Below are 57,518 nucleotides of genomic sequence, written 5' to 3' on the forward strand. Positions count from 1 at the left end.
CCTGAACGGCAGGAGCGGTTTGATCGCCCTGAGCGCAAGGATCAAACCGAGCGTCCGGCTTTTCCAAGGAAAGAACGGAGCGAGCGCCCGACTGACGCCGGCATGCAGACTTTCCGCATCGAAGTCGGTCATGCGCACGGCGTCAAGCCCGGCAATATTGTCGGCGCGATTGCCAACGAAGCCGGGCTGGACTCCAAAAACATCGGTCGCATCGACATCCAGGATGATTACAGCATGCTGGATTTGCCAGCCGACATGCCAAAAGAGCTGCTCGATCATCTGAAAACCGTGTGGGTGGCTGGACAACAGTTGCGTATCAGCCGCGATGGCGAAGCACCGAATAACGCCGATAAACCCGCCGGCAAGAAAACGCCGTTTTCTGCTACCAAAACGGGCGGCGATAGACGCGTGGGCGAGAAAAAATTCGGTGACAAACCGCCGTTCAAAGCCAAAAGCGATTTTGCCAAGCCACATCGCAAAGGCCCCAAGCCGGCGTAATGTTGAGCAGTCAGTAGGTCGGGTTAGCGGCTTCATCGCGTAACCCGACATTTGCGGCGGGGAATGTCGGGTTACACACTCACTAACCCGACTACTGATTCCGACTCGTCCTGTTTGGCGAACGCGTAAGGTCAATACTTCATTGGATTTTTGCCAGATCGGTCTAAAAATTGAAAACTACACTGATCAAAGTGACTGGCATGGAGAACGCGCAATGCGTTCGCCTGGTCACCAATGCGATCCAGGATCTGCCCGGCATCGGCCACGTTGAGGTTTCTCTGGTCAACGCAGAAGCCAGCGTCGGGCATGGACCGATGGTGTCGCACGAAGATATTCGTCAGGTAATCCTGGATGCCGGCTTTGACGCTTCCTGAACCCGTTCCCTGGATGCACTTGCTGACGCCCTTTGAGGCCGAGGCCTGGATTGAAAATCTGAACCAGGCCCTGCAACAGTGCCTACCCGAAGTCAGCACAAGCGGTTACGGTGTCTGCTTTTCCCTGGCGGAAGGGGGCGATATTTTTTTGCATAGCACCTCGGAAGCTTATGTCTTGCTGGATGTGACGCCGGATGCGCAGTGGGCCGCGCCCGTGATTGCGGCCGCCGTCAATGTGGCGCAACCTGACTCTCAAATCTGGCATTTCCCCGATGACAACTTAGTGCAATTGGTGCTGGGGCTCAGCAGTTTGGTCGCGTCAACAACCCTGGTCTTGCGCCACGATTTCCATTTGAACAGAAAGCGCATTCCGCCGCATCGCTGAGTGGTCAATATCAGCCGGCTGCACCTCCCATTTCCACCACTGAGTAAATTCTCCATGAATCAGACAAAATTAATTCCACTACTGGGCGCGATGGCGTTCGCTATCGCAGGCAATGCAGCCGCCGCAGAACAAGTCGTCAAGATTGGTCACGTCGCACCGATTTCCGGCGGTATCGCCCACATTGGCAAGGACGTTGAAAACGGCGTGCGCATGGCGATCGAGGAACAGAACGCCAAAAACATCGTCATTGGCGGCAATAAAATCCAGTTCAAATTGCTGGCCGAAGATGATGCCGGCGATCCAAGACAAGCCACCACCGTGGCGCAAAAACTGGTGGATGCGAAAGTCAGTGGCGTCATTGGTCACCTCAATTCCGGCACCACGATCCCCGCTTCGCGCATTTATCACAACGCCGGCATTCCGCAGATTTCCCCTGCCGCGACCAATCCGAAATACACCCAACAAGGCTACAACACGACCTTTCGCGTAGTCGCCAACGACAGTCAGCTCGGCGGCGCGCTCGGCCGTTACGCCACCGATGTCCTGAAAGCCAAAAATATTGCGGTGATCGACGACCGTACCGCATACGGCCAGGGCCTTGCGTCCGAGTTTGCCAAGAGCGTCAAGAAGCAGTCGGCAAGCGCCAACATCGTATCAACGCAGTACACCACGGATAAAGCGACTGACTTCAACGCGATTCTGACCGCGATCAAGGGCAAAAATCCCGACGTGATCTTCTTCGGCGGGCTCGATTCGGTAGCTGGCCCGATGCTGCGCCAGATGAAGCAACTCGGCATTCATGCCAAGTTCATCGGTGGCGACGCCATTTGCACCGGCGAGCTTGGCAAGCTGGCCGGCGATGCGCTGGGCGAAGGCCAGGTGTATTGCGCGGAAGCGGGCGGTGTGATTGACGCCAACAAAAAATCGCTGGACAACTTCAAGACTGCCTACAAGAAGAAATTCAATACCGAAGTCCAGATCTATTCGCCGTATTCATTTGACGCCACCAACGCCATGATCGCTGCGATGCAGCAAGCCAATTCGGTCGCGCCGGCAAAATATCTGCCGTTTTTGGCCAAGATCAACTACAAGGGCGTGTCTGGCATCATCGCCTTCGACGCCAAAGGCGACATCAGGAATGGCGCGCTGACGATCTACACGTACAAGGACGGCAAGCGCACTCTGGTGACCGTGACCAAGTAAGCGAGGTGGGCGCTTTGTAGTTAAACCTGCATGCTGGCGCATGACAAAATGCCGGTGCAACCGAATAATGGTTGCGCCGGCATTTTTATTTGTTAGTTGATACGTACAAAAATTCTGTCCACGAAAAACACGAAAGGCACGAACAAACCTTTTCTGCGATATCCACAAGGAGGGTTTGATGCTGTCTTTCGTGCTTTTCGTGTCTTTCGTGGACAAAAGATTTTGATGTCTTGCATACGCCTTGCGTAAATACTAAAAATCCTCTACACCCAGCCGCAATCGTGCAATTCCTTCTTGATGTAGGCGTAAAACACCGGCGCTGCAACCACGCCGTGCAGGCCGAACAGCGTTTCCATTACCAGTATCGCGGTCAGCAATTCCCACGCGCGGGCGTTGACTTTGGCGCCGATGATTCTGGCATTCAAAAAATACTCCATCTTGTGAATCACGATCATGAAGATCAGTGAGGAAATCGCCGTATGCAAGCCGTGCGACAAGGCCACGATCACGATCACCGTGTTCGACACGATGTTGCCGACCACCGGTATCAGGCCGGCAATGAAGGTGATGGCAATCATGCTCTTGGTAAATGGCAGATGCACGCCTGCCAGCGGCAACACCACCATCAGGTAAAGCGCGGTGAAGGTGGTGTTGATGAGCGAAATCCGGACTTGGGCGAACACCACTTTCTGGAAAATTTCGCGCAAATTGACCACCCGTTGATGTAGCGCAGCGGCAAATGGCAGGTAGTGCGCATGCGCAGTGGCGTCCTGCAGCGCGACCATGCTGCCGATGATCATGCCGAGCAGCAGATGGACGATGATGCGCCCGGCTTCTTGCCCCAGCAATTTTGCCTCGCCCGCGTGTGCCCGCAGCCAGTCGGTCAGGAGTGCGCGCAGCGCATCGACGCCATCCGGCAAATGTTCGCGCACCCAGTCCGGCGTTTGATCCCGCGACGCTTCGATAATGTCGGCCAGCTTTTGCAGCAGCGCGGAAAGATTGCCGGTATCGCTGCGCGCAAATGCAAATATCGCCCAGATCAAGGCCGACAAGGCCGCCACAATCAGCCCGGACAGCAAGGCAACCGCGATCCAGCGCGCCTGGCTGTTGCTGAATTTTTTGGCAATCGTGGGCGCCACCAGATGCACCAGCGAATGCACCAGCAAACCCGAAAACAGCGCCAGCAGCAGGCCCGATTTGAGGACAACAAATAACACCACTGCCATCAGTGCGTAAGAGACTGCGACCGGCAAAGTGATCTGGTTTGGTTTGTTCATGGGGATGATGAATGGGAAGGTGAGCGTGATTAAGCCACTGCTTGTCAATAAACTCAATCGAAATAGGGTTGAGGCACCTGTGTCGAGAACAAAATGGTGCGGTGAATGGGTCGCTTAGATGCCAATAAAATAGGGGGTATGTTGATAAAGTAATGCCTTTGCGCAAGTATATAAAGCGGCTTTAAAAATACATTAATCAGTATGTGAAGTCGCCATCAGTTGCAAATAATCAAGCCATTTTCCAGCAAAAAAACGCCGCCGGCCCGGTTTTCATGCACCGGCCAGACTTGTTTGCCGATCCGCAGCTCCACGCCTTCATACAGGGTGTGGCTGACTTCTATTCTGGACTGCTCGGTAAGTTTTTGCTTGGCGGCAAGTTCTGCCTTTTCTGTGATCAATATCTGGATCTCCGCGGTTAACTGTTTGAATGTGGCGTGCGCTTTTTCGTCCAGGCCGCCTGCGCCTTTCTGGGGATTCTGCTTGAGATAGGCCAACAACTTGCAGATTTGCTCCAGTTCCGCCAGTTTGGCTTGCAGTCGATTTTCCTGCGCGGCGATTTCTATCCCAAGATACGGGTCGGAGCCGACCTGGACGCTGGTTTGCATGCCGGACGCGGAGCCCAGGATCGGCGTCCTGACCAGCAGGGTTGCCTGCACCACGCCGCCGGCTATATGGCTGTTTTTGGCGCCTGGTTTGCCGACCAAAACTGCATTGCCGGCGTACAGTTCGGATTGGCGGGCATGGCCGGCAATATGGATCGAATCGCCAGCCTCGATGTGCGCATGTTCGATGAACAAGGCTTGCACCGAACCCTGGCATTGAATGCGGGCAGTGCTGGCGGGCAGTGTTTTGGCACCCGGTGTCGGATTGCCATGGCCGATGATGCCGCCGTTGACCGCGACGTTGCCGCCGGCGATGATTTCGGCCGCTTCGACCGTGCCGAGTACGATGACGTCGCCGGTTACTTTGAGTTGCATGCCGGATTTGATATCGCCCTGAATCCGGATCGTGCCCTCGAAAACGATATTGCCGGTGTTCAGATTCAGCTCGGGCACTTCCAGTACGTTGTTGATGGTGACCCCATTGCGTTGCACTACCGGTTGTCCGGCACGCGCGGCCAGCAGCAGATCGGGATCAATCGGGTCGGTTGCCACGCCTTCAAGAGCGACTGCGAACGCGATCGTTGGAAGCGGGTTTGCCAATATCACCGCACCCTTGATGTTGATGCCGTTGCTGCCCGCAATTGGCGCGATGCGGCGCATCAAGGGTTGGCCCGGATGCACCAGCAACAAATGGCACAGGTCGTTGTAGCGGATCACCGCGTTGTCGGCGGCATCGGCATCGGAAAGCGGCTGCGACGGATCTGCCAGCAAGCTTTCGAAGCTGCCGGGTGTGCCTTGCACCGGCGCGTCACCCTTGGCAATACATAAATGTTCGCAGTGGCCGGCGCTCAGTGCAGCATCGATTGCCGGTTGCTGTAGCCCGTGGATAATGCCTTGTTCGCGCAGGCTTGCCAGCACCGCGCTGGCTTCTACCGGGCTTCCGCCGTGCGGCGGGTTCAGCGTCAGATGGGCGCTTAGCAAGTCATCCATCAGCGTCAGTTTGAATGCGCCATCGCAGCGCTTGCCGATCGGCATTTCGAACTTGCCAGCGAGATTGCCGCAGCGCGCAATGAAGTCGCGTAGCGCAGCTTGCGGGAGCAGAAAGTCGCCAAAGCCTTGCTCGCCCAGCAGGCGGGTCAGCAGTGCCAGGTCGGGCGGGCTGCCGCCAGCGGACGGATCGTAGCGGGCGACCAGTTCGCCGCTTTCCTGCTGCAGAATAAATGACAGGGCAATTACAGCTGGAGCTGGGTTTTCCATTACATCCTCACCGTGTTGTAAGAGGGAAACATTAAGTGGCCCCAAGATTACCATTCAAAACGTGCAGAGACCAGCAGACCTCGCGCTACGATTCCCGGAAGATTCCTGTGCATTCTGGACCGGCCAGCCAAAGCCGCCCGGCTTGGCAGTCAGCCTTGCAGGTTTACCCCGGATGACGGTTTTGTCGTACAAAATGCAGGCTATGTTGGCTAGCGCACAGAGAGGGATGATTTTTCGTAGTATTATTAAAATCGCAATAGTCCTACCGCATTCATACCGCATTGCATCGTAACTATTCCTCTCTAGCCCACTGAACACCACAACGAGCATCGTCATGAACCCATTATTCGCATCTACCGAATTTTCCATCTGCCTGATCCGGCGTTATCGCCTGCCGGAGATCTGCGCATGAGCACCGCAATCAGCCCGCTTGCCGGCAAGCCGGCGTCGCAGTCGCTGCTGATCGATGTGCCGAAACTGCTGGCGGCGTATGTCGATCTGCGGCCCGATCCTTCGGTGCCAGCCCAGCGCGTCGCTTTCGGCACCTCCGGTCATCGCGGCAGCTCGTTCGAGTGCAGTTTTAATGAATCGCATGTGCTGGCGATCAGTCAGGCGATTTGCGAATACCGCAAAACCCAGGGCATTGATGGCCCGCTGTACATCGGCATGGATACCCATGCGCTGTCGCAGCCGGCGTTCGAAAGCGCGCTGGAAGTGTTGGCCGCCAACGGCGTCGAAACGATGATTTCCAAGGGCGGCGAATTCACGCCCACGCCAGCGGTTTCGCATGCGATTCTGGTCTATAACCGCGGCCGCACAGCGGGGCTGGCTGACGGCATCGTCATCACGCCCTCGCACAACCCGCCCGCCGACGGTGGCTTCAAATACAACCCGCCGAACGGGGGCCCGGCCGATACCGGCGTTACCGGCTGGATTCAAGCCAGGGCCAACGCCCTGCTCGAAACCGGCTTGAAGCAAGTGCGCCGCATGCCGCTGGCGCAAGCGCGCCGCGCTGCTACCACGCATGAGTACGATTATCTGGAAGCCTACGTCGCCGACCTGGGCAGCGTGCTCGATCTCGATGTGATTCGAACTTCCGGCATCCGCATGGGGGTGGACCCGCTGGGCGGCGCCGGCGTGCATTACTGGGCCCGGATCGCCGAGCGCTACCGGCTCGATCTGAGCGTGGTCAGCGACGCAGTCGACCCGACTTTCAGCTTCATGTCGCTGGACTGGGACGGCAAGATTCGCATGGACCCATCTTCGTCCTATGCGATGCAGCGGCTGATCGGATTGAAGGATCGCTTTGAGGTCGGGTTCGCCTGCGACACCGATTACGACCGTCATGGCATCGTGACGCCAGGTGCCGGGCTGCTGCCGACCAACCATTACCTGAGCGTCGCGATCGATTATCTGTTCCGCAATCGTCCGCACTGGAACCCGCAAGCGGCAGTCGGCAAATCGGTGGTCAGCAGCGCGCTGATCGACCGCGTGACGCAGCGGCTGGGACGCAAGCTGTACGAGGTTCCGGTCGGCTTCAAGTGGTTCGTCGATGGCCTGTGCGACGGTTCGCTCGGTTTCGGTTGCGAGGAAAGCGCCGGCGCAACTTTCAGCCGCATCGACGGCACCGTCTGGACTACCGACAAGGACGGCATCGTGGCGTCGTTGCTGGCGGCGGAAATTACTGCGCGCAGCGGTCGCGATATCGGCGATCTGTATCGCGACCTGGTGCGTGATTTGGGCGAGCCGTTCACGGATCGGGTCGAAGCGCCGGCGACTGCCGAGCAAAAAAGCCGATTGGCGAAGCTGTCGCCCAGCCAGATACACAGCACCGAGATGGCGGGCGAGAAGATCGAAAGCGTGCTCGATCATGCGCCGGGCAACGACGCGCCGATTGGTGGCATCAAGGTGATCACCGCCAGTGGCTGGTTCGCGGCACGCCCGTCCGGCACCGAAGACATCTACAAGATTTACGCGGAAAGCTTCAAGAGCAAGGCGCACCTGAAATTGATGGTGCAGGAGGCGCAAAGCATCGTCGATGCCGCGCTCACAACGCGTTGATATCGTCAGTGGCACAGCGAAATGGCATCCTGAGCGCTGGCACGTCTGGCATGGAAGCCGCCGCCGGGCCAGGGCGCTGCTGCAGGCGGGATGTTTGGCGGGTGATCGGAGGCGTCTGTGAGCGAGTCGGCAAGTAATACTAATGCTAATGCGCTAACGGTCTGGACTATCGGCCATTCGACGCATGCGCTGGATGATTTTCTGGCGCTGCTGGCGCAGTACCGGATCGAGGCGGTGGCGGACGTGCGCAGTTTTCCTGGCTCGCGCCGCTATCCGCACTTTGGCCGGCTCGCGTTGCAAGCTAGCCTGACCCAACACCAGCTTGAATATCATTGGCTGCCGGCGCTCGGCGGACGCCGCCGGCCGGTTCCGGATTCGCCCAATACTGCCTGGCGCAATATTAGTTTCCGCAGCTACGCCGACTATATGCAGACGCCGGAATTCGGCGCGGGTCTCGATCAGTTTCTGGAACTTGCGCGGCGTTTGCGCACCACCCTGATGTGCGCGGAATCCCTGTGGTGGCGCTGTCACCGCTCGATGATCGCCGATGCCCTGCGCGCGCGCGGCATCGATGTGGTGCATATCCTCGATGCAAAACACAGCACGCTCCATCCATGGACTGGGCCGGCGCGCATTGTCGAAGGCAGGTTGACCTACGGTGCGGCAGAAAACGACGCACCGTTGCTGTGATTCTTCTGTCCGGTAAAAACGCAGATTGGCGCAAGTCTGCTGGCGCATTCCGGATCGGCAGGCAAAGCCGGTATGCCTTGAAAGACGGCCTAGTAGAATGTGATGCATCGTTGCAGCATTAGAAAAATTGATAATTTTATATGCGTCGGCGCACCCACCACCCATCAACTTACGCAATGGATTGATGATGAATGTACAACTTGCTCTCGTCGCTGGCAAATGCCTTGTTGCGTCTGGAGGAAGCGCTGCAAGCGCATGGCGCTGCGCCGGAGAATACTTTGTATCGGGATGCGACAATTCAACGCTTCGAATTTAGTTATGAGTTATCCCACAAGATGCTCAAGCGTTATCTGGAAATGGCATCGCCCAATCCGGCCAGCATCGACGAGATGGCTTTCCCCGATATGATCCGCACTGCCAGCGAACAGGGCTTGCTGCGCAGCGGCTGGGATCGCTGGAAGGACTACCGCAAGGCGCGCAGCATCACCAGCCACACTTATGAGGAAGAAAAAGCCAAACAGGTGATGACCATCATTCCCGACTTCCTGCAAGAAGCCCGTGCCCTGTTGGGCGAACTACAAAAAAGGAGTCGGGGCGCATGAGTTCCATGCCTGACATAGACATTACTCCGGCACAATGGGCCAGCATCTCGGCCATCCTGCAGCGTCATCTGGCGGGCCAACTGGTCTGGGCTTTCGGCTCCCGCGCCACCCGCAGCGCCAAACCCTACTCGGACCTCGATCTGGCGATCATTTGCGCGCAGCCTTTGCCAATCGCGCTACTGGCCGCACTGGAGCATGATTTCACCGAATCCGACTTGCCGTTCAAGGTGGATGTGATCGACTGGGCAACTACCGGCGAAGAATTTCGCCAGATCATTGCGCGGGATCGCGTGGTGTTGAAATGATGGATAGGTAAAGGTAAATAATTTTAAAATGAAGACGAAATTATGACTAAATTGGTTTATATCAGTTTAGTCAGGAGTGGCGTCATGAAATTTTCATCCCAAATTAAGCCCATCAGCTAGCTCAAGAGGAGCCACGCGGCCGAGATCGTCAGAGACCTTTCGGAAAGCCGTTAGCCCATGCTGATCACCCAAAACGGCGAGGCCAAGCTGATTGTCATGGATGTCAAGAGTTGCGAAGAGCAGGAAGAAACTCTGGTGCTGTTGAAGATTCTGGCACTTGGAAACCGCGAGATCGAGCAAGGCAGGTTTCGCGATGCGGAGGATGTGTTTGCTGAACTGGACGAGATGGATCGCTAATGAGTCTCAAAGTCGTCATCCGGGAGTCGGCTGAGCATGACTTGCAGAAGTAGGGGAGCAGACCACGATTTCCAGCTTTTTCAATCAAAAAAACCGTGGCTGTTCCCTATAGCCCTGTTGGAAAACCAGACCCCGTTAAAACGAGACCTGATTTTTGCAGGAAGCACAGCAATACGCAATTGCAGCATCAACTAAAATGCGTAATGTACACCTGCATCCAGACCGATGGCACTGGCATTGTTAAGCGGCCAGCGGTTGGAGCGCAGATGCAAGCGAAATGGACCGTGATCATATCCGACACCTAAGGTATTAAAGCGTGTCTCGTAACTGGTCGTGAATGCCCCCCATGAGGTCCGATACGTTAGCGCTACAGCCGGTATCGTTATTCCCTCAATACGGTCCAGTCCTACCTTCATTGTCCATTGATCCATCTGGTAGCTCAGGCTCAATGTACCGGATGCACCGATGGTGCCGGTCTTTTCTATCTGGCTGTTTTGGCCGGACAATAGTGGCTGATAATTGACATACCCATCCTTGTCGTAACTGGTGACATCGGAATTGATAGTCTTCCGGACCGCAGGGAGATTCGACCAGCGCATGCGGCTCCAGATGTCGTTCAGTGCCACATTGGCTTGGAGTCGCTCGCTCAGCGGCCATTGCAAGGCGAGCGAAACACTGGCCCCAGATGAGGTTTGCGACAGGTTTTGCATGAATGGGTACTGGTAACGCGTATCGGATTCCCGATACTGCGCATTGAATCGGTACACATCGCTTGGCTGGTAATTCACCTTGCCAGTCACATCGATATCGCGATTACGGGGATTCGCATACAGCGCGCCCGACACTATCAGTAACGGACTATTGCTGACAGCATCATCCAATGCAAAGGTACGTGCGACGCGCAAACCAGCCGCAGACCATGATCTGAACTGCGGATTCAGAGTGAAATCGCGCGCACTGCCGGGACGCAGGCGCTGCTGGTAGAGACGATAGAATTCCAGCGTATCGCGATTCGCTTCCAGCGAGCCCTCCAGCCGATATTCGATGCCGACCCGCCAGCCATCCTTCTCGACGCCGAACTCGGCACGGTTACGTTGCAAGAACAGGTTACGCCCGTCTCTGGGCGCATAGCCCACTGACCAGTCACCGTCAAATTTACTCACCGGGATCGCGTCATAGACTGCCCACAATTGGGTTTTGGCATAGGCTTGCCATGCCTTGTCAGGTTGATGCAGCGCGCCATTGTCAGTAGCAATAGACTGTTGCGCCACAGCGTTGGCCGAAACAAGAAAACTAATCAAAATAAGAAAATGTCGCATCAGATACCAAGAAAAAAGCCTGACGGCAAGCCGTCAGGCTAAAAACAATCACAAACCAGTGGGGATTATTTCAATGACTCGAAGCTGCCGTCAATGTAGTTAATCATCCCGGTGGCACGGTCAAAAGTAGCGATTTTGCTGCTGTTTTTCATCACGTCTACCGTATTGACACCGTTTTTAAGTTGCACGGAGACACCGTTTGCACTCGAAATATTGACCACTTTCGGGCTGGCATTGCTGCTGTCGATCAGTATCGTATTTGTCCCATCGTCGTACTGAGCGCTGAAGTTGGCTACATCGAGCGCAAGATTGCTGGCGCTCAGGGACAATTTCAGATCAGGGCGAGCTGGAATCCGTAAAATACCGACGAACGAGCCGGATGTCGGGGCGAAATTCGCTGTCGAACGAGGCAGGCTGTTATCGTAAGCGGCATAGTTGGAGGTCTTCGCTGTCAAGGTTCCATTAAAGAACTCGGAACTGGCATTGGTAAAGCTGCCGATGAATTTCAGGTCTGTCGGGATGTAGTTGCTACCATTTTTGTCGGCAGAGAATTTACTCAGAGACAGAGTTCCGGTTACTTTGCTTTTTCCAGCGGCAACAGCCAGTACTAGATTGACTTCACTATTAATCTCATAATTTCCAACCGGTGACACCGTACGAATGTACGAACCATCCTGTAAGGCGACCGAACTGACCGCAACGTCACCCTTGAGCGCCTTGATATCGCCGGAAAGCGCATATTTGTTCACGCCACCTGCTTCCGGAGTGCGAACGTAACGGACGTTCCATTCTTCCTGGTCCGTAATCGCTACACCCATGCCATCGGTACGGGCTGGCATGAAGCCGTTGATGGTTGCGCCTGTCTCGATATTGCCGCTCATCGTGTAGGAAACGGTGCCTTTGGCACGGGCGGTTGAACCTGGACCGTAAACGCCGATAGTCGCCTTACTGACTGTTACGACATCTCCCGACTGTACCGTTTCCATCCTCGCACGCGACTCGTAGCTGAAACTTGAGGTTGTGCCTGCGACCGGCGTCAGGAGGATGGTCTTGGTGAATTGCTTCCAAGTGGACCCTCCTGCATTCCGTTCATAAGTACCAGCTACCATAGTCGCGTTCAAACGACAAGAAACGCTCTTGGCATCAGACGATATTTTTGCCGGTGTATCAGCAGTAGTATCTGCATATACCTGACAATTACCAATATTAGATTGGAATACTGGGGAATAGGTTGGAGCAGAGTTTGGTACATAGGGTCCAACGTTAGCGTTTTTAAATTCATTAAATAACGTTATGCCACGACCGGAAAGCAGAATCCAGTCGGCAAGATCCTTGTCCAGAGGAGCGATTGCCGTATCAAAATCTGCCTTCAATGCATCCGACCGTACATCCAGTTCACCGGTTTTTTGCGCATTCGAAAATGCGTTCAGATTGGTACGCAGGCTGGCAAACATTGCTTTGGCAGCGGGGATCGGCTCAAGTACAGCAGTGGAAGTCGGCACCGTAACTGGCGAGAAATTCGATTGACCATCAGCCGAAGTGATTGCCGTTTTGTTGACTTTTAGATCATTGATTACTGCATTGCGCGCAGTACGAAGTTCTTGTTCCGCTGCCGTAGAGAGGCTTAGAATACCGTCTTTCAAGGTGGCCGATCCAGAAGTCTTCTTGACTATGCAATCAATTTTTTCGATGACTGATGTGCCGACGCAGTTCAAGGTGTTGGTGCTGTCGTTGGCAAGTTTGGAGAGAGCCGCCAAGTACAGGCTTTGTTTCTGCTCTGAATCAGTCATGGCAGCAGCAGCCACCGAATTTTCGACATTAATCGGCTTGGTTTCCAGTGGATCGAACCCCATCATTTTTGTGACGCCGGCCCGAGCAGATTCAAAATTATCTGATGTCAAACCACCAATGCTCTCAGTTGCTGTCACCAGCAAGTCGGTAATCGGTGTGACATAACCCTTGACTTCTGTGCTGGCAGCATTATCCAACTTGAACACACTACGCAAGGTCATGCCGACTGGCATAGCGATATCTTGATGACTAACCTCGTCAGCCATGGTTGTGCTTGCGTCGGCACTGACTTCTATCGTGAACAGGCCGATATTGCTGCCCAGGCTAATGGAATAACTGCCATCAGTCGTTGATGTCCGCGTTGGCGCAATTACGGTTGCCGATTTAGTCCCGTCTGCGTTATGTAAAAATACATTAACTATGCCATTCTTGATCAAACCTTTAGCGGCAACCCCAGCCAGTGTTCGCGTCGTCGGAGCCACTGTATTGCTACCGCCGCCACTCACTGCATCGCCACCGCCACCGCCACCACATGCAGCAAGTGCACTTGTCAATGCGCATGCCAAAGCCAATTTAGTCAACTTCATTTTCATTTCCCCTTAGACAACCCTGTATGCGAAATATTAGATTTAATTTTTTTCATGTAAGACTTTCGTCCCGCACAGGATAGTAGCCGGTTTCTTGTTAGAAATATATTCTATTATTTCCAGACGGTAATTTATCTACATCTATATCATGGTAACTGCGCGACGAGACATGAAGTCCCACCTGACAAGACGACTTCTGCGCGTTGTTTAATAGAAAAGCAAATCGATTCGCGATAGTTCTGAAACTGCATGATATGGAGTATGCTTAAAAACACTGAAATTTCCGCTTTATATACATGCAACTAAAAATATACTGGTGAAATTATCTATGGCCTTACGAGCTTTTTGGCGATGAAGGCCGGGCGCTGTTCCCACAGTAGGCTGGCCACGAAAGTTGCTGCTCCCAGCCACAATACGACCACCAGCGCATTGACGTTGATGCTTTCCATTAAGGCTCCGGTCAGCAGCGGCCCGCCGCTGCCGGAGACGCCCCAGGTGGCGTTGATGATGGCGGTGGCGGCGACCAGGCGCCGGCCGGAAAAGCGTTCGCCGCAGGCCACCAGCGACAGCACGTAGATGCCGCCGGCTGCGCCGCCCAGCACATACAGCAGGGTCCACCACAGCCATGGCAGCGTGACTGCAAATGGCATCAGCGGCAGCAGCAGACAGGCGATTAAGCCGCATCCCATGTGGACGCGAGCGCGGCCGACGTGGTCGGCCAGCCAGCCGAGCGGAAACTGCAAGGTGGTGTTGCCGATCAGTATCACGCTAGCAGACAGTAGCGCCTGTTCGACCGAAATGCCGTGACGCATGCCGAACAGCGGCAGCAGGCTTAACGCCAGCGCATCGAACAGCGCGAAGAATGCGGTGCCGAGGATGATGACAGGCATGCGCGGGGCGACGATTTTCCAGCTGGCAGCATGCTCGTCGCCGATGATGTGGCTGCGGTTGGACATCAGCACCAGGCCGGGAATCGATAGCAGAAACAGTGCGCCGCAAGCCAGGAAAGGCCAGTCAATCCGGCCTGCCAGCAGCGCCACCAGGGCTGGGCCGATCAACTGGAACAGGGTGAAAGTGGTGGCGTACAGCGCCACCACCCGCCCGCGTGAGCCATCCGGCGCCAGCTTGTTGAGCCAGGCTTCGCCGACGGTAAACAGTACGCCCAAGGCAGCGCCGAAAATGAAGCGCAACACGCTCCAGTAGATCAAGTTGGTGCTGGTTTGCATCAGCATGGTGGACAACGCGGCGACTGCCACCGCACAGATCATGCTGTTGCGCGGCCCGAAGCGCGCCACCCAGTGCGCCATGAACGGCACCACCGCCAGGATGCCGAGCGCGCCCAGCGCCGTCATCAGGCCGACCACATGGTTGCCCAGGCCGTGCTGATCGAGCGTTAAGGCGGTCAGCGGCAAGGTTGCGCCAAGGCCGAGGCCGACCACGGCCACGCTGACGGTGAGCGCCAGAAAATCCCGCCACGGCAGCGTCTTCATAGCCGCGCTCCTGTTCCGTGAGTGGCGCGTTGGCCGAGCGTGAAAAAGTCGGCAGGCGTCAGAGGTGCATCTGGCAATTCGGTAGTCGGGAAATTGTTTGTCACGGGATGTAGAGTGCTTCTGTCGATAGGGGGGAATGGTGTTGGCGGTTTTATGCAACCCGGCGTGGGGTGATTTTAACAGCGCTGGCCAGCTGCCCTTGCATGCTCCCTCTCTCCCGGCCTCTCTCCCACAAGCGAATCGCATGGCGATTCGGGCACCAGGAAAAGCCATGCCGGGAGAGAGGAGTAAAACAGTGGATTGCCAGTTGGTGCGCTGCAAAACGTTTTGTTGTGACAAATTTCTACCAGCCGCGTTATGCTGATTTTCCTGATACTTTTATGGACCGTGTTATGGATCGTGTTAAGCCCAGCCCACTCGTCATCGTTCCTGCTTGCACCATGCAGCAAGGCGCGCATCCTGGCTATGTCGCGCAAATGAAATATGTCGATGCGGTATTGACCGGCGCTGCTTGCCTGCCTTTGATTTTGCCTGCCTTGGGCGAGCGTATCGACTGGGATGCGTTGTTGTCCGCGGTCGATGGCGTGATGCTGACCGGGTCGCCTTCCAATGTGCATCCCAGCCATTTCGGCCAGAGTGTTTTTGATGCTGCATTGCCGCTTGATCCGGCGCGGGACGCGACCAATCTGCCCTTGATTCGTGCCGCGCTGGAGCGTGGGTTGCCGTTGTTTGCGATCTGTCGCGGCATGCAGGAAATTAATGTCGCGCTTGGCGGCACCCTGCATCAGGCGCTGCAGGAAAACGCCGGCTTCAGCGATCATCGCGAAGATAAGAACCTGCCGATCGAAGGGCAGTACGGCCCAGCCCATGCGGTCACGCTGATGCCGGGCGGTTTGATGGCGCAGGTGCTGGATGGCGTCACTCGGATTGCCGTCAATTCGCTGCATGGACAAGGCATCGACCGGCTGGCGCCGGGATTGCGCGTCGAAGCGGTTGCTGAAGACGGCTTGGTTGAGGCGTATAGCGTCGAGAGCGCGCCCGGCTTTGCGCTGGCAGTGCAGTGGCATCCGGAATGGCATTTGACTGAAAATCCGATTTCCATGAAGTTGTATGCAGCGTTCGGCGCAGCTTGCCGACAATATCAGTCGCAGAAAACAGCTGCGACCTAAGTAGTTAAGTAGTGCAGGCCTCCGTGCCTGCATGCAGGCACGGAGGCCTGCACTACTTGAAGTACGAAATACATAAAATAATCAAGCAACAATAGAGGAAACTATGTCGATACGTGAAAACTTTTCTTATACGGATATGGATCTGTGGCTCAACGAAAAACGGGTTACGGAAATCGAATGCCTGGTGCCGGATTTGACCGGTGTGGCGCGCGGCAAGATTCTGCCGCGTGGAAAATTTACCCAGGAGCGTGGCATGCGCATCCCGGAAGCGGTATTGGGGATGACGGTGACCGGCAACTATCCGGTGGACGATGGCCCGTATGATCGCGCCATTTCATCGACCGACCGCGACATGATCCTGAAGGCGGACCCGACTACCATCACGATGGTGCCGTGGGCGGTCGATCCAACTGCGCAGGTGATTCACGACTGTTTTTTTGCCGATGGCATGCTGGTTGATTTCGCGCCGCGCTCGGTGCTGCGCCGGGTCCTGAAGTTGTATGCGGACAAAGGCTGGAAGCCGGTGGTGGCACCCGAGCTGGAGTTTTATCTGACCGCCAAGAATACCGATCCCGATTTGCCATTGCGCCCGCCCGTCGGACGTAGCGGCCGTGCCGAAACCAGCCGCCAGGTCTACAGCATCGATGCAGTCAACGAGTTCGATCCATTGTTCGAAGATATTTACGATTACTGCGAATTAATGAATTTGGACGTCGATACGCTGATCCACGAGATCGGTGCCGGCCAGATGGAAATCAACTTCCTGCATGGGGACCCGCTGGGCCTGGCCGACAAGGTGTTCTTCTTCAAGCGCACCCTGCGCGAAGCGGCGCTCAAGCATGACATGTACGCTACTTTCATGGCCAAGCCGATGACGGGTGAACCGGGTTCGGCGATGCATGTGCATCAGAGCGTGGTGGATACCCAGACCGGCCTGAATATTTTCAGTAATCAGGACGGTTCGGCGGCACCCATCTTCAAGCATTACATCGGCGGCCTGCAGCGCTACATGCCGGCGGCGATGGCCATCGTCGCGCCGTATGTCAATTCCTATCGCCGCATCGTGCGGCATACCGCAGCGCCGATCAATATCCAGTGGGGTCAGGATAACCGTACCGTCGGTTTCCGCGTGCCGGAATCCGGGCCGCAGGATCGGCGCGTAGAGAACCGGATCATCGGTGCCGACGCCAATCCTTATCTGGCGCTGGCGGTGACACTGGCGTGCGGCTACCTGGGCATGACCGAGCAACTGGAACCGACTCCGATCACGGTCGGCAGCGCCTACGATCTGAAGTTCGAGCTGCCGCAAGGCTTGCCGGAGGCGCTGCAATTATTGCGCGCGGAAGACAAGCTGCGCGGCGTGCTGGGCGAACGCTTCATCGATGTCTACTCGGCCATCAAGGATCTGGAACACGCGGAATTCATGCGGGTAATCAGCCCTTGGGAACGCGAGCATTTGTTGCTACACGTTTAAGGTAAATATTCGCTACGCGAGGACCGCTTCGTCCCCTCTCCCGGCATGGCTTTTCCTGGTGCCCGAATCGCCATGCGATTCGCTTGTGGGAGAGGGTTAGGGAGAGGGTCTTAGCAAAAATTGCGGCCGCATTATGTGGCAATGCAATCAAGGTTAAGCCTTGTTTTGACCACCTTCGTTCTTGCGAGCACCCTCTCCCCAGCCCTCTCCCGCGCGCGGGAGGGGGCAGTCTAGTAACCATTTAAGACCCTATTGAAGCTATTACATCAAAAATTTCAGGCAAATCATGAACACAAAAACACAAGCCCCAACGGCCGCCGTCGCACCTGCTGCAACCCAGCAGCACGCGCAATACAACACCAAGGCTATCCAGCAGTTGGATTCCGCCCATTTTTTGCATCCATTTACCGACCACAAGGATCTGGCCAGCCGCGGCGCCCGCGTGATGGTCAAGGGCGAGGGCATTTACCTGTGGGATTCCGAAGGCAAGCGCAGCCTGGACGGCATGTCCGGCCTGTGGTGCGTCAATGTCGGCTACGGCCGCAACAGCATTGCGGACGCGGCCTATACCCAGATGCAGCAACTGCCTTTCTATAACAGCTTCTTCAACACCACCAATATCCCGGCGGTGGAACTGGCTAAGGTACTGGTCGAGATTTCTCCGCCGCAGTTCAATCATGTCTTTTTCACCAACTCCGGATCGGAAGCCAATGACACCAACGTGCGCATGGTGCGGCGTTACTGGGATTTGATGGGATGCAAAGACCGTCATGTGATCATCAGCCGCCACAACGCGTATCACGGCAGCACGATGGCAGGTGCTTCGCTCAGTGGCATGTCCGCCATGCACGAGCAGGGCGGTTTGCCGATTCCGGGCATAGTCCACATCGGCCAGCCGTACTATTTGGAAGGCGGCAAAGGCATGACGCCGGAAGAATTCGGCCTGAAAGCGGCTTCCTGGCTGGAACACAAGATTCTGGAAGTCGGCCCGGAAAAAGTGGCTGCTTTCATCGGCGAGCCGGTGCAGGGCGCCGGTGGCGTCATCATCCCGCCCTCGACGTACTGGCCGGAGATCCAGCGCATCTGCGACAAGTACGACATCTTGCTGATCGCCGACGAAGTCATTTGCGGTTTTGGCCGCCTGGGTCACTGGTTCGGCTCGGAATACTTCGGCATCAAGCCGGATTTGATGACCTTCGCCAAGGGTGTGACCTCCGGTTATATCCCGCTGGGCGGCGTGCTGGTGGGGGATCGCGTGGCCAATGTATTGATCGAGAAGGGCGGCGATTTCAACCATGGCTTCACCTACTCAGGCCATCCGGTCGCATGTGCCGCCGCACTGGAAAACATCCGTCTCATTCGCGCAGAAAAGCTGGTCGAAAAAGTCCGTGAAGAAACCGGACCTTATCTGAAGCAGCAATTTGAAGCGCTGGCGGATCATCCGCTGGTCGGCATGGCGGAGGCCTGCGGTTTCGTCGCCGGACTGGTGTTGGTCAAGGAAAAAGGCGCGACTATTTTTGACGCGGTTTCATTCCCGAAAGAAGTGGACGTCGGCATGGTGTGCCGCGGTCACATGTTCGACAACGGCATGATCATGCGCGCAGTCGGGGACCGCATGATTATTGCGCCACCGCTGGTGATGACAAAAGCACAGATCGACGAAATGGTCGCTTTGATCCGGTTCTGCCTGGATGCGACTTTGGCGGATTTGACTGCACGCGGTTTGCGCTGAAATTCGGGAAAACCTCTGTCCACGAAAGTCACGAAAGGCACGAAAAAAACGGCAATGCGTAATGTATGAGTATATTTAATATGCGCAATAAACATATGCGGTAAATGCCATAAAAATGGCTATACTCCATGTTTATTACATAATAAATTTATCTGGAATTTTTTCGTGCTTTTCGTGATTTTCGTGGACAATGTTTAAAAGTTGTTGATTTTCTTGTATTTTTTAACTTACACAGGGGTTATATGATGGCAATGACAGGGAAGCTGCAATTAAGTAAGCGGATCGGACACGGCCTGACAAAAATGGCCGGCATGACGGCGTTGGTGGCAGCGGCAGCAGCGCTGGCAGCTTTTCCGGCAATGGCTGAGGAAGAAAAAGTTCTCAATATCTACAACTGGTCAGATTACATCGCTGACGACACCATCAAGAATTTCGAGAAAGAGACCGGCATCAAGGTTCGTTACGATAATTACGACAACAATGAAATCCTGCATGCCAAACTGGTCGCAGGAAAGACCGGTTACGACATCGTGGTGCCTTCCTCGCACTGGGCCAAGGTGCAGATTGAAGCCGGACTATTGCGCCCGATCGACAAGAGCAAATTGCCGAATCTGGTCAATCTCGAACCCACTCTGCAAGCCCAACTCGCCAAGATAGATCCGAATAACGCACATCTGGTGACGTGGGCCTGGGGTTTTTCCACCCTCGGCATCAATCTTGACAAGGTTAAAAAAGCACTGGGCGATATGCCGATGCCGGCAAATTCCTGGGACCTGTTGTTTGACACCAAGTATGTTTCCAAGCTGAAATCCTGCGGCGTATCGGTTTTCGATTCGGCCTCGGAAGTCATCCCGCCGGCGCTGCATTATCTGGGCAAACCAGCCTACTCGAAAGACCCGGCCGATTACGCAGAGGCGGGCAAGCTGCTGAAGAAAATCCGCCCGTACGTCACCTTGTTCAGTTCCTCCGGCTATATCAACGACATGGCCAACGGCTCGATCTGTCTGGTCTTCGGATATTCGGGCGACATCAATATCGCCAGGCAGCGCGCCATCGAGGCCAGGAAAGGCGTCAAGATCGAAGCCTTGATTCCGAAGACCGGCAGCACCTTGTTTGTCGATACCATGGCGATTCCGAAAGATGCAAAACATCCTGAGAACGCGCACAAGTTCATGAATTACGTGATGCGCCCGGAGGTTGCCGCCGCATTGACCAACAAGCTGTCGTATGCCAACCCGAATCTGGCCAGCCTGAAGTTCGTCAAGAAGGAAATCGCCGACAACAAGACGGTATTCCTGAGTGCCGACGACATGAAAAAAATGATCGCGCCGGATGCAGTCAGCAACGATATCCGCCGAGTGACTACGCGTACTTTCACGCAGTTCAAGTCAGGCCGCTGAAGGCTCCGATGTCCGACGCCGCACGCCGCCGGTATTTGCCGGTGTGCGGCATTTTTCTGAAAAATCACCTGGACAATTTATCTTCTTATGACGACAGAAGCGACTGCCAAGATTGCGCCTGCGGTATCTGCCGACGGCCAGCCTTTTTTGCTGATACAAAATCTGGTCAAGGAGTTCGACGGCGTCCGTGCGGTGGACAGCGTTTCGGTCAGCATCAACAAGGGCGAGATTTTTGCATTGCTGGGCAGCTCCGGCTGCGGCAAATCGACGTTATTGCGCATGCTGGGCGGTTTCGAGACGCCCACCTCGGGCAAGATTGTGCTCGATGGCCAAGATCTGGCACTGGTGCCGCCTTACCAGCGCCCGATCAACATGATGTTTCAGTCGTATGCATTGTTTCCGCACTTGAGCGTATGGGATAACGTCGCATTCGGCCTGCGGCGCGATCGCATGCCGAAACACCAGATTGCCGAACGGGTCGAAAAAATGTTGAATCTGGTGCAGTTGATGGCGTATGCCAAACGCAAGCCGCATCAGTTGTCCGGCGGCCAGCAGCAGCGGGTTGCCTTGGCGCGCAGCTTGGCCAAACGGCCCCAATTGTTGTTGCTGGATGAGCCGCTGGGTGCGCTTGACAAAAAGCTGCGCGAGCAAACCCAGTTGGAACTGGTCAACATCATCGAACAAGTCGGTGTGACTTGCGTGATGGTCACGCACGATCAGGAAGAGGCGATGACCATGGCCTCGCGCATCGCCGTCATGAGCGAAGGCAAGATCCTGCAGATCGGCAAGCCCAGCGATATCTACGAGACGCCGAATTGCCGCTTCGTGGCGGATTTCATCGGCAGCGTCAATCTGTTCGGCGGCACGGTGATCGAGGATGAGCCGGATCATGTCGTGATCCTGTCGCCCGAGTGCAAACATTACGTCGGCCACGGCATCAGCGGCACCATCGGGATGGCGATTTCGGTCGGCATCCGCCCGGAAAAAATCACCATCAGCCCGACCGCGCCGCCGGGCGATCCCGCCGCGCAGACCAATTACGTGCGCGGCGAACTGGTCGACTGGGCTTATCTGGGCAGCATCACCGTGTATCACCTGAAGCTGGCCAGTGGTGCGCGGCTCAAGGCCGAGGTCGCCAACCGCCAGCGCCACGCCGAATACCAGCCGCAATTCAAGGATATGGTGTATGCCAGCTGGGACCAGGACGACATCATCGTGCTGACTTCTTGAAGCTGCAGGAAAAATCATGAAAAAATTTTCGGGCTGGTTCAGCGGACGCCGCTTCGTCATCGGCATTCCTTATCTGTGGCTGCTGCTGGTATTTCTGGTGCCGTTCCTGATCGTGTTTCGCATCAGCGTGGCCGATGTCCAGAGCGCTGCCGATCCGTTCGGCAGCCTGTTTTCGTACACCGATGGCAGTGCGACGCTAAAAATAAAGCTCGCCAATTATCTGTTCATCGCGCAGGACAGCCTGTACGCGCTGACGTACCTGAGTTCGCTGAAATACGCTGCGGTGACCACGCTGCTGTGCCTGCTGATCGGTTATCCGTTCGCCTATTTCCTGGCGCGCTCCCGGCCGACCATCAGAACCACCTTGCTGATGCTGGTGATGCTGCCGTTCTGGACCTCGTTCCTGCTGCGCATTTATGCGTGGAAAGGGATACTGGCCTCGAACGGACTGCTCAATAATTTTCTTCTCTGGCTCGGCGTAATTGATGTGCCGCTGACTTTGCTGCACACGCCGTTTTCGCTGGTGATCGGCATGGTGTATGCGTATCTGCCGTTCATGATCCTGCCGCTGTATGCGACTCTGGTGAAGATGGATGTGCGCTTTCTGGAAGCGGCCGCCGATCTCGGCTCGACTCCATGGAAAACTTTCTGGCTGGTGACGGTGCCGCTGTCGAAGTCGGGCATCATCGCCGGCTCGATGCTGGTATTGATCCCGTGCGTGGGCGAATTCGTGATTCCTGAATTGTTGGGCGGGCCGGAAACTCTGATGATCGGCCGCGTGCTGTGGGATGAATTTTTCAGCAATAACGACTGGCCGATGGCTTCTGCGGTGACCGTCATCATGATTTTGCTGATTCTGTTGCCGATGGCGATCTTCAACAAATACCAAGCCAGACAACAGGAGGGCGACGGCGCATGAATGGGTTTAAGAATAACACCGGCTGGTTTGGACGCAGCTGGCTGTCGGCCACCTACCTGTTTCTGTATATCCCGATCGTGGTCCTGATCGTGTTTTCCTTCAACAGTTCGCGCCAGTCGATGCAGTGGAGCGGATTTTCGCTGCAGTGGTACGCCGGCCTGATGGACGATGCTGAAATCATCGCCGGCTTCGTGCTGTCACTGAAAATCGCGGTGTTGAGCGCCTTTGCCTCCGTCATCCTCGGTACTTTCGCCGCCTTTGTGCTGAACCGCTACCGCCAGTTTGCCGGCCGCACGCTGTTTGGCAGCATGGTCAGCGCACCGCTGGTGATGCCGGAAGTCATCATCGGGCTATCGCTGCTGCTGCTGATGGTATCGATGCAGCGCATGCTGGGTTTTCCGGAGCGTGGCATGTTTACGATCTGGATTGCGCACTCGCTGCTTGGCATGGCGTACGCGACCGTGGTGGTGCAATCGCGCCTGCGCGACATGGACAAATCGCTGGAAGAGGCGGCCATGGACCTGGGCTGCAAACCGCATCAGGTATTTTTTCTGGTGACCTTGCCGAACATCACGCCGGCTTTGATGTCGGCCTGGCTGCTGACGTTTACCTTGTCGCTCGACGATGTGGTGCTGTCGGCATTTTTGTCGGGGCCGGGTTCATCGACCATGCCAATCGTGATTTTTTCGCGTGCGCGTCTCGGGCTCGATCCGCGGGTCAACGCGATCGCCACCCTGACCATCCTGGCAGTCGGCATCGGCGTATTGGCGTCTAGCCTGTATATCGCCCGCGCCGAACGGCAGCGCCAGAAACAGATTTCGGCAGCGACACGCGGTGTGTCGCAGTAATTTTCATATCAAGGAGCAGCATCATGCAAAAGCAAAAAACAGATTGGCACGCACAAGCAGCCGCCACGCAATTCGACGGCCGTGCTTTCATCAATGGCGAGCGGGTGGCGGCGCAATCGGGCGCTACCTTCGAATGCCTGTCGCCGGTGGATGGCCGCAAGCTTACCGACGCGGCGCGTTGCGATGCGGCCGATGTCGATGCCGCGGTGCTTGCGGCCCGTGCGGCTTTTGACGATCGGCGCTGGGCCGGTCTGGCGCCTGCTGCGCGCAAACGCATCCTGATCAAGTTTGCCGATCTGATGCTGCAGCACCGCGACGAACTGGCGCTGCTGGAGACGCTCGACATGGGCAAGCCGATCAAGTACAGCCGCAGCGTGGATGTGCCTGCCGCCGCCAACTGCATCCGCTGGTACGGCGAAGCGATAGACAAGATTTATGATGAAATCGCCCCTACCGCCGATACCGCATTGGCGCTGATTACGCGTGAACCGGTCGGCGTGGTGGCCGCCATCGTGCCGTGGAATTACCCGATGATGATGGCGTCGTGGAAGATCGCCCCGGCACTGGCCGCAGGCAACAGCGTGGTGCTCAAACCTTCCGAGAAATCGCCACTGAGCGCTTTGCGGCTGGCTGAAATCGCACTGGAAGCGGGCATTCCGGCCGGCGTTTTCAACGTCGTGCCGGGTTACGGCCATGAAGCTGGCAGCGCGCTGGCGTTGCACATGGATGTCGATTGCATCGGCTTCACCGGCTCCACCAAAGTCGGCAAGCTGATTTTGCAATACGCCGGCCAATCCAATTTGAAACGGGCCTGGACCGAGTTGGGCGGCAAGTCGGCCAATATCGTCTGCGCCGATTGCCCCGATCTGGATGCGGCGGTGAAAGCATCGATCGGTTCGATCTACTTCAATCAGGGCGAAAGTTGCAACGCGCCTTCGCGCCTGTTCGTGGAAGAATCGATCAAGGCGGAATTTCTGGCCCGCGCACTGGTCATGCTGCCGAATTTTCAGTCCGGCGATCCGCTCGATGAAGCCACCGTGATGGGCGCAATCGTCGACAGTATCCAGCTTAAAACCGTGCTCGGTTATATCGCATCCGGCCAGGCCGAAGGCGCCAAACTGGTGTCCGGCGGCACGCAGCAGCGCACCGAATCCGGCGGCTATTACGTCGCGCCAACCTTGTTCGACGAGGTGAACAGCAGCATGAAAATCGCCCGCGAAGAAATCTTCGGGCCGGTGCTGTCGGTGATCGGCTTCACGGATTTGAATGACGCTATCCGTCAAGCCAATTCCACCGCGTATGGCTTGCAGGCGGCGGTTTGGACCGCGGATATTACCAAGGCGATCCAGACTGCACGCGCGTTGCGCGCCGGCACCGTGCATGTGAATTCCTATGATGAAGATGACATCACGGTGCCGTTCGGCGGTGTCAAGCAATCCGGCAACGGGCGCGACAAATCGCTGCACGCGCTGGAAAAATACACGGAACTGAAGACCACCTGGATTCGCATCGGCTAATGCCCATTGGCGCATTGCGCGCCAGACTTTTGGCCGCGTAGATAAAACCTGCAGCGCAAGAATGTTGCAGGTTTTATGCCAGTATTTTTATAGATGGTTTATCCACATGCGAGAAATGCAATGTTTTTGCATATACTCCATAGTTGTATTTGACGCTGAAACCGGCGCTAATTTAAACGTAAATACCAAATTTTTTAAACCACTGCACAGGAGCGTCCCATGTTGCGTCGTCACGTTTTACGTTTTTGCATAGCACTTGCCATTGCTCCGTTATCGGCCGGATTCGCCGCAGCGCAGGAAGTCATCAAATTGTCCACCACCACCAGCACGGAAAATTCCGGCTTGCTGACCTACCTGCTGCCGCAATTCGAGGCCAGCACCCATACCAAAGTGCATGTGATCTCGGTCGGCACCGGCAAAGCGCTGGAGCTGGCAAAAAACGGCGATGTCGATGTGACGCTGGTGCATGCGCGGCCTTCCGAAGACAAGTTCATTACCGCGGGATATGGCGTGGACCGGCGTGACGTGATGTACAACGATTTCATCATCGTCGGACCGGAAAACGACCCGGCCGGCATCCGGGGCAGCAAAGACGTGATCGGCGCAATGCAGAAAATTGTCGATAGCGAGGCCAAGTTCATCTCGCGCGGCGACAACTCCGGCACCGATCAAATGGAAAAAGTGTACTGGAAAGATGTCGGCGTCAAGCCGCAAGCGCCATCGTACATTTCTGCCGGTCTCGGCATGGGGGAAGTCCTGACCATGGCGGCGCAATTGCAAGCGTATACCCTGACCGACCGCGCAACTTATGGTGCCTATCGGGCCAAAACCGGTTTGGCGGTGGCGGTGCAGGGCGATCCGAAAATGTTCAATCCCTACGGCATCATCGCAGTCAATCCTGCCCGATACAAAAACATCAATTACAAAGGAGCAATGCTGCTGATTAACTGGATCACGTCAGCCGAAGGGCAAAAGAAAATTGCCGATTTCAAGGTTGATGGACAACAGCTGTTTTACCCTTCGGCAACTAAATAATTGCCAGGCAAATTTCCTGGTAGTGCGGTCCGATTGTCATCAAATCGTCATACGGTGCGACTACAGTCAATAGTGTGGGCGATAGTCTCGGCTATCGCTGTATATTGACGCTTTATTTCATAAAAAACACCGCCGAAATCCCGTTTCATCCAAAGTACGGCTGCTGCATTTGCAGCCTGTTTGACTTTGGCCGGGGTTCGGTACGCGATTGAATACGAGAGGGTTGCATGTTTGCTGCAGTGGATTTGGGTTCGAATAGTTTTCGTCTGCATATCGGTGTGCATGACGGCGAGACGATACGCATAGTCAAGAGTTCGCGCGAGCCGATTCGCTTCGCCGCTAGCCTGGATCAGAATGGCTTTTTGACCGCGCAAGCGATGCAGGGCGCGATAGAAACCCTGCGCCGTTTTAACGCCGTATTGGCAGCCTTTCCGCTGCATGCGATCAGGGTGGTGGCAACCAATACTTTTCGGATCGCCAAAAATGCGGCCGACTTTTTACCGCTGGCGGAACAGGCTATCGGATATCCGATAGAGATCATTTCCGGCGAAGAAGAAGGGCGGCTGATTTACATGGGCGTCGCGTGTTCGGTGGCGGTCGCCAGCGAGCGACGGCTGGTGCTCGACATCGGCGGCGGCTCCACCGAGCTGATTCTGGGGCGCGGCCCCGACATCGAGCATGTCGAGTCATTCGGCATCGGCACTGCCAAGCAAAGTCTGGTATTTTTTCCTAGCGGCCGCATCGATGCTGTGACTTTCGATGCTGCAATACTTTCCGCCCGCAGCCATTTCGAAGATGCAGCGCCGCCCTATCACCCCGACAACTGGACGATTGCCTACGGCTCTTCCGGCACCATGCGGGCGATTTCGGATGCGATTCTGAAGAACGGTCTCGGCGATGGTGCGCTGTCGCATGCCAATCTGGATGCTCTGCGGCAGCGCCTGATTGCCTTTGGCAGCGTCGATAAGATTGATTTGATCGGCTTGAAACCGGAGCGTGCGGCAGTGCTGGTGGGTGGATTGTCGATTTTGATCGGCGTGATTCAGGAGCTTGGCATCTCCAGCCTGCGGCCGATTGCAGCCGGATTGCGCATGGGCGTCATGTGGGATTTGTATTTGCGCTCCACCCGGCGCGATCGGCGCGAGCAAACGGTGCGCGATTGCCTGCAACGTTTTCATGTGGTGGAAAAGCGCGCCAACAGCGTCGCCGCCATCGCCGTCGCCCTGTACCGGCAACTGAAACCGGCATCAGATGCCCTCGGCAAGCAGCTCTACTGGAGTGCGCTGCTGCACGAGATCGGCCTGGCGGTGTCGCAGACCGATTATCACAAGCACGGCGCTTACCTGATCGAGCATGCCGATTTGCCCGGCTTTACGACCCGCGAGCAAAAGCTGATGAGTCGCCTGATCCTGGCGCAAAAGGGCAACCTGCGTAAAGTCAGTGAGGTTTTATCCAATCCGGATTCGGCTAAGGCGGTATTGGCGTTACGTCTGGCGGTCATATTCATGCATTCGCGCATCGATTTGGACGTCAGCAGCTTGCGCCTGAAGATGAAAAACCGGATCGAACTGGATCTGAGCCGTGACTGGATCGCGAGCCATCCGACCATTTCTTACTGGATGGAAAAGGAAATCGATTGCTGGGAAGATGTCGACATCGATTTCGTTATCAAGCGCACTGCGTGACACCTAACCTCTAGCCCTCTAGCCCTCTAGCCTTTAATCCCGCGGGCGTTCCAATGCGGCGTCCGGGGAGTAATTTAATACTTGCATAATCCTATTTAATTTTATATATTATTTATACTATTTATTGGAGTATGAAAATGAACAAAAATCCTGTGCCAAAATCAGAGAACTCTGTCCACCCTGTTGCAGACAAATCGGCGCCAGTCGTAGTCAAGGCAGCGACTGCAGCGACTGCCGCAGCGCCGTCCAAGACGGATGCGGCGGTCAAAGTTACGCGCGTTGGCAGGCCGCCTGCCGCTAAAAAAACAGCTGTAAAAACGGCTGTAAAACAGACGGTGGTTCCCAAGGCCGTCAGAAACACGGTGGCGAAGGTTGCCGCACTCGCAGTCAAACGGCCAGCAGCAGCCAAGCCAGTGGCAGCCGTCAAGGAAAAAGCCAAAAAAGCCAAACTGGTCAGGGATAGCTTCACCATGCCGGAAGATGAGTTCTCCGTTCTGGGGAAAGTCAAAAAAGCAGCGCTCAAAGCCGGTTTCAATGTCAAGAAAAGCGAATTGTTGCGCATCGGCGTGGCGCTGGTCGATCAGTTGAGCGTGGCCCAATTGCAGAGCGCATTGGCTGGCCTGATGCCATTGAAGGCAGGGCGGCCGAAGAAAGACAAGTAATTCAACTTTGCAGCAAGGCGGGCAAGTATTGCTTGAAGTATTGCTTGCCGCCTGCCAGTGACCTTATCCTGCAACCGCACCATACAGTTGTTGCAGGATCTCGCGTCCAATCGCGCTCAAGGGGACGGTTTTTTCGACCGCGCCGCGTTTGACCGCTTCCTTCGGCATGCCGTACACCACGCAGCTTTCCTCATCCTGGGCAATGGTGCGGGCGCCGGTTTTGCGCATCTCCAGCAAGCCGGCGGCGCCGTCGTCGCCCATCCCGGTCATGATTACGCCCAGCGCGTTGGCGCCGGCGCATTTCGCCACCGAGCGGAACAGCACATCGACCGACGGCCGGTGCCGGTTGACTAACGGCCCGTCGATGACTTCGACAAAATACTGGGCGCCGTTGCGCCGCAATAGCATGTGCTTGCCGCCCGGTGCGATCAGCGCCTGACCCTGAATCACGCGATCATTGTGCTGCGCTTCCTTGACGGCGATCTGGCACAGTGCATTGAGCCTGGCGGCAAACTCGGCGGTGAATTTTTCCGGCATGTGCTGCACGATGACAATCCCGGGCGACACCCGGGGCAGCGTCACCAGCACTTTTTCGAGCGCCTGGGTGCCGCCGGTCGACGTGCCGATGGCCACCACCCGCTCGGTGGTCTGGATCATCGCTCCGTGGCTGCCGGCCGGCAGCAAAATGACGTCTGCACTGTATTTTTCGATGACCATCAGCCGTTTCACATTGGCGCGCGCTGCCGTTTTGACTGCCGTGATCAAGTCATTCGAGCTATCGTTCAGGAACTGCTTGAGCCCGAGCTTGGGCTTGGTGATGATTGCGACCGCGCCGGCGGCGAGCGCCTCAATCGAGGTTTTTGCGCCGGCCTCGGCCAGCGTGGAACAGATCACGACCGGCGTCGGCCGTTCATGCATAATTTTTTTCAGGAAGGTGATGCCATCCATGCGCGGCATCTCGATGTCGAGCACAATCACGTCCGGCCACTGGTTTTGCATGCGCACCATCGCCAGTAGCGGGTCTGCTACCGCGCAGATGACTTCAATCTCCGGGTCTGCTGCGAGCAGGCCGCTGACTACCTGGCGCACTACCGCCGAATCGTCCACCACCATTACTTTTATACGGTTCATGCCGTCTGCTCCTCTGGTGCCAGGCGCGAATCGGCCAGCTTGACCTGGCGCGCCCAGACGTCGCCATTGCTGACATCAAAGATAATCTGCCGGTGGCCGATTCCGAACAGGCTTTCGGAAACAATCGGTATCCGGTGCGAATGCAGCAGCGCACGTGCTGCTTCGCCATTTTTTTTGCCGACGTTGCGGGCATCGGCCCGGGTTTGCCCTGGAAACATGTTGCCGCCGCCAAAAATCTTGCCGACGCATTCGGCAGGCTTGACGTTAACATGGGCCAGTTCCTGCAACATCAGCAACATGACATCCTCGCCATAGCGCCCATCCAGTTCGCGGCCGGAAACGGTGCCGCGGCTGGGCAGCAGGAAATGGGACATCGCTCCGATCCGGTGCCTTGGATGCCAGAGTGTGATCGACACGCAAGAACCGAGCAGCGTGCGAATCCTGTAGCTGGCATCACCGACGAAATGCTCGCCGGGCTGCAAGAAAACTTCGGTCAGGTTATTAGTGGTGGTCCGCTGCATGAGTCTATGGCTTGCGATAGATGGAAGGCGACAACATCTGCACTGCATTGGTAATCTCGTTCAAACTTTCCGAATGGCCGATGCAGAAATGTCCGCCCGGCTTCAGCAGCGACAGCACCCGCGTCACGACCTGGCGCTTGGTTTCGTCATTGAAATAAATCATCACGTTGCGCAGAAAAATCACATCGAACAAGCCCAGTTCGGGCAGTGCCGCATTCAGGTTGACCTGGATGAAGCGCACTTTGTTACGCAAGCTGCGCTCGATCAGCAGCGTGTCTTGTTGCGCGCCGATACCTTTCAGGCAAAACCGCCGCAGGTAGGAAGGCGGAATATCCCGGGTCCGTTGTAGCGAATAGTGGCCGGAACACGCTCCCTGCAGCACGCGGCTGCTGATGTCGGAGCCGATCACTTCCCAAGGCCTGCTTTCCAGACAATCGGCCAGCACCATCGCGATGCTGTAGGCCTCTTCGCCGGTCGAGCTGGCGGCACTCCATACGCGAAAGGATTGTGAGCGCTTGGCGGCGGCCAGTGCCTGTTCCCGCAAAAAATCAAAATGGGTAGCCTCACGAAAAAAATAGGTTTCGTTGGTGGTCAGCAAATCGACCGCAGTCTGTACTTCATCCGGTGCGTGTCCGCTCGTCAGCAGCTTGAAATAGGCGCCGTAACTGCCGAGCTGGCAATATTGCAAGCGCTTGGCCAAGCGCCCGCTGACCAGCGCTTTTTTCGATGACGAAAGTGTGATGCCGGCGGCTTCAAAAATGAAATGCTGGAACTGGGTAAATTCCTGATCGGTAATAGAAAGCATGTCCATCGGGTTAGATTGGCAACAGCTGCGTCACGTCATCGACCTGAGCCAGTGCGCCGATCTCAGCGATCGACAACACGTGATTGACGTTGAGCAAAATCACGAACTTGCCGTTGACCTTGCCCATACCTTCAATAAAATCGGTGCGGATTCTGGCGCCGAACGCCGGTGCCGGCTCGATCTCGGAAGATGAAATTTCCAGCACCGCATTGACGGCGTCGACTACCACGCCCATATCCGTACCCATACTCTGCCGTTCGTCTTCGGTCTCGCCTTCGACCTCGACGATGACGATGCAGGTGCGCTTGGTGATAACGCGGGCCGGTTTGCCAAAGCGGACCGACAAATCCATCACCGGTACCACCGCGCCGCGCAGGTTGATAACGCCGCAGATGCATTTTGGCATCATCGGCACCTCGGTCAGCCCGGCGTACTGGATGATTTCCTTGATCCCCAAAATGCTGATCGCGAACATCTCGCCGCCGAGCATGAAAGTCAGGTACTGTTTTTGCTCGGCCACCGCTACCGAACCGGCAAGCAGCCTGCCTGCTGTCTGAACCAGTGCATGCATGACGGGCTCCTTCAGAACTTGGTGAACTGGGTTTCGTCAAGCGCGGCGTTTGACGCCAGTGCCAGATTGCCGCCCACTTTGAAAGCAGCCTGCTTAGTTGAGGCCGGATTCGGGGCAATCTTGCGAACTGGGGTGTGTGGAACGGGTGTGTGTGCCGAGCCGTCCAGCTTGAAAAAGGACATGGTCTGCTGCAACTGTTCGGCCTGGCTGCTCATTTCTTCGGCGGTGGCAGCCAGTTCTTCGGAACTGGAGGCGTTCTGCTGCGTGGTCTGGCTCAGCTGGATCACGGCCGAATTGATCTGGCCGACGCCGGACGATTGTTCGTTCGACGCGGCGGCGATTTCCTGCACCAGGTCGGACGTCTTGCGGATGCTCGGGACTATCTCGCCCAGCAGCTTGCCGGCTTTTTCCGCCAGTTCCACGCTGCTGCTGGCTACTTCGCCGATTTCTTGCGCTGCCACCTGGCTGCGTTCGGCCAGTTTGCGTACTTCGGCTGCCACCACCGCAAAGCCCTTGCCGTGCTCACCGGCACGCGCCGCTTCGATGGCTGCATTCAGTGCCAGCAGGTTGGTTTGGTAGGCAATATCGTCGATGATGCCGATTTTCTTGGCGATCTGTTTCATTGCCGCCACCGTGGCGTTGACCGATTCGCCACCTTCGGCAGCTTCGTTGGCCGCTTTGCTCGCCATGCTATCGGTGACTTTGGCGTTTTCAGCGTTTTGCGCAATCGACGCACTCATCTGCTCGATCGAGGCACTGGTTTCTTCGATACTGGCGGCCTGCTCGCTGGTGGCCTGCGACAGCGATTGCGAGGTGGCGCTGACTTGTGCCGATGCGCTGGCCAGCGCCTGGGCGCCGGCGTTGACATCAGAGACCACTTGCGAGAGTTTGTGCACCGTGTTGTTGGTGTATTCCTTGAGAATGCCGAAAGCACCTTCATACGGCTTATCGATTTTTTGAGTCAGATCGCCTTCCGATATGGCACCCATGACGCGCACCACATCGTTTATGCTGGCGCCGGTGATCGTTACCAGCTGGTTCAGATCCTCGCCCATTTTCTCCTGGAATCCCTGTAACCCGTTAAGGTCAATGTGCGCCTCAAAATTGCCGTGGTTGGCCGCTTCCACCAGGCGCTTCTGGCCTTCGATGACTTGGGTTAATTTGACGACCATGTTGCGCATCGCTTGCAACATTTGCCCGGTTTCATCCTTGGCAGTCGATTCTATTTTGCAAGTCAGATCGCCTTCGGACAGGCGGTTGGCAACCTCTACCGCCTGGCTTAACGGATGTGTGATGCTCCGTGTCAGGAACCAGGCAATCAGTGCGCCCAGCACAATCGCGGCAGTGGACATCGACAGCATCAGCTTGTGTGCCGTCGCGTATACCCGTTCGGCATCGATATAATCCTGCTTGGCATCGGCATCTTCAAAAGCTAATAACTCTTCGATTGCGTCTTCCCATTTCTGAGCCGCGGGCCCAGCTTCCGCCATCAGGAATTTGAAAGCTTCCTCGTCATTGCCTGCTGCATCAAGTTCAAGCACCTTGTTATTCATTGGTCGCGTTATATCGGCATAACTTTTAATTTTGGAATGAATTGCTTTGCCTTTTTCATTCGTGGCGGTCTGGTTCAGGCTATCGAACGATTGGTTGTATTTCTGACGAGCCTGATCAAATATTTTGCGTTCTGCTGCAATCGCAGTCGGGTCCTTTAATAGCACGATCGAGCGGATGACGCGGGTGGCAATATGCACAGAATCGGACATCTCGTTTGCAAGCTTGTTCTTGTACATGTTATTTGCAACCAGGTCTTCCACTTGCCCATTCAGGGTCGACATACTGTTGATGCCAATGGCAGAAATCGCCGCCATTAACAGCAGTACTGCGACAAACCCGGCGGTCATCCGAATTCCAATTTTCATATTCGCTAGCATGATTGTTGTTCCCTAATCGTTGACACTAAAAATGAAGTTCTTATCCAGCAAAAATAGCAACTTTTGTCGCTAAGAGTCCTGGTGGTTTGCTACGGCCGTACCCGACCGCACAGGTTGGTGTAGTTGGACTCGGGTTCGGCCGAATGAAACAAATTAGGCTGGCAACAGCTGCGTTGCATTTGCGTTATCGATCTGAGCTAGTGCGCCGATTTCTTCGATCGATAGCACTTGATTGACGTTGAGCAAAATCACGAACTTGCCGTTGACCTTGCCCATGCCTTCAATGAAATCGGTGCGGATTCTGGCGCCGAACGCTGGTGCCGGCTCGATCTCGGAAGATGGAATTTCCAGCACCGCATTGACGGCGTCGACTACCACACCCATATCCTGCCGTTCGTCTTCGGCCTCGACCTCGACGATGACAATACAGGTGCGCTTGGTGATAACGCGGGCCGGTTTGCCAAAGCGGACCGACAAATCCATTACCGGTACCACCGCGCCGCGCAGGTTGATCACGCCGCAGATGCATTTTGGCATCATCGGCACCTCGGTCAGTCCGGCGTACTGGATGATTTCCTTGATCCCCAAAATGCTGATCGCGAACATCTCGCCGCCGAGCATAAAAGTCAGATACTGCTTTTGCTCGGCCACCGCTACCACTTGCGCCGCTGCCGAACCGGGTATCGGTCTATTTTCTGTCTGAACCAGTGCATGCATGACGGGCTCCTTCAGAACCTGGTGAACTGCGTTTCGTCAAGCTCGGCGTTGGATGCCAGCGCCAGTTTACCGGCTGCAACCTTGACACTGCCTTTTTTGCCTGTCTTGCCGCCGGCAGCGCTCTTGTGCGTCGAAGAATCGAGGGTTTTTGCGTTTGCCGTGTTATCGAGCTTGAAGAATGCCATCGTCTGTTGCAATTGCTCGGCCTGGCTGCTCATTTCTTCGGCGGTGGCCGCCAGTTCTTCAGAACTGGATGCGTTCTGTTGCGTGGTCTGGCTCAGCTGGATCACTGCCGAATTGATCTGGCCGACGCCGGACGATTGCTCGTTCGACGCGGCGGCAATTTCTTGCACCAGGTCGGATGTCTTGCGGATGCTCGGCACTATCTCGCCCAGCAGCTTGCCGGCTTTTTCTGCCAGTTCCACGCTGCTGCTAGCCACTTCGCCGATTTCTTGCGCCGCTATCTGGCTACGTTCGGCCAGTTTGCGTACTTCGGCTGCCACCACCGCAAAGCCCTTGCCGTGCTCACCGGCACGCGCTGCTTCAATCGCTGCATTCAGTGCCAGCAGATTGGTCTGGTAGGCGATGTCGTCGATGATGCCGATTTTCTTGGCGATCTGCTTCATTGCCGCTACTGTGGCGTTGACCGATTCGCGGCCTTCGGCAGCTTCGTTGGCCGCCTTGCTGGCCATGCCGTCGGTGACCTTCGCATTCTCGGTATTTTGCGCAATCGACGCGGTCATCTGTTCGATCGAGGCACTGGTTTCTTCGACGCTGGCGGCCTGCTCGCTAGACGCCTGCGACAGCGATTGCGAGGTGGCGCTGACTTGTGCCGATGCGCTGGCCAGCGCCTGGGCGCCGGCGTTGACGTCGGTCACTACCTGCGACAGCTTGCTGATCATTGTCTGCATCGACTGCAGCATCTGACCGGTCTCATCCTTCGTCTTGCTCTCGATTCGTACCGTCAGGTCTCCTTCTGCCAGACGGTTCGCCGCTTCCTTCGCTTTGTTCAGTGGCACTGTGACGCTGCGGCTGGTGATGAAGCCGAGGCCGATACCGAGCAAAACACCAAGCGTAACGGTTGCAATCATCACGGTGCGGCTTTGCTCGTAGAGTGCTGTGGTTTCAGCCGATGTCGCTTTGGCCCGTTCTTCTTTTATCTTGGTCAGGCCGGTTAGCAGATCATCTAGTTGATTGGCTTTTTCGCGCACGCGGCCAAGCCCCTGGGTCAGCGCTTCGCTGTGCTGCCCCAGTTTTTCGTTGGCAGCAAGGCTTAATGAATTCTGCAGTTCCTTTTCGTACTCCTCCCATACCTTGGAGAACGTGACAAAGTTTTCCTTTGCCTTGGCTGTGACAAACAACGGCTTGGCCTTCTCAAGGTAATCCTTCAGCGTGGTACTGCTTTTGTTGATCGAGGCCAGATGCTTCTGCCGTTCTTCCTGCGAAGTGGCGAGCAGGTAATTCAAGCGAGCACGCCCGATATAGATCAGGTTGATATTGGCTTCCTTGATGTAGGACAGCCCGATCAAGTCCCGCGCATACATCACGTCGGCCATGTCATTGATTTTGCTTGCATTCGAAATGCCAATTACGCCCACCACAATGCTGATCGCGGCCACCAGCATGAACCCGGCCATCAGCCTGGCTCCGATCTTGATATTTGAAAACATGATAATTTCTCTCCGGTTTATTAATCTGTCAGATGCGTTGTTATCCTGCGAATACGGTTTTTTCCTGTGCTTTTAATGCTGGCGATGCAGCTTGGCGCACCAGCGCCGGCACATCGAGAATCAATGCCACTTCGCCGTTGCCGAGGATGGTGGAGCCGCTGATGCATTTGACCTGGCTAAACATCTTGCCGAGCGGCTTGATGACGGTCTGGAATTCACCGAGCAGCGTATCTACCACCAGCCCCGCTTTTTGTCCGGCATGCTTGAGTACGACGATATTCTCGCGCCGGGTCGGCTCGCCTTCGACGTCGAAAAGTTCACGTAGGCGAATAAACGGCAGTACGTGGCCGCGCAGGTCCGTGTAGTTGTGTCCGGGTTCGGCGGAATAAGCGACGCATTCTTCAATCATGTCGAGCGGAATCACAAACACAGATTTGCCGATTTCGATCAGAAAACCGTCGATGATCGCCAGCGTCAGCGGCAGACGCACCGTCACGGTGGTGCCGACACCTTCCTCGCTGCTGACGCCGACACTGCCGCGCAGCGCGGTGATATTGCGCTTCACCACGTCCAAGCCGACCCCGCGCCCGGACAGGTTGGTGACCTGTTCGGCAGTGGAAAAACCGGGCTCGAATATCAGGCCGTAGATTTCACTATCGGAAAGGTTGTGGCCAGCTTCGAGCAGTCCCCGTTCGATCGCCTTGGACAATATCTTGTCGCGCTTGAGTCCGCCGCCGTCGTCGCTGACCGAGATCACGATGGAGCCGGAGTCATGGTAGGCATCGAGCGTGACGCTGCCCTTGACCGGCTTGCCGTGGGCGGCACGCACTTCGGCTGCTTCAATTCCGTGGTCGATCGCGTTTCTGACCAGATGCATCAGCGGGTCCCCGATTTTCTCAACCACGGTCTTGTCAAGCTCGGTATCTTCGCCATTGATCACCAGCCCGATGTCCTTGCCGATTTCGCGCGAGACATCGTGTACCACGCGCTGAAAGCGGCTGAAAGTGGCGCCGATCTTGACCATCCGCAGTTGCAGCGCGCTGTCGCGCACTTCTTCCACCAGGCTCGACAGTTTGGACGTGCTTTCCTGCAGTTCGCCGATCTGCGCCCGGCGCGCGATCAGATTGACGCCGGCGCCGGCGATGATCAGTTCGCCGACCAGGTTGATCAGTTGGTCGAGCTTGTCGGCATCGACCCGGATCGAGCGGCTTTCCTGCGCTCCCATATCCTTAACTTGTTTTTGCTTGGCCAGTGCGGCCTCTACCACTTCCGGCTGCACGGAATATTGTTCGACCAAAATGGCGCCGATCAGTTTGGACGGGGTATCCGATTGCACATTGAGCGCAGTATCGAGTTCCTGTGCGGTCAGGGTGCCGCAGCGCACCAATATCTCGCCAAGCCGGGCCGGTTGTTCAGGCAGTTCCTGGATCAGGCGAATAAATTCGGACATCAGACTGTGCGGCGGCAAGATACGGATGTGGCAATCGTCGCGCACGAATTCGAAGACGTTTTCGATCGTGAGCTTGTCGGCTTCGCTCTGGAAGGCGATCTCGAATCCGAGATAACAGGCTTCGGGGTCCATCGCGTCGGCAGCCGGGATCGCATCGGGCAGGGTGGTGATGCCGGTGATGCTGCCCAGCGTTTCCAGATAACGGATGAAGGACAGCGGGTCCATGCCGTTTTTCAGCACATCCGGGCCGAACCGCAGCGAGATGTGCCAGTGGTCGGTATGCACACTGCAGCCGTCGATGCGTTCGATTGGATCAGAGCCCAATTCCGCGACGGCCCGCGTGACCGGCGGGGCGGCTTGCGGCTGCGGTGGTGCGAGATAGCCGCGCAACTGTGTAATCAGCGGCTCCCCTTGCTGCAGCAGGACTGCATCGGTCTCGTTCTGGTCCTCTGCCACCGCCTCGACCAGCGCGCCAATGTGGTCGCAGCAAGACAGCAGTAGCACCACCAGTTGGTCCGTGATCTGCAGTTTGCCGGCGCGTACCTGGTCGAGTACGCTCTCGACCACATGGGTAAAGGCAACAATGTGATCAAGCCCGAACAGGCCGGATGATCCCTTGATGGTGTGGGCGGCGCGAAAGATCGCGTTCACCATTTCATCTTTTTGCTCGGTCTGCTCCACTACAAGCAGCGCATTTTCCATATCTTCCAGTAACTCTCGGCTTTCGGCGAAGAAAGTCTGTAGTGCCTGATCAAGATTCATTCGAGTGTCTCGCATCGGAAGGGGTTGACGCGTGCGCAGCCGCAGCACGAGAAGCAGAAGCAATGACCAGCGGGTCGCCGAAATACGCGGCCAGGTTCAGCAGTTCGAACACATCGGCCACTGCCGGGCTGTGTGCCACCAGGCGCAATTCGCGCTGCCTCGCCTGCGCAATTTTTTTAGCCAGCATCAGCAGTTGCACGCCTGCCGTATCGATCTCGGTAACGTCGGACAGGTCGACTTCGAGCGGAGACGGTTCGGCCAGTGCCGCCAGCAATGTTTGCTTGAGTTCTACTGCCCGATAAATGGTCAGCTCTCCCTGGATGCGTAGTACCTGGAAATCACTCTGGCTTTTTTTCTCTGATGTCATGCGGCTCTCCAGCAGGTCGTGAAGCAGGGCAAAAAACAGCGGATCATGGCAGGCACAGTTTCTGTACTGCGTTGAGTAATTGCTCCGGCTTGAATGGCTTGACGACCCAGGCTTTGGCGCCTGCGGCCTGGCCTTCGCTCTTTTTTGATTCTTCCGACTCGGTGGTGAGCATGATGATCGGCGTGAATTTGTAAGCCGGCAGCTGCTTTACTGCTTTCACGAAGCTGATGCCATCCATGTTCGGCATGTTGACGTCGCTGATGATCAGGTGCACCTTCTGGCCGGTGAGCTTGGTCAGCGCATCCTTGCCGTCGCGGCCTTCGAGTACGGTATAGCCGGCACCTTTCAGCGCAATCCCCACTACCTGCCGCATCGAGGCAGAATCGTCCACTATCATGATGGTCTTAGCCATGGCATCCTCTAGAAAAATGTGATTTCGGTATCATTTTTTTGCACTGCCTTGCCGCCACTGTGAATCACATGCTGGTCGGCCATTACGTAGGTTTCTTTCAGCTCGGCCAGCAATGCCTGCGGTTCGAGCAACTGCAATGCACCTGTTTGTGCATACTGCTGCCGGTGCTGCTGCAAAAATTCGGGAAGCCGTTCGATGTTGCCTTTGACATGGTTCATGATCTGGCTGACCCGATCCTGAAACTGCAGTTGCACCAACGCTTCACCGACTTCTGACTTGATGCCGATACTTTCATTCTTGAGCAGCGTGCTTGAGTGCAGCAACGCGTCGGTAATGTTTCTGAAGTCCGCCAGCACCGCTCCGATAGTGGCCTCCGCCGTATGCATCGCGCCATCTTCCTGTTTCACAGATTCGCGAACAGCACTGCAGGTGGCGATGATTGCGGCGCTGATTACGCCGACCTTTTCGGCGATGCGCATGCCGGTTTCGCCGGATTGGGTTGACAGCATCCGGAACTCCTTGGCCACCACTGCGAAGCCGCGCCCCATTTCGCCGGCACGCGCCGCTTCGATCGCGGCATTGAGCGCCAGCAGGTTGGTCTGCGCCGCGATTTTGGCGACATCCGCAGCCATTTCTTGCAATTCCTCGATGAAGCGGTCCAGTCCTTGCACTTTTTCGAGCATGCTCGCCATGCTGGTCATCGCCGTTTTTTGCGAAGCGACCACTGCACCGAGCTTCCGTTCGCTCTTGGCAAATACGGCGACCAACCCATTGCCGCTGCCTTCAATGGTTTCGGTGGCCAGGCCGGAGGCATGGACTGCCTCGTCGAGCTTGTCGACAATCCCGGAAAAGCGCTCTGACAGCGCCGCTATTGCGGTTTCCATCTGTTCACGGGACGATTCAATGTGTCCGCTCCAGACCGGGACTACTTTTTCGCCGAACTGCTGCTGGCTGGCGAGATAGGCGTCTAGCGACCGCAACAAGGCGGCCTGCCTTGCCGCCATCTGCAAACCGAGCCCTATTCCGGCCATGCCCAGGACGCTAGCCAGGATGGCAGCGGTCCAGTTCCAGCCGCCGGCGACTATGACGGCAATTGCCCCGGCCAGCCCCAGGGCGACCGGATATAACAGGTGTGGGTTAGGCCGATTAATGTTGTTCACTCAGGTTCTCCAGAATGCAAGTGGTGGCGGTTCATTGCGGTTCATTCGTGTGGATATCAAGCCAGATTAAATGCCACCGACAGGCTGTATCCTTCGCCGCAGGCTGTGCAACGGCAGTTCCTCGCCGAGGCCGGTTTTGACTTTCTTGCGCAACCAATGGTTTGGCTTTCTGAAAAAACAGGAATAAGCCTATTTGTAGAGATGCCCTTAATATTGCTGGGAGCAACATGCTGCAGTGCAATATTTTTGAATTGTATACGGCGGTTTGCTATACAAGAAGACATTTTTTTGCTACTGACGCGGGCGACGCGTTTTGGGCAGCAGCGAACTGGCTGCGGATATAAAAAACGCCGAAGCCATTTCGATTCGCTGCCACGGAGCCGCCATTCCGGCACCGCCGATTGCGCCGATTTATCGCGGCCGCGCAACCGCTGGCACATGCGGGAAATGATGTCGAAGCCGTAATCGTCCGGCAATTCAAGGTCGAGGATGGCGATATTGGCATACGGCAGATTGTCTTCAATAATGCGGAGGTGAGCCATCATGACTGGATCAAACAAGTAAATTGGACTGAGGCGTAACTGGCTTGTGCTTGCAACATTTTAAGGTTGCCGGATGATTGCATAAAGGAAACTTTACACTACGTCGGTATTCTAATCCATGTTGCTACAGTGAAAACTCCTTAATTCTCGCGTGATGCACTCCGCAGGCCGGAAATTGCCTGGAAAAAGGCGGCTAACCTCTTCATAACGCCTCTGCTGCCACTTTTGAGTGATGGATGCAGTCGTGTCATGTAGTCGTGTCATGCAATCGACATGCAATCGTCATGGCACGGAAATATTCCGCAGTTACGCTCTGCCTGTCTCCAATACAAGGGCGAACATGCGATTACTGACAATTCCTGCCGATGCGAACCCGCATTTTTCCAAGCTGACATTAAGTCTTGCCACCAGCCCGGCAGAGGTGCGCGAAGTGCAGCGTTTGCGCTACAAGATTTTCATCAAGGCCATGGGGCTGACGACTTTAGTCAATCCGGAAGGTCTGGATCAGGATGAATTCGATGCGTTCTGCGACCACCTGATCGTGCGCGATGGTAAAACTCTCAAGGTGGTCGGCACTTACCGCGTGCTGAGTGCCGATGCGGCACGCCGGATTGGGCGTTTCTATTCCGAGCAAGAGTTCGACCTCAGCCGGCTGGCGCATTTGCGCGGCCGTATGGCCGAAGCCGGGCGCGCCTGCATTCATTCCGATTACCGCAGCGGCGGCGTCATCATGTTGTTGTGGGCGGGGCTGGCGGCGTACATGCGCCGTGAACGTTGCGATTACCTGATTGGCTGCGCCAGCATTAGCCTGGCCGATGGCGGTCATAACGCCGCCGCGCTGTATCACGCGCTCACCGAACGCAATCTGGCGCCGCCCGAATACCGGGTAACGCCACACCTGGCGTTTCCGACCGAAGAGCGCGAGGCTGGTCACGCGCCGATTATTCCACCGCTATTGAAAGGCTATCTGCGCAGCGGCGCATGGGTCTGCGGCGAACCGGCCTGGGACCCGGATTTTCACTGCGCCGACCTGTTCCTGCTGTTGCCGCTGGATCGGCTCGATGGCCGTTATGCGCGCCATTATCTGAAGGAGACTGGGGCGTTGTGACATCTTTCCCTCTTGTCAGGCGGCAGGACGTAGGGGCGGGTTTCAAACCCGTCCTTTCGCCGCCAAAGTGCGAGGGCGGGTTTGGAACCCGCCCCTACGATACCAACACGTTCATGGTGCGCTAAAAGATTGCATTGATGTTAATAAATGCAGGAGTATATTAAATATTTACGCCATTGCCGCATATATATACTGGCACTTTAAAAATACACACTACTGTATATAATAATGTCAGGCAACGTTCATGATTATTTCAGCACCAGTTCCGGTGCCATTACAGCGCGCACATAAGTCTGGGTGAGGTCGTCCCGGATTCTTTGCGCAATCCACCAGACGCTGCCTTTGCGGATCGGCCAGTCTTGTTCGGTGCCGGTTATGAGCAGGGCTGCCAACTGGCCCAGGCTGGGCTGGTGGCCGATGATCAGGACCGGTTCGCGGCCTTGCGGCCAATTTGCTGCAGCCAGTATTTTTTTCGCAGTGGTGCCGGGCGCGAGTTCGGCGCTGAGTTTGAATGGGCGTCCCAGCACTTCGGCGGTCTGCCGGGTGCGAGCGGTTGGGCTGACCAGAATTTTGCAGCCGCTGGGCAGGGTGCTGTCGAGCCACTCGGCCATTTTCGCTGCCTGTTTGCGGCCTTTTCCGCTCAGAGCACGGTCTGCATCGGGTTCGCCCGGTTCAGCTTCTGCGTGGCGCCACAGGATCAGTTCCATCATTAACCCTCGTCAATTGCAGTGTGCGATCCCAGCGTCTGCATCAGGAATTGCTGGGCGCTAAAATGCGCTTGCTTGGGGCGCGGTTTCTTGCGGTGGTAGGCGCCGCTGGAACTCAGTTCCCAAGCATTTACATTATCTTTCAGGTAGGGACGCAAGCCTTCGGATATCACGCGTTTCTTGAGTGCCTTGTCATAGATCGGGAATGCGACCTCGATCCGGCGCAGCAGGTTGCGATTCATCCAGTCGGCACTGGCCAGATAGACGTTGTGCTCCAGATCATTGCGGAAATAATAAATCCGGCTGTGTTCCAGGAAGCGGCCGATGATCGAGCGCACCTTGATGTTGTCCGACAGGCCGGGCACGCCGGGTTTCAGCGCGCAGGCGCCGCGCACGATCAGGTCGATTTTGACGCCGTCGGTGGAGGCCGCATACAGCGCGCGGATTACCGGTTCATCGACCAGCCCATTCATCTTGGCGATGATGCGCGCCGGCCGGCCTTCGCGGGCAATTCTGGCTTCATTGCGAATCGCGCCGATGATGTTTTTTTGCAGTGAAAACGGCGCCAGCCATAGATGTTTCATGCGTTTCGGTACCGTCAGGCTGGTCAGGTGCATGAATACTTCGTTGACTTCGATGCCAATTTCAGGGTGCGCGGTCAACAGGCCGAAATCGGTATACAGCCGGGTGGTCTTCGAATGGTAATTGCCGGTGCCGAGATGGGTGTAAGTGCGCAGTACGCCTTTTTCGCGGCGGATCACGAGCGCCAGTTTGGCATGTGTTTTCAGCCCCACCACGCCATATACCACCTGTGCACCGGCTTGTTCCAGCTGATCGGCCCAGTTGATATTGGCTTCTTCATCGAAGCGCGCCATCAGTTCGACGATGACGGTAACTTCCTTGCCCAGTCGGGCCGCAGTAATCAGAGCCTGCATCAGATCGGAATCCATGCCGGTGCGATAGATGGTTTGCTTGATGGCCAGCACATCGGGGTCCTGCACCGCGCACCGGATGAAGTCGATCACGGTCTGAAAGGTCTGGAACGGATGGTGCAGCAGCACATCCTGCTTCTTGAGCAGGGTGAAAATGTCGCCGTTGGACGGCAGCGGCGACTGTCCCGGAAAAAAAGGCGGGAAGCGCAGGTTCGGCGCCTGGGCGTGATCAATCAATTCCGACAGGCGCACCATGTTGACCGGCCCATCCACTGCATACAAACGGCTGTGATGCAGCGAAAACTGGTTGAGCAAAAACTGCGACAGATATTCAGGACAGTTTTTCGCCACTTCGAGCCGGACCGCGGCCCCGAACTGGCGGCTTTGCAACTCGCCCTTCAGCGCTTGGCGCAGGTTTTTGACTTCTTCCTCGTCAACCCACAGATCACTGTCGCGCGTAACGCGAAATTGCGAGTAAGCCAGCACTTCGCGGCCGGTAAACAGATCCTCGATATGGGCATGAATAATGGAGGACAACAGACAGAAGGTGATGCCGCCGCCGGACAGCGCTTGCGGCAATTCGATCACGCGCGGCAATACTCGCGGCGCTTTCACGATGGCAACCGCGGTGCCGCGGCCAAACGCATCCTTGCCGGACAGGGAAATGATGAAATTCAGGCTCTTGTTGACAACTTGCGGGAATGGATGTGCCGGGTCAAGCCCGATGGGTGTCAGCAATGGCCGTACTTCGCGCTCGAAATACGCCTTTATCCAGGCCCGTTGCGCATCATTGCGCTCGTTATGGCGCAGCAGGCGGATGCCGTTTCTGGACAGTTCCGGCAACACCGCATCGTTGAGAATCGTATATTGATGTTGCACCAGTTGGTGGCATTCGGCACTGATGCGATCCAGTGAAGCCAGCAGGCTAGGATGTTCAGTGAGGACGCCATCAATGCTGTTTTGCGCCAGGATACTAGCCACCCGGACTTCAAAGAATTCATCCATGTTGCTGCTGACGATACACAGATAGCGCAGGCGCTCCAGTAGCGGCACGCTGTTGTCTTCGGCCTGGGCCAGCACGCGCCGGTTGAAGGCGAGCAAAGACAGTTCGCGGTCAAGATAGATGCTGCTATTGGCATAAGGGGCAATGACGGCAAGACTAGGCTTCATATTTTTTTTATTCATCGTTACAGGAAGCAATGGTAAAAAAATTGGATAAATGGATAGGATGAGATTCTGGCAGTGTAGAGAGCTAATATGACAAGTTAATGACGGATTGACTTGAATGTTAATGCCGCTTGGAAATATATCAAATAAATACTTTCGCGTCATAAAGATGTCATAAATGTTCGGTAGAGTTCGGCCTGTCACATTTTTTACACAACGGAGCTGTCATGAATCTGAACAAACTCATTAAATCAGTAGCGCTTACAGCAGTTACAGCAGTCTCGGCAATGACGTTCTCTACCGTAGTGGCAGCCGATATCACGGGCGCCGGTGCAACATTCCCATATCCGATTTATGCAAAATGGGCCGAGGCTTATAAAGCGGCAACCGGCACCGGCATGAACTACCAATCGATTGGTTCCGGTGGCGGCATCAAGCAGATCAAGGCAAAAACTGTCGACTTCGGCGCTTCCGACATGCCCCTCGATTTTAAAGACATGGAAGCAGAAGGATTGATGCAGTTTCCTGCCATCATGGGCGGCGTTGTGCCTATCGTCAACTTGCCAGGCGTCGCTCCCGGTCAGTTGAAAATGACTGCCGATGTTCTGGCGCAGATTTATCTCGGCAAGATTGTCAAATGGAACGCACCTGAAATCGTTGCGATCAACGCAGGCGTGAAACTTCCGGATCAAGATATTACTGTAGTGCATCGTTCGGATGGTTCCGGTACAACATTTGTATGGACTGATTTCCTATCCAAGACCAATGCCAACTTTAAAGCGGTGGTTGGTGCCGGAACTGCGGTTAAATGGCCTGCCGGTGTCGGTGGCAAAGGTAATGAAGGCGTTGCAGCCAACGTACAACGTATCAAGGGCACGATCGGCTACGTAGAATACGCGTACGCGAAAAAGAATAAGATTTCGCATACCCAGGTAAAGAATCGTGATGGTCAATTCGTGCAACCTGACGACACCAGTTTCAAGGCCGCAGCAGCGGGCGCTGACTGGGTGAAGACACCAGGTATGTCGGTTCTGCTGACTAATCAGCCTGGTAAAGCAAGTTGGCCTATCACTAGCGCGTCATTCATCATCATGCACAAGGCGCAAGCAGACGCGAGTCGTGCGAAAGAAGTGTTGAAATTTTTTGACTGGTCATACAAAAATGGCGGCGCGATGGCTACTGAACTTGACTATGTTCCGATGCCTGCTCCAGTTGTCAAACTGGTCAGTGAAGCTTGGAAGACACAATTGAAGGACGGTTCCGGCAAGGCAGTTTGGTAAGATAGCAATATTTGAATGGCTGCCGGCCGCCAGCTGTAAAGCATCCGGCGGCCATTCTATCCCTCCACTTCGGGATGTCATATGATTTCAGTCTCCTTTAAATATTGCACACCATGAGCGCAAACATGAACGCCTTTTCGGATCGAGTTTCGCAACAGAATGGTGAAGCCAGTGATGGTCACATATTCAGCAAGGCGCTGAAGGCCACGATGCGCAAGCAGCGGCTTCAGGACTTTTTCTTCCATAAATTGACACTCTTGTTTGCCCTGAGTGTCTTGCTCGTTTTAATGGGCATTATCATCTCGTTGATGATTGGCGCCTGGCCGGCTTTGAAAGAATTCGGGCTACCCTTCGTAACCAGCATCGAGTGGGACCCGGTAAATGATAAATACGGCGCTCTGATCGCCATCTCCGGCACCCTTATTACTTCATTGATCGCACTGTTGATCGCGTTTCCGGTCAGCTTCGGCATTGCCCTGTTCCTGACTGAAATCTGCCCCGCGTGGCTGAAGCGTCCATTGGGTACGGCAGTCGAGTTGTTGGCCGGGGTGCCCAGCATCATTTACGGCATGTGGGGTATGTTCGTATTTGCACCTATATTTGCCGATTATATTCAGCCGGCGCTGGCCAATACACTGGGGCAATTACCCGTTATCGGCGAGTTGTTTAAAGGCCCGATGATGGGGATCGGCATGCTGGCCGCGGGTTTGATTCTGGCGATCATGATCATTCCATTTATTGCCTCGGTCATGCGCGATGTATTTGAAACTGTGCCGCAGGTATTGAAAGAATCCGCCTATGCGCTCGGCTGCACCAAATGGGAAGTAGTGCGCAATGTTGTTTTGCCCTACACCAGGATCGGCGTGGTCGGCGCCGTGATGCTGGGCCTCGGCAGGGCGCTTGGCGAGACGATGGCGATTACCTTCGTGATCGGCAATGCGCACAAATTATCGTGGTCCCTGTTTGCTGCGGGCAACAGCATCGCTTCCACCCTGGCAAATGAATTCGCAGAAGCCGATTCGGTTTTGCATGTGTCATCGCTATACGCTCTGGGCCTGATTTTGTTTGTAATCACCTTCATCGTGTTGTCGGCCGCTAAATTAATGTTGATGGGCATGTCCCGAAAAGAGGGGGTGAAATGAAAAATCCCGAGATGAATCCGGTGTATCGCCGGCGCTTGTGGATTCACAGAGTCGGCATAGCGCTGTCGTTTTTCGCGATGGCGATCGGCCTGTTTTTCCTGATGTGGATCTTGTTGACCCTGGTTATTAAAGGCGTGGGTGGAATTGATCTGGCCATGTTCACGCGGACTACTCCCGCTCCGGGCAGCGAAGGCGGTGGTTTGATGAATGCGATTATCGGCAGCCTGTTGATGGTCGGCGCCGCCGTGTTCGTCAGTACTCCGGTCGGCATCCTGGCGGGCATTTATCTGGCCGAATATGGGGAAGTCAGCTGGTTCGCCCAAGTCACGCGCTTCGTCACTGACATCATGTTATCGGCGCCATCGATTGTGATCGGCCTGTTCATTTATGCAATTTATGTCGCCAATGTGCATCATTTCTCCGGTTGGGCTGGTAGTTTTGCGATGTCTCTGATTGCGGTTCCGGTGGTTGTGCGCACCACCGACAACATGCTTAATCTGGTGCCCACCAGCCTGCGCGAAGCAGCATTTGCTCTTGGTGCACCGCGCTGGAAGGTGGCGACATCGGTGCGCCTGCGCGCGGTAAAAGCGGGGGTTGTGACCGGTGTATTACTGTCAATTGCACGGATCTCCGGCGAAACTGCACCGTTGCTGTTTACTGCGCTGAACAACCAGTTCTACAGCGCGAACATGAACGCTCCGATGGCCAATTTGCCGGTCGTGATTTACCAGTTTGCCATGAGCCCGTACGATAACTGGCGCTCGTTGGCCTGGGGTGGCGCGCTACTGGTGACATTTAGTGTTCTGGGCTTGAATATCCTGTCGCGCACCTTGTTTAATCAGAAAATCCAGCATTAACTTTCCACCGTGATCGATATGCATAATCAAACGTCTGTGAGCATGAACCCAAAAACGACTATCGGAATTTCTGACCTGAACTTTTTTTATGGCGCTTTTCAAGGCTTGAAAAATATCAATCTGAATATTCACGAAAAAAAAGTGACTGCCTTTATCGGTCCTTCCGGCTGCGGCAAATCGACTTTGCTGCGTACGCTGAACCGCATGTACGACCTGTATCCAGGGCAGCGCGCTGAAGGCAAGATCATGTATCACGGCAGCAATATTCTGGATCAGGGACAGGATGTCAACATGCTGCGCGCCAAAGTCGGCATGGTGTTCCAGAAGCCGACGCCATTCCCGATGTCGGTCTATGACAACATTGCCTTCGGGGTGCGCCTGTATGAAAACCTGTCCAAAGGTGCGCTGGATGAACGGGTCGAATGGGCCCTGAAAAAAGGCGCAATCTGGGATGAGGTCAAGGACCAGCTGAACAAAAACGGTCTGAGCCTGTCGGGCGGCCAGCAACAGCGGCTGTGCATTGCGCGCGGAGTGGCGGTCAAGCCGGAGGTGCTGCTGCTGGATGAGCCGACCTCGGCGCTGGACCCGATTTCTACCGCCAAGATTGAAGAACTGATTAATGAACTGAAGCAGGATTACACGATTGCCATCGTCACTCACAACATGCAGCAGGCGGCCCGCATCTCTGACTACACTGCATACATGTACCTGGGCGAGTTGGTTGAATTCGGCGAAACGGATCAGATCTTCATGAATCCGGCGAAGACGGAAACACAAGATTACATTACCGGCCGTTTTGGCTAAGTCCAGCATCTCTTAAAACTACAAGGAGAAAATGATGCCAAGTGTGCATTCTTCCAAACAATATGATCTGGAGCTGGAAATGATGCAGTCCCAGGTGTTGGCAATGGGCGGTTTGGTCGAGAGCCAGTTCCACGATGCGATGGCATGTTTTCGCAGCGGCGATATAGCGCAGGCTGAACAGGTCATCAAGGGCGATGCTGCGGTCAACCAGCTTGAAGTTGCCCTGGATGATGCCTGTAGTCGTTTGATCGTGCGGCGTCAGCCGACTGCCAATGATCTGCGCATCGTCATGTCGACGGTCAATATCATTACCGATCTGGAGCGAATCGGCGACGAATCCAGCAAAATTGCCCGGGCCGCCAAGAGCATCAAGGAACGCGGTGCGGCGATTCTGAATCACTTTGAGACTGTGCGCGTAATCGCCGCCAGCACCAGCGCCATGTTGCATGATGCGCTTGATGCACTCGCACGGCTGGATGAGAAACAGGCGATTCAGATCATTGCGCAGGATGATGGCGTCGATTACGAGTTCCGTTCCATCATGCGCAATCTGGTTACCTTCATGATGGAAGATCCGCGTACGATTTCGATTGCGCTCGATACCCTGTGGGTTGCCAAGGCGATAGAGCGAATCGGCGATCACGCTAAAAATATTGCCGAATATGTCATTTACATCGTTGAAGGCAAGGATATCCGGCATACCGATTACGCTGCAGCCAATAAGGATAGCGCAGGGTAAGCATTATGGCGGTCGATAAAATATCAATTCTGGTGGTGGAAGACGAACCTGCAATTGCGGAACTACTGGTTTTCACTTTGCGCTCCGCTGGCTGGAACCCGGTAGTGGTGCGCAGTGTTGCGGATGCCTGGGAATTTCTGCAGAAAAACACGCCGCAAATGATCCTGCTGGACTGGATGCTGCCCGACCAGAGCGGCTTGCGGCTGCTTTCCCGGGTGCGCGCCGAGCGCCAGTGGAATGGCTTGCCGATCATCATGCTGACGGCCAAAACCATGGAAGAAGACAAGATCGCCGGACTCGATCACGGGGCCGATGATTACATCACGAAACCATTTTCTCCGCGCGAACTGACTGCGCGCATCAATGCCATGCTGCGGCGCAAAAGCCCTGAGCATGCGCAGAGCATGATGGCGATTGATAATGTGATGCTCGACCCGTTGAGTTGTAGCGTCAGCATCCTTGGGCAAAAAATCGAGATCGGGCATGCTGAATACAAGCTGCTGAAGTTTTTCATGGCGCACCCGGAGCGGGTTTTTTCCAGGAGTCAATTGCTTGACAAGGTGTGGGGTGACCATGCCGTCATTGAAGAGCGTACCGTCGATGTGCATGTGCTGCGGCTGCGCAAGGTTCTGAAAGGTGCAGAGCATTTGATCAAGACCGTGCGTAGCGTAGGTTATATGCTGACCGAGAAATGAGTATCCAGACATTATGAGAGCAGCGTTGTTGTTCTGGGTTCCGGCCGCCTTGCGGCTGATAATCCTCTTGCTTGGGGCCACAGTCTTAGGATATTTTTTCGGCCCGGTACCGGGTTTGATTGCCGCCCTGATCGCGGTCATCAGTCAGTTGGGCCTGCAACTATCCTATCTTTACCAGTTAAATTCCTGGCTGGATGAGCCCATCAGCGCGAAATTGCCCGATGGCTGGGGCGCCTGGACCGATGTTTTCTCCCGTCTGTATCGAACTCGCCGTATGGATGAAAAGAATCAGGTTGAGTTGACCGAGTGGCTGGCGCGCTTTCGACAGGCCATGCACTTGCTGCCTGACGGGGTGGTCATCATGGATGATGTGCTGTTTCTGGAATGGTGCAACCCGGCGGCAGAAAAGCATCTCGGTCTGACCCTGGATCGGGACAAGGGGATGCGGGTGACCAACCTGGTGCGCAGCCCGGACTTCATGGATTACATCATCCTGGGCCGCTATGAGCGGCCGCTGACGCTGTCGTTTAAAGAGCGCAAGCTAATCGTCCAGATTATCCCTTTCGAAAGTCGCCGCCAGATTCTGGTCACGCATGATGCGACCGATTCCGATCGGATTGACATGATGCGGCGCGACTTCATCGCCAATGCTTCGCATGAATTACGTACGCCGTTGACTGTCATTAACGGTTTTCTTGAAATTGCGCTCGGCCAGGGCAAGCTGGAGCCGCAAACCCGGACCGCGCACCTGAAGCTGATGTCAGAGCAGGGCAGACGCATGCAGAACCTAGTGGAAGACATGCTAACGCTGTCTCGCCTGGAGTCGGTCGATTACCCGATACGCTCGCAACATGTCAAGGTACAGGTGTTACTGGAAAGCATCCTGCGCGAGGCTAATGCCCTGTCATCCGGACGGCATACGGTAACGCTGGAAATCGATGGCCCCGACATCAAGGGCAATACGGAAGAACTCAGAAGCGCTTTTGGCAACCTGGTGTCAAATGCCGTGCGCTATACCGACGACGGAGGAAGCATCCGGATCGGCTGGCACATGGGTGCAAGTGGACCACAATTTTCAGTGCAGGACACCGGTATCGGAATTTTGCCGGAAAATATCGCGCGTCTGACCGAGCGCTTCTATCGGGTCGACAAAAGCCGCTCCCGGGAGACTCAAGGCACAGGCTTGGGTCTGGCTATCGTCAAGCATGTGCTGTTGCGGCATGGCGCGACTCTGTCGATCGAATCGGCGCCCTCCGCCGGCAGCACCTTCACCGTACAGTTTGCCCGCGGGTCTTTGTGTGAGCCGGCAGCGCTGCCGATGGCAAAATGATTCCATTTGTTTCGTTTGATCTATGCCATAGGATCGCCTGTTATTTGTTTCATGGTGGAATTTTGCGGGCAAAATAAGACCCTATATCTCCGAGTCTTTGCGTCTTTGAATTGCTCCGGGATACTTCCTGAATGGCTTGGTATCGTCGTCGTCCAGGTTTATCAAACGGTCAAACGGACACCATATGAGACTGATGCGGCGTTGCGATCTGAAAAAATGCTGTACCGCCGGCGTTTTTTTAATGCTATCCGGGTGCGCCAGTCTGTTGCCGCATTCCCGTGAAGATATGCGCACTCCATGGCACAGTTATTCTGATGCACAAGCCATGTTTGACAGCATCATTCCCTATACAACTTCGACAGCGGAACTGAAAGCGTTAGGCGTCGATCCGGAAAAAACGCCAAACGTCGCCATCTTGAGTCACGCCGACTTGCTGCGCAAGATTACCGCCGGCTCTTCCATCGATATCCGTTTGCTGGACCCTGAATTGCAAAGCTGCCTGATGGAAAGCAAGACTTGCGTCGCCTATGAGATAGAACAGACGCATCTTGAACGCAAACGTTTTGGCAATTTTTGGCTGGATTTTCTGAATTTCCAGCGCCGTGTGGATATAACCGGATGGCAGTTCGATGCAATCGTCGTGGTCAGGAATGCGCGCGTGATATACAAACTGTGGAGCGGCAAGCCGAATATCCGGCAATTGCAGGAAGAGCGCACTCCTTTGGGGCCGCTACAGGGCTTGGGCGGTTCTTTGGTGCGACGCTAGAGTCTGCTCCGATCCCTTTTCCGGTGCTGTCTTGCCTCTGAAGTACTGGATAATGTATTTTAATTTTACCAATTAAGTAATGCGCTAACAGGGTAGTTATTACTGATACTCCCAATAACTACCCTGTCGTGTGGAGATTCGCGATTTATTTGTAGCCGGCGCGATCAAGGATTTTTTGCGCCACAATCTGGTTCTTGCCGATGGTGGCGATGGAAAGTTTCTCGGCCTTGAATTTGCCGAGCGACTCCAGTGCGGCATTGTGCGTTGTGACAGTGGGCACCGCTGGCCATTCGTTGTTGCCATCAGAGAAATTATGCTGGGCGGAATCGCTGGCCAGATATTCTAAAAACTTGACTGCTGCTTTCGGGTGCGGAGCATTCGTGGCAACTCCGCCGCCGGCGACATTCACGTGTGCGCCAGAGGTTTTTTGATTGGGCCAGACAAAGCCGATCTTGCTCATTGCCTGGCGATCTTCCGGTTTGGTCGAGCGCATCATGCGCACGTAGTAATAGGTATTGGCTAGCGCTACCCCGCATTCGCCGGAGGCTACGCCATTGATCTGATCGGTATCGCCGCCGCGCGGAGGGCGGGCAAAATTGCTGACCATGCCGCGCGCCCAATCTTCCGTGGCCTTCTCGCCATCGCGCTCAACCAGAGAGCCGATCAGGGACAGCATGTAAGGATGCGAGCCGGAGCGGGTGCAGACTTTACCCTTGTTTTTCGGTTCAGCCAGCGCTTCATAAGTTGCTACATCTTCCGGTCTGACAGCCGCTTTGTTGTAGACGATGACGCGGGCGCGGGTCGAAAAGCCATACCACTGCGGTCCTTGGCCAGCGTCATTGCCTTGTAGGTGGGCCGGGATGCGCGCTGCTAGCACCTTCGATTTGACCGGTTGGAACAAACCCTCAATTTGCGCGCGCCACAGACGCGCGGCATCCACCATCAGGATGACATCGGCCGGACTGTTCTTGCCTTCAGTCTTCAAGCGTTCTAGCAGCGCATTATCGTCGGCTTCGATGCGGTTAATTTTGATCCCGGTTTTTTTGGTAAAGTCGCCATATAACGCATCATCGGTCTGGTAGTGGCGGGCCGAATAAATGTTTAACTCCTTGTCTTCTGCATGGACGCCAGCAACGACAGACAATGCAATAGCAGCGGACAGGATGTTGAGGGTAAATTTATGCATGCGGAATCCTTAAATGAGAATGATTTGCAACTTTTAAAGTATAACTGAAACAATTTTAAATGCAAATCATTCTCAATTAAAAAATTTTGCAACGCAATATAAACCCGCGTCATAAGCTACAATCCGCACGTTACAAAACAAGCCCAAGTCATAACTCGATGCCATCTCTACGTTGTTTGTTTCCCTGCCTGAGCGCGGTACTATTTCTGATAAGCGGTTGCAGCCTGATTGCTCCAGCCCCGGTTGCCGAACCTGTAGCCATTAAACCAGTGCGTAATATCAAGATTGGACTGGCTTTAGGTGGTGGTGCTGCCCGTGGTTTTGCCCATATCGGCGTGATCAAGGCCTTGGAGGCGCAAGGTATCGTGCCCGATATCGTGGTTGGAACCAGCGCCGGCAGCCTGGTCGGCGCCTTGTATGCGGCGGGCAACAACGGCTTCGCTTTGCAGAAAATGGCGATGGAGATGGACGAAGCCGCTATTTCGGACTGGTCGGTGCCGCTGTTTTCAAAATTCAGCGGAATCATCAAGGGCGAAGGTTTGCAGAATTACATCAACAAGACGATTCGTGACGTGCCGATCGAAAAGCTGAAAAAGTCGTTCGGCGCAGTGGCGACCGATTTGAACACCGGTCAGCCCATTTTGTTTCAACGGGGTAATACCGGCCTGGCAGTCAGAGCTTCATCGGCTGTGCCCAGCATTTTTCAACCGGTCAAAATCGGTAGCCATACTTATGTCGATGGAGGACTGGTATCGCCAGTTCCTGCGAAGTTCGCGCGCGATATGGGGGCCGATTTTGTGATTGCGGTAAATATCTCATCGCAAGCCGATGTACTGACGGCGTCGGGTTCGCTTGATGTTCTGCTACAAACTTTCACTATCATGGGGCAGCGCATCAATAAATATGAGTTGAGAGAGGCTGATATCGTCATCCAGCCTGGTTTGGGTGGCATGAGGGGTAATGACTTCAATGGCCGTAATGTGGCCATCATGGCCGGTGAAAAAGCAACCGTTGCCGCGATGAGTGAAATCAAGAGGAAATTAAAGGTAATGCAGCAGCAATAAAGCGCTTATTTATTGCACTGGTTCATTGATGCGGCGGGCGCCGTTGAAACGCTGTTTCCAGTATCCAATATCCATGCTTTCAATCCGCACCCGACCTCCGGCCGATGGGGAGTGGATGAACTTGTTATTGCCCAAATAAATTCCGACGTGCGAAAAGCTACGCTTAAGCGTGTTGTAGAACACTAAATCGCCTGGTTGCAGGTTTTGCGGCTCAATTGTCTCGCCAACTTGGCTAATTTCAGCCGAAGTGCGGGGTAGATTGGCGCCCCAAGCTTCTTTAAATACGTAACGCACTAAACCGCTGCAATCGAGCCCGCTTTCAGGTGTGCTGCCGCCGTATTTGTAGTGGATTCCGATCATCCCCATCGCTTGCATGGCCAATTCCGAGGCGCGATTGGAAAATTCAGCCGCACGATGACCCAAATTCTGCAGTTTTTCGAGCGCAATGTTGGTTTTTGGCGGCAGCGGTTCAGTGGCCCAAGTCTGACCGTAACAAAGCAGTACGCTAACAAACATACACGAACGCATAATTTTTCTGCTCTGGCTAAACGTGAGTTTTGTTGTCATTGTTGCAACTTTCTTCTATGAAGCTACAATGTAAATGAATGTCGCCAGCCTGTCAAAGTGTGGACCGAAATAAATTTTTGTTTGATGACCGGTTTCAGGATATCTGCCAGGAGCATTTCCCTTACTTAAACTGGCTTGCTGAAAGTAAAAACAGTTTTGATAGTGGGTATCTGACGCCTGTCGTACAATCCTGCAATATTCATATCAGGAGGCGTGATGCAATCCAAACAAATATTGACCCTTGCCGATGTTAAGAAAATTGCCGCAGCAGCAGAAGCGGAAGCCAATAAAAACAACTGGGCAGTCGTGATTTCAATTGTGGATGACGGTGGACATTTACTCTGGTTGCAACGACTGGATGGGGTGGCACCGATATCCGCCCATATTGCGCCCGCCAAGGCAAAAACCGCTGCAATGGGTTGTCGTGAATCCCGGATTTATGAGGAAATGATCAACAACGGTCGCGTTTCTTTCATGTCGGCACCATATATCGATGGCATGCTTGAAGGTGGGGTCCCCATCATGATCAATGGGCAATGCCTGGGAGCGGTCGGTGTTTCCGGAGTGAAATCTGCCGAGGATGCGCAAATTGCCAAGGCAGGTATCGCTGCATTAGCGTTGTAAGGACATAAAATCTTTCCCGGACGTCTGTGGGGCTTCTGCGTAAGCTTCCGGATTTACGGGAGAGGGCATTTTGCGTTATAATTGCCGGGTTTAACTAAACTTACACCCGCCGTAGCGCATACCGATTTCATCCCGTCAAAACGACTTGTCACAGACTCTGGCGCATTAGCCCGGGCGTTTGCGGTTGTTGTGGCGCGGCGCAGCGGCGGTAACAATATCAGGAGTTGCCCTTGCTGCCATTTTTTTCTGGCCACACCGTTCCGGCCATACTCGCGCTAGCAGATGGGTCGATTTTTCAAGGTTTCTCAATTGGCGCTGAAGGCCATACAACCGGTGAGGTGGTATTCAACACTTCGATGACCGGTTACCAGGAAATTCTTACCGATCCTAGCTATAGTCATCAGATCGTCACACTTACTTATCCCCATATCGGCAACACCGGCGTCAACCCCGAAGATGTGGAGTCCGGCAAAATACATGCGGCTGGACTGATCATCAAGGATTTGCCAATTGTCACATCCAGCTTTCGGGCCACGCAAACTTTATCGGATTATTTAAAAGCCGAAAACATCGTCGCCATTTCTGGTATCGATACCCGCAAACTGACCCGAATTCTGCGCGAAAAGGGTGCACAAGGCGGTGCCATCCTGGTGGGCAATGATGTCGATAAAGCATTGGCGCTGGCACGCACTTTTCCAGGACTTGGCGGCATGGATTTGGCCAAGGTGGTGTCTACTATCAAACCTTATTCGTGGTTCGAGACCGAATGGCGGCTGGGTAAGGGCTATGACCGACTAATTGCGCCAAAGTATCATGTTGTCGCTTTCGACTACGGCATCAAACGCAATATCCTGCGCATGTTGGCACAACGCGGTTGCAAGATTACTGTGCTGCCCGCGCAAGCCAGCGCTGCAGAAGCATTGGCCCTGAATCCGGATGGCATTTTCCTGTCCAACGGCCCGGGAGACCCGGAGCCTTGTGATTACGCCATCGCCGCCGTCGCAGAATTGATAGAGAACGGTATTCCGACCTTCGGCATCTGTCTCGGACATCAAATCATGGCACTGGCTTCCGGCGCAAAGACGCTGAAAATGAAATTTGGACACCACGGCACCAACCATCCGGTACAGGATTTGGACACCAGGAAAGTGCTGATTACTTCGCAAAACCATGGTTTTGCAGTGGATGCGGCAACTTTGCCGGCCAACTGCCGAGTGACCCACGTATCTCTTTTTGATGGCTCATTGCAGGGCTTTGTTCGCACCGACAAGCCTGCTTTCTGCTTTCAGGGACATCCTGAAGCGTCGGCCGGTCCGCACGATATCGCCCACCTGTTTGACCGCTTTGTAACGATGATGGAAACAAGCGTGACGGAGAAGAAAAAAAATGCCTAAGCGCAATGATATTAAAAGCATCCTGATTATCGGTGCCGGTCCGATCATTATCGGCCAAGCCTGCGAATTTGATTATTCCGGCGCACAAGCGTGCAAGGCCCTGCGTGAAGAGGGCTACAAAGTTATCCTGGTCAACAGTAATCCGGCGACCATCATGACCGATCCGGAAATGGCCGATGTGACTTATATTGAGCCGATCACTTGGCAGGTGGTCGAACGCATCATCGACAAGGAACGTCCAGATGCGATTCTGCCGACCATGGGCGGCCAGACCGCGCTGAACTGCGCGCTAGATTTACACAATAATGGTGTGCTGGCCAAGTACAACTGTGAATTGATCGGCGCCTCGCCGGAAGCAATCGACAAGGCCGAGGACCGCTCCAAGTTCAAGCAAGCGATGACCAGGATTGGCCTCGACTCTGCACGTTCCGGCGTGGCGCATACGATGGAGGAGTCCTGGACAGTACAAAAGGAACTCGGTTTCCCGACTATCATTCGCCCCTCATTCACCATGGGCGGCAGCGGCGGCGGAATTGCGTATAACGCAGAAGAGTTTGAAACTATCTGCAAGCGCGGTCTGGAAGCGTCCCCGACTTCCGAATTGCTGATCGAAGAATCACTGATCGGCTGGAAAGAGTATGAGATGGA

The 57,518-nt window shown here is 55.2% G+C and carries 53 protein-coding genes and 1 pseudogene (2 of these 54 running past the window's edge); 33 read left to right on the forward strand and 21 right to left on the reverse strand.

What is annotated here, in order from left to right:
• The 4 genes from KGFNPO_RS04555 to KGFNPO_RS04570 form a co-directional block, all read left to right on the forward strand.
• Positions 1-498, forward strand: partial view of a DEAD/DEAH box helicase gene (locus tag KGFNPO_RS04555; RefSeq protein WP_472633305.1) — the 3' portion only. It extends 1,392 nt beyond the left edge of the window; the window shows 498 of its 1,890 coding nt (coding positions 1,393-1,890); the start codon falls outside the window, past its left edge; its stop codon occupies positions 496-498.
• Positions 499-668: 170 nt separating this feature from the next.
• A complete protein-coding gene (locus KGFNPO_RS04560) occupies positions 669-872 on the forward strand; it encodes a heavy-metal-associated domain-containing protein (RefSeq protein ID WP_472633306.1) in 204 nt (67 codons plus the stop codon).
• Positions 850-1,257 (forward strand): hypothetical protein, encoded by a 408-nt coding sequence (locus KGFNPO_RS04565; RefSeq protein ID WP_472633307.1) that lies wholly within the window; start codon positions 850-852, stop codon positions 1,255-1,257. Before KGFNPO_RS04560 ends, KGFNPO_RS04565 begins: the two co-directional genes overlap by 23 nt.
• Positions 1,258-1,311: 54 nt before the next feature.
• On the forward strand, positions 1,312-2,460 hold the full coding sequence (locus KGFNPO_RS04570; protein WP_472633308.1) for a branched-chain amino acid ABC transporter substrate-binding protein: 1,149 nt from the start codon (positions 1,312-1,314) through the stop codon (positions 2,458-2,460).
• A 263-nt stretch (positions 2,461-2,723) separates the two neighbouring features.
• Here KGFNPO_RS04570 and KGFNPO_RS04575 read toward each other — a convergent pair whose 3' ends face one another.
• Positions 2,724-3,737 (reverse strand): AI-2E family transporter, encoded by a 1,014-nt coding sequence (locus KGFNPO_RS04575; protein WP_472633309.1) that lies wholly within the window; start codon positions 3,735-3,737, stop codon positions 2,724-2,726.
• Between the two features lie 215 nt (positions 3,738-3,952).
• Complete coding sequence (locus tag KGFNPO_RS04580) at positions 3,953-5,596, reverse strand: DUF342 domain-containing protein (protein WP_472633310.1); 1,644 nt, start codon at positions 5,594-5,596, stop codon at positions 3,953-3,955.
• Between the two features lie 408 nt (positions 5,597-6,004).
• Between KGFNPO_RS04580 and pgm the strand changes: the two genes are divergently transcribed.
• The 5 genes and pseudogenes from pgm to KGFNPO_RS04605 all read left to right on the forward strand — a co-directional run bounded on the left by pgm (position 6,005) and on the right by KGFNPO_RS04605 (position 9,611).
• Positions 6,005-7,657 carry a phosphoglucomutase (alpha-D-glucose-1,6-bisphosphate-dependent) gene (pgm, locus tag KGFNPO_RS04585; RefSeq protein ID WP_472633311.1) on the forward strand — a complete coding sequence of 551 codons (1,653 nt, stop codon included), beginning with the start codon at positions 6,005-6,007 and terminating at the stop codon, positions 7,655-7,657.
• A gap of 117 nt (positions 7,658-7,774) precedes the next feature.
• Complete coding sequence (locus KGFNPO_RS04590; protein ID WP_472633312.1) at positions 7,775-8,347, forward strand: DUF488 domain-containing protein; 573 nt, start codon at positions 7,775-7,777, stop codon at positions 8,345-8,347.
• Between the two features lie 191 nt (positions 8,348-8,538).
• Complete coding sequence (locus KGFNPO_RS04595) at positions 8,539-8,949, forward strand: nucleotidyltransferase substrate binding protein (protein ID WP_472633313.1); 411 nt, start codon at positions 8,539-8,541, stop codon at positions 8,947-8,949.
• Positions 8,946-9,254, forward strand: a complete 309-nt coding sequence (locus KGFNPO_RS04600; protein ID WP_472633314.1) for a nucleotidyltransferase family protein — start codon at positions 8,946-8,948, stop codon at positions 9,252-9,254. The genes KGFNPO_RS04595 and KGFNPO_RS04600 overlap by 4 nt, the downstream gene beginning before the upstream one ends.
• A 144-nt stretch (positions 9,255-9,398) precedes the next feature.
• Positions 9,399-9,611 (forward strand): annotated as a pseudogene (locus KGFNPO_RS04605) (prevent-host-death protein).
• Between the two features lie 191 nt (positions 9,612-9,802).
• On the opposite strand, the gene KGFNPO_RS04610 reads toward KGFNPO_RS04605, so the two are convergent.
• From KGFNPO_RS04610 to KGFNPO_RS04620, 3 genes are all read right to left on the reverse strand, one after another.
• Positions 9,803-10,930 (reverse strand): hypothetical protein, encoded by a 1,128-nt coding sequence (locus KGFNPO_RS04610; RefSeq protein WP_472633315.1) that lies wholly within the window; start codon positions 10,928-10,930, stop codon positions 9,803-9,805.
• A 65-nt stretch (positions 10,931-10,995) separates the two neighbouring features.
• Positions 10,996-13,308, reverse strand: a complete 2,313-nt coding sequence (locus KGFNPO_RS04615) for a hypothetical protein (RefSeq protein WP_472633316.1) — start codon at positions 13,306-13,308, stop codon at positions 10,996-10,998.
• Positions 13,309-13,634: 326 nt separating this feature from the next.
• Entirely contained in the window at positions 13,635-15,071 is a 1,437-nt protein-coding gene (locus KGFNPO_RS04620) for an MFS transporter (protein ID WP_472633317.1), read from the reverse strand.
• A 119-nt stretch (positions 15,072-15,190) separates the two neighbouring features.
• Here KGFNPO_RS04620 and KGFNPO_RS04625 point away from each other — a divergent pair, with 119 nt between their 5' ends.
• The 11 genes from KGFNPO_RS04625 to KGFNPO_RS04675 all read left to right on the forward strand — a co-directional run bounded on the left by KGFNPO_RS04625 (position 15,191) and on the right by KGFNPO_RS04675 (position 28,469).
• On the forward strand, positions 15,191-15,967 hold the full coding sequence (locus tag KGFNPO_RS04625) for a gamma-glutamyl-gamma-aminobutyrate hydrolase family protein (protein WP_472633318.1): 777 nt from the start codon (positions 15,191-15,193) through the stop codon (positions 15,965-15,967).
• 103 nt (positions 15,968-16,070) lie between these two features.
• Positions 16,071-17,441: a glutamine synthetase family protein gene (locus KGFNPO_RS04630; protein ID WP_472633319.1), complete on the forward strand. Its 1,371-nt coding sequence runs from the start codon at positions 16,071-16,073 to the stop codon at positions 17,439-17,441.
• 286 nt (positions 17,442-17,727) lie between these two features.
• Complete coding sequence (locus KGFNPO_RS04635; RefSeq protein ID WP_472633320.1) at positions 17,728-19,173, forward strand: aspartate aminotransferase family protein; 1,446 nt, start codon at positions 17,728-17,730, stop codon at positions 19,171-19,173.
• Between the two features lie 302 nt (positions 19,174-19,475).
• Positions 19,476-20,573, forward strand: coding sequence for a polyamine ABC transporter substrate-binding protein (locus KGFNPO_RS04640; RefSeq protein WP_472634387.1), 1,098 nt, complete (start codon positions 19,476-19,478; stop codon positions 20,571-20,573).
• A gap of 87 nt (positions 20,574-20,660) precedes the next feature.
• The gene (locus KGFNPO_RS04645) at positions 20,661-21,803 is read left to right on the forward strand and encodes an ABC transporter ATP-binding protein (RefSeq protein ID WP_472633321.1); all 1,143 of its coding nucleotides are present in this window, start codon (positions 20,661-20,663) and stop codon (positions 21,801-21,803) included.
• Positions 21,804-21,819: 16 nt separating this feature from the next.
• Positions 21,820-22,722: an ABC transporter permease subunit gene (locus KGFNPO_RS04650; RefSeq protein ID WP_472633322.1), complete on the forward strand. Its 903-nt coding sequence runs from the start codon at positions 21,820-21,822 to the stop codon at positions 22,720-22,722.
• Positions 22,719-23,570 (forward strand): ABC transporter permease, encoded by an 852-nt coding sequence (locus tag KGFNPO_RS04655; protein WP_472633323.1) that lies wholly within the window; start codon positions 22,719-22,721, stop codon positions 23,568-23,570. The genes KGFNPO_RS04650 and KGFNPO_RS04655 overlap by 4 nt, the downstream gene beginning before the upstream one ends.
• A 23-nt stretch (positions 23,571-23,593) precedes the next feature.
• Positions 23,594-25,087: an aldehyde dehydrogenase gene (locus tag KGFNPO_RS04660; RefSeq protein ID WP_472633324.1), complete on the forward strand. Its 1,494-nt coding sequence runs from the start codon at positions 23,594-23,596 to the stop codon at positions 25,085-25,087.
• Between the two features lie 219 nt (positions 25,088-25,306).
• Positions 25,307-26,122 carry an ABC transporter substrate-binding protein gene (locus tag KGFNPO_RS04665; protein WP_472633325.1) on the forward strand — a complete coding sequence of 272 codons (816 nt, stop codon included), beginning with the start codon at positions 25,307-25,309 and terminating at the stop codon, positions 26,120-26,122.
• A 227-nt stretch (positions 26,123-26,349) separates the two neighbouring features.
• Positions 26,350-27,807, forward strand: a complete 1,458-nt coding sequence (locus tag KGFNPO_RS04670) for a Ppx/GppA phosphatase family protein (protein WP_472633326.1) — start codon at positions 26,350-26,352, stop codon at positions 27,805-27,807.
• Between the two features lie 137 nt (positions 27,808-27,944).
• The gene (locus KGFNPO_RS04675; RefSeq protein ID WP_472633327.1) at positions 27,945-28,469 is read left to right on the forward strand and encodes a hypothetical protein; all 525 of its coding nucleotides are present in this window, start codon (positions 27,945-27,947) and stop codon (positions 28,467-28,469) included.
• 63 nt (positions 28,470-28,532) lie between these two features.
• Here KGFNPO_RS04675 and KGFNPO_RS04680 read toward each other — a convergent pair whose 3' ends face one another.
• The 12 genes from KGFNPO_RS04680 to KGFNPO_RS04735 form a co-directional block, all read right to left on the reverse strand.
• Positions 28,533-29,600 carry a protein-glutamate methylesterase/protein-glutamine glutaminase gene (locus tag KGFNPO_RS04680; RefSeq protein WP_472633328.1) on the reverse strand — a complete coding sequence of 356 codons (1,068 nt, stop codon included), beginning with the start codon at positions 29,598-29,600 and terminating at the stop codon, positions 28,533-28,535.
• The gene (locus KGFNPO_RS04685; RefSeq protein ID WP_472633329.1) at positions 29,597-30,121 is read right to left on the reverse strand and encodes a chemotaxis protein CheD; all 525 of its coding nucleotides are present in this window, start codon (positions 30,119-30,121) and stop codon (positions 29,597-29,599) included. Before KGFNPO_RS04685 ends, KGFNPO_RS04680 begins: the two co-directional genes overlap by 4 nt.
• Positions 30,122-30,125: 4 nt before the next feature.
• On the reverse strand, positions 30,126-30,932 hold the full coding sequence (locus KGFNPO_RS04690; protein WP_472633330.1) for a CheR family methyltransferase: 807 nt from the start codon (positions 30,930-30,932) through the stop codon (positions 30,126-30,128).
• Positions 30,933-30,936: 4 nt separating this feature from the next.
• Positions 30,937-31,497, reverse strand: coding sequence for a chemotaxis protein CheW (locus KGFNPO_RS04695; protein WP_472633331.1), 561 nt, complete (start codon positions 31,495-31,497; stop codon positions 30,937-30,939).
• A gap of 11 nt (positions 31,498-31,508) precedes the next feature.
• Positions 31,509-33,416, reverse strand: a complete 1,908-nt coding sequence (locus KGFNPO_RS04700) for a methyl-accepting chemotaxis protein (protein ID WP_472633332.1) — start codon at positions 33,414-33,416, stop codon at positions 31,509-31,511.
• Between the two features lie 165 nt (positions 33,417-33,581).
• Positions 33,582-34,145: a chemotaxis protein CheW gene (locus KGFNPO_RS04705; protein WP_472633333.1), complete on the reverse strand. Its 564-nt coding sequence runs from the start codon at positions 34,143-34,145 to the stop codon at positions 33,582-33,584.
• An 11-nt stretch (positions 34,146-34,156) separates the two neighbouring features.
• Positions 34,157-35,815, reverse strand: coding sequence for a methyl-accepting chemotaxis protein (locus tag KGFNPO_RS04710; RefSeq protein ID WP_472633334.1), 1,659 nt, complete (start codon positions 35,813-35,815; stop codon positions 34,157-34,159).
• 40 nt (positions 35,816-35,855) lie between these two features.
• Positions 35,856-38,027, reverse strand: a complete 2,172-nt coding sequence (locus KGFNPO_RS04715; RefSeq protein WP_472633335.1) for a chemotaxis protein CheA — start codon at positions 38,025-38,027, stop codon at positions 35,856-35,858.
• Positions 38,017-38,394, reverse strand: a complete 378-nt coding sequence (locus KGFNPO_RS04720; RefSeq protein ID WP_472633336.1) for an STAS domain-containing protein — start codon at positions 38,392-38,394, stop codon at positions 38,017-38,019. The genes KGFNPO_RS04715 and KGFNPO_RS04720 overlap by 11 nt, the downstream gene beginning before the upstream one ends.
• A 43-nt stretch (positions 38,395-38,437) precedes the next feature.
• Positions 38,438-38,806: a response regulator gene (locus KGFNPO_RS04725; RefSeq protein WP_472633337.1), complete on the reverse strand. Its 369-nt coding sequence runs from the start codon at positions 38,804-38,806 to the stop codon at positions 38,438-38,440.
• Between the two features lie 8 nt (positions 38,807-38,814).
• Complete coding sequence (locus KGFNPO_RS04730) at positions 38,815-39,966, reverse strand: methyl-accepting chemotaxis protein (RefSeq protein WP_472633338.1); 1,152 nt, start codon at positions 39,964-39,966, stop codon at positions 38,815-38,817.
• Between the two features lie 56 nt (positions 39,967-40,022).
• Positions 40,023-40,526: a hypothetical protein gene (locus tag KGFNPO_RS04735; RefSeq protein ID WP_472633339.1), complete on the reverse strand. Its 504-nt coding sequence runs from the start codon at positions 40,524-40,526 to the stop codon at positions 40,023-40,025.
• Positions 40,527-40,848: 322 nt separating this feature from the next.
• Here KGFNPO_RS04735 and KGFNPO_RS04740 point away from each other — a divergent pair, with 322 nt between their 5' ends.
• Positions 40,849-41,616 (forward strand): GNAT family N-acetyltransferase, encoded by a 768-nt coding sequence (locus KGFNPO_RS04740; RefSeq protein ID WP_472633340.1) that lies wholly within the window; start codon positions 40,849-40,851, stop codon positions 41,614-41,616.
• A 248-nt stretch (positions 41,617-41,864) separates the two neighbouring features.
• Here the strand turns inward: KGFNPO_RS04740 and KGFNPO_RS04745 are convergent, their stop codons facing one another.
• A complete protein-coding gene (locus KGFNPO_RS04745) occupies positions 41,865-42,323 on the reverse strand; it encodes a SixA phosphatase family protein (protein ID WP_472633341.1) in 459 nt (152 codons plus the stop codon).
• A 2-nt stretch (positions 42,324-42,325) separates the two neighbouring features.
• The gene (ppk1, locus tag KGFNPO_RS04750) at positions 42,326-44,425 is read right to left on the reverse strand and encodes a polyphosphate kinase 1 (protein ID WP_472634388.1); all 2,100 of its coding nucleotides are present in this window, start codon (positions 44,423-44,425) and stop codon (positions 42,326-42,328) included.
• A gap of 224 nt (positions 44,426-44,649) precedes the next feature.
• Here ppk1 and pstS point away from each other — a divergent pair, with 224 nt between their 5' ends.
• The 8 genes from pstS (at position 44,650) to KGFNPO_RS04790 (ending at position 52,035) form a co-directional block, all read left to right on the forward strand.
• Positions 44,650-45,702, forward strand: coding sequence for a phosphate ABC transporter substrate-binding protein PstS (gene pstS, locus KGFNPO_RS04755; protein WP_472633342.1), 1,053 nt, complete (start codon positions 44,650-44,652; stop codon positions 45,700-45,702).
• A 209-nt stretch (positions 45,703-45,911) separates the two neighbouring features.
• Positions 45,912-46,844 (forward strand): phosphate ABC transporter permease subunit PstC, encoded by a 933-nt coding sequence (gene pstC / locus KGFNPO_RS04760; RefSeq protein ID WP_472634389.1) that lies wholly within the window; start codon positions 45,912-45,914, stop codon positions 46,842-46,844.
• Entirely contained in the window at positions 46,841-47,701 is an 861-nt protein-coding gene (pstA, locus tag KGFNPO_RS04765; protein ID WP_472633343.1) for a phosphate ABC transporter permease PstA, read from the forward strand. The genes pstC and pstA overlap by 4 nt, the downstream gene beginning before the upstream one ends.
• A gap of 18 nt (positions 47,702-47,719) precedes the next feature.
• Positions 47,720-48,505: a phosphate ABC transporter ATP-binding protein PstB gene (gene pstB / locus KGFNPO_RS04770; RefSeq protein ID WP_472633344.1), complete on the forward strand. Its 786-nt coding sequence runs from the start codon at positions 47,720-47,722 to the stop codon at positions 48,503-48,505.
• Between the two features lie 34 nt (positions 48,506-48,539).
• Positions 48,540-49,244, forward strand: a complete 705-nt coding sequence (gene phoU, locus KGFNPO_RS04775) for a phosphate signaling complex protein PhoU (RefSeq protein WP_472633345.1) — start codon at positions 48,540-48,542, stop codon at positions 49,242-49,244.
• A 5-nt stretch (positions 49,245-49,249) separates the two neighbouring features.
• Positions 49,250-49,939, forward strand: coding sequence for a response regulator (locus KGFNPO_RS04780; RefSeq protein WP_472633346.1), 690 nt, complete (start codon positions 49,250-49,252; stop codon positions 49,937-49,939).
• A gap of 13 nt (positions 49,940-49,952) precedes the next feature.
• Entirely contained in the window at positions 49,953-51,269 is a 1,317-nt protein-coding gene (gene phoR / locus KGFNPO_RS04785) for a phosphate regulon sensor histidine kinase PhoR (protein WP_472633347.1), read from the forward strand.
• A gap of 325 nt (positions 51,270-51,594) precedes the next feature.
• Complete coding sequence (locus KGFNPO_RS04790) at positions 51,595-52,035, forward strand: hypothetical protein (protein ID WP_472633348.1); 441 nt, start codon at positions 51,595-51,597, stop codon at positions 52,033-52,035.
• A gap of 145 nt (positions 52,036-52,180) precedes the next feature.
• Here KGFNPO_RS04790 and KGFNPO_RS04795 read toward each other — a convergent pair whose 3' ends face one another.
• Positions 52,181-53,221 (reverse strand): extracellular solute-binding protein, encoded by a 1,041-nt coding sequence (locus KGFNPO_RS04795; RefSeq protein ID WP_472633349.1) that lies wholly within the window; start codon positions 53,219-53,221, stop codon positions 52,181-52,183.
• Between the two features lie 158 nt (positions 53,222-53,379).
• On the opposite strand from KGFNPO_RS04795, the gene KGFNPO_RS04800 reads away from it, so the two are divergent.
• On the forward strand, positions 53,380-54,285 hold the full coding sequence (locus tag KGFNPO_RS04800) for a patatin-like phospholipase family protein (protein WP_472633350.1): 906 nt from the start codon (positions 53,380-53,382) through the stop codon (positions 54,283-54,285).
• A gap of 9 nt (positions 54,286-54,294) precedes the next feature.
• On the opposite strand, the gene KGFNPO_RS04805 is transcribed toward KGFNPO_RS04800, so the two are convergent.
• Entirely contained in the window at positions 54,295-54,801 is a 507-nt protein-coding gene (locus KGFNPO_RS04805; RefSeq protein WP_472634390.1) for a C40 family peptidase, read from the reverse strand.
• Positions 54,802-55,068: 267 nt separating this feature from the next.
• Between KGFNPO_RS04805 and KGFNPO_RS04810 the strand changes: the two genes are divergently transcribed.
• The 3 genes from KGFNPO_RS04810 to carB all read left to right on the forward strand — a co-directional run.
• On the forward strand, positions 55,069-55,476 hold the full coding sequence (locus tag KGFNPO_RS04810; RefSeq protein WP_472633351.1) for a GlcG/HbpS family heme-binding protein: 408 nt from the start codon (positions 55,069-55,071) through the stop codon (positions 55,474-55,476).
• A gap of 230 nt (positions 55,477-55,706) precedes the next feature.
• Entirely contained in the window at positions 55,707-56,870 is a 1,164-nt protein-coding gene (gene carA / locus KGFNPO_RS04815) for a glutamine-hydrolyzing carbamoyl-phosphate synthase small subunit (RefSeq protein WP_472633352.1), read from the forward strand.
• A protein-coding gene (gene carB, locus KGFNPO_RS04820; RefSeq protein WP_472633353.1) for a carbamoyl-phosphate synthase large subunit crosses the window boundary here: on the forward strand, positions 56,863-57,518 show its 5' portion. It continues 2,563 nt past the right edge of the window; only the first 656 of its 3,219 coding nucleotides appear in the window; the start codon lies at positions 56,863-56,865; its stop codon lies off the right edge, out of view. Before carA ends, carB begins: the two co-directional genes overlap by 8 nt.

The sequence above is a fragment of the Gelidimonas diazotrophica genome (genome assembly GCF_055694025.1).

What these genes read in the sequence shown, in the direction of transcription:
- KGFNPO_RS04565 (WP_472633307.1), top strand. Translation starts at nt 850, where the DNA reads ATGCCGGCTTTGACGCTTCCTGAACCCGTTCCCTGGATGCACTTGCTG.
- KGFNPO_RS04570 (WP_472633308.1), top strand. Translation starts at nt 1,312, where the DNA reads ATGAATCAGACAAAATTAATTCCACTACTGGGCGCGATGGCGTTCGCT.
- KGFNPO_RS04575 (WP_472633309.1), bottom strand. Translation starts at nt 3,737, where the DNA reads ATGAACAAACCAAACCAGATCACTTTGCCGGTCGCAGTCTCTTACGCA.
- KGFNPO_RS04580 (WP_472633310.1), bottom strand. Translation starts at nt 5,596, where the DNA reads ATGGAAAACCCAGCTCCAGCTGTAATTGCCCTGTCATTTATTCTGCAG.
- pgm (WP_472633311.1), top strand. Translation starts at nt 6,005, where the DNA reads ATGAGCACCGCAATCAGCCCGCTTGCCGGCAAGCCGGCGTCGCAGTCG.
- KGFNPO_RS04595 (WP_472633313.1), top strand. Translation starts at nt 8,539, where the DNA reads ATGTACAACTTGCTCTCGTCGCTGGCAAATGCCTTGTTGCGTCTGGAG.
- KGFNPO_RS04600 (WP_472633314.1), top strand. Translation starts at nt 8,946, where the DNA reads ATGAGTTCCATGCCTGACATAGACATTACTCCGGCACAATGGGCCAGC.
- KGFNPO_RS04610 (WP_472633315.1), bottom strand. Translation starts at nt 10,930, where the DNA reads ATGCGACATTTTCTTATTTTGATTAGTTTTCTTGTTTCGGCCAACGCT.
- KGFNPO_RS04615 (WP_472633316.1), bottom strand. Translation starts at nt 13,308, where the DNA reads ATGAAGTTGACTAAATTGGCTTTGGCATGCGCATTGACAAGTGCACTT.
- KGFNPO_RS04620 (WP_472633317.1), bottom strand. Translation starts at nt 15,071, where the DNA reads ATGGCTTTTCCTGGTGCCCGAATCGCCATGCGATTCGCTTGTGGGAGA.
- KGFNPO_RS04625 (WP_472633318.1), top strand. Translation starts at nt 15,191, where the DNA reads ATGGATCGTGTTAAGCCCAGCCCACTCGTCATCGTTCCTGCTTGCACC.
- KGFNPO_RS04630 (WP_472633319.1), top strand. Translation starts at nt 16,071, where the DNA reads ATGTCGATACGTGAAAACTTTTCTTATACGGATATGGATCTGTGGCTC.
- KGFNPO_RS04635 (WP_472633320.1), top strand. Translation starts at nt 17,728, where the DNA reads ATGAACACAAAAACACAAGCCCCAACGGCCGCCGTCGCACCTGCTGCA.
- KGFNPO_RS04640 (WP_472634387.1), top strand. Translation starts at nt 19,476, where the DNA reads ATGGCCGGCATGACGGCGTTGGTGGCAGCGGCAGCAGCGCTGGCAGCT.
- KGFNPO_RS04645 (WP_472633321.1), top strand. Translation starts at nt 20,661, where the DNA reads ATGACGACAGAAGCGACTGCCAAGATTGCGCCTGCGGTATCTGCCGAC.
- KGFNPO_RS04650 (WP_472633322.1), top strand. Translation starts at nt 21,820, where the DNA reads ATGAAAAAATTTTCGGGCTGGTTCAGCGGACGCCGCTTCGTCATCGGC.
- KGFNPO_RS04655 (WP_472633323.1), top strand. Translation starts at nt 22,719, where the DNA reads ATGAATGGGTTTAAGAATAACACCGGCTGGTTTGGACGCAGCTGGCTG.
- KGFNPO_RS04660 (WP_472633324.1), top strand. Translation starts at nt 23,594, where the DNA reads ATGCAAAAGCAAAAAACAGATTGGCACGCACAAGCAGCCGCCACGCAA.
- KGFNPO_RS04665 (WP_472633325.1), top strand. Translation starts at nt 25,307, where the DNA reads ATGTTGCGTCGTCACGTTTTACGTTTTTGCATAGCACTTGCCATTGCT.
- KGFNPO_RS04670 (WP_472633326.1), top strand. Translation starts at nt 26,350, where the DNA reads ATGTTTGCTGCAGTGGATTTGGGTTCGAATAGTTTTCGTCTGCATATC.
- KGFNPO_RS04675 (WP_472633327.1), top strand. Translation starts at nt 27,945, where the DNA reads ATGAACAAAAATCCTGTGCCAAAATCAGAGAACTCTGTCCACCCTGTT.
- KGFNPO_RS04680 (WP_472633328.1), bottom strand. Translation starts at nt 29,600, where the DNA reads ATGAACCGTATAAAAGTAATGGTGGTGGACGATTCGGCGGTAGTGCGC.
- KGFNPO_RS04685 (WP_472633329.1), bottom strand. Translation starts at nt 30,121, where the DNA reads ATGCAGCGGACCACCACTAATAACCTGACCGAAGTTTTCTTGCAGCCC.
- KGFNPO_RS04690 (WP_472633330.1), bottom strand. Translation starts at nt 30,932, where the DNA reads ATGGACATGCTTTCTATTACCGATCAGGAATTTACCCAGTTCCAGCAT.
- KGFNPO_RS04695 (WP_472633331.1), bottom strand. Translation starts at nt 31,497, where the DNA reads ATGCATGCACTGGTTCAGACAGCAGGCAGGCTGCTTGCCGGTTCGGTA.
- KGFNPO_RS04700 (WP_472633332.1), bottom strand. Translation starts at nt 33,416, where the DNA reads ATGAAAATTGGAATTCGGATGACCGCCGGGTTTGTCGCAGTACTGCTG.
- KGFNPO_RS04705 (WP_472633333.1), bottom strand. Translation starts at nt 34,145, where the DNA reads ATGCATGCACTGGTTCAGACAGAAAATAGACCGATACCCGGTTCGGCA.
- KGFNPO_RS04710 (WP_472633334.1), bottom strand. Translation starts at nt 35,815, where the DNA reads ATGTTTTCAAATATCAAGATCGGAGCCAGGCTGATGGCCGGGTTCATG.
- KGFNPO_RS04715 (WP_472633335.1), bottom strand. Translation starts at nt 38,027, where the DNA reads ATGAATCTTGATCAGGCACTACAGACTTTCTTCGCCGAAAGCCGAGAG.
- KGFNPO_RS04720 (WP_472633336.1), bottom strand. Translation starts at nt 38,394, where the DNA reads ATGACATCAGAGAAAAAAAGCCAGAGTGATTTCCAGGTACTACGCATC.
- KGFNPO_RS04725 (WP_472633337.1), bottom strand. Translation starts at nt 38,806, where the DNA reads ATGGCTAAGACCATCATGATAGTGGACGATTCTGCCTCGATGCGGCAG.
- KGFNPO_RS04740 (WP_472633340.1), top strand. Translation starts at nt 40,849, where the DNA reads ATGCGATTACTGACAATTCCTGCCGATGCGAACCCGCATTTTTCCAAG.
- KGFNPO_RS04745 (WP_472633341.1), bottom strand. Translation starts at nt 42,323, where the DNA reads ATGGAACTGATCCTGTGGCGCCACGCAGAAGCTGAACCGGGCGAACCC.
- ppk1 (WP_472634388.1), bottom strand. Translation starts at nt 44,425, where the DNA reads ATGAAGCCTAGTCTTGCCGTCATTGCCCCTTATGCCAATAGCAGCATC.
- pstS (WP_472633342.1), top strand. Translation starts at nt 44,650, where the DNA reads ATGAATCTGAACAAACTCATTAAATCAGTAGCGCTTACAGCAGTTACA.
- pstC (WP_472634389.1), top strand. Translation starts at nt 45,912, where the DNA reads ATGCGCAAGCAGCGGCTTCAGGACTTTTTCTTCCATAAATTGACACTC.
- pstA (WP_472633343.1), top strand. Translation starts at nt 46,841, where the DNA reads ATGAAAAATCCCGAGATGAATCCGGTGTATCGCCGGCGCTTGTGGATT.
- pstB (WP_472633344.1), top strand. Translation starts at nt 47,720, where the DNA reads ATGCATAATCAAACGTCTGTGAGCATGAACCCAAAAACGACTATCGGA.
- phoU (WP_472633345.1), top strand. Translation starts at nt 48,540, where the DNA reads ATGCCAAGTGTGCATTCTTCCAAACAATATGATCTGGAGCTGGAAATG.
- KGFNPO_RS04780 (WP_472633346.1), top strand. Translation starts at nt 49,250, where the DNA reads ATGGCGGTCGATAAAATATCAATTCTGGTGGTGGAAGACGAACCTGCA.
- phoR (WP_472633347.1), top strand. Translation starts at nt 49,953, where the DNA reads ATGAGAGCAGCGTTGTTGTTCTGGGTTCCGGCCGCCTTGCGGCTGATA.
- KGFNPO_RS04790 (WP_472633348.1), top strand. Translation starts at nt 51,595, where the DNA reads ATGTTTGACAGCATCATTCCCTATACAACTTCGACAGCGGAACTGAAA.
- KGFNPO_RS04795 (WP_472633349.1), bottom strand. Translation starts at nt 53,221, where the DNA reads ATGCATAAATTTACCCTCAACATCCTGTCCGCTGCTATTGCATTGTCT.
- KGFNPO_RS04800 (WP_472633350.1), top strand. Translation starts at nt 53,380, where the DNA reads ATGCCATCTCTACGTTGTTTGTTTCCCTGCCTGAGCGCGGTACTATTT.
- KGFNPO_RS04805 (WP_472634390.1), bottom strand. Translation starts at nt 54,801, where the DNA reads ATGTTTGTTAGCGTACTGCTTTGTTACGGTCAGACTTGGGCCACTGAA.
- KGFNPO_RS04810 (WP_472633351.1), top strand. Translation starts at nt 55,069, where the DNA reads ATGCAATCCAAACAAATATTGACCCTTGCCGATGTTAAGAAAATTGCC.